Source organism: Phyllobacterium zundukense (assembly GCF_002764115.1).
Lineage (GTDB): Bacteria > Pseudomonadota > Alphaproteobacteria > Rhizobiales > Rhizobiaceae > Phyllobacterium > Phyllobacterium zundukense.
In genome coordinates this window covers 170,305-225,751 of the sequence record NZ_CP017940.1, presented here as the reverse complement: position 1 = coordinate 225,751, position 55,447 = coordinate 170,305, and the positions used below count along the sequence as shown (strand labels likewise).

The following is a 55,447-nucleotide window of genomic DNA, read 5'->3' as shown; positions in this document are numbered from 1 at the left end:
TCGAACGGAAAAGCGCGACGGGCAAAGTCGTCGTCGATATAGCCGGGTAACCACCGACCATGCCGAAACTTGATGCGAGGACCGACACCCTCGCATCAGTTGAAACTCTTACTGCGGTGCAGTGCGAAGAATTGGCTCGCTTCAGCCTGCTGCGCTTAGCTGGTCGGCTGAAACTTTCCCCGACCTGTTGTCGCGCACCAGTTCAAAGTTTACTTTTTGGTTCTCGAGAAGCGTACGCAGACCAGCACGCTCTACCGCTGAAATGTGGACGAACACATCAGCGCCCCCCTCGTCCGGCTGAATAAAACCAAATCCCTTGGTTGAATTAAACCACTTTACCGTGCCAGTTGCCATGTTCTGCCTTCTTATCATCGACAATGCCCGCCCGATGCGAACACCCGGTCTTCAACCGGGGGAACAAGATCCATGGGGAAGGCGCTGAAAGTCAATCAGGGAAAGTCCTGAGATCGGTCGCATAATTCCCTCGGCAAGCGCCAATCAACGGACAACGCCGCACCCAGTCCATAGTGGAAGCGCCTTCGGAAACTGTGGTAAAATCCCCCCATGTCCTCTCAGCCCTTTCCACTCAAGCGCCTTACGCCAGATGACGTCTCGCTTCTTCGTCAGTTGAACGCCCTGTTTGGCGATGCATTTTCCGATCACGAGACGTACCGAAACCACCCGCCAAGTGACGCCTATATGAAGGATTTTCTCGGTAAGGATCACATCGTGGCCACGGTTGCGCTGGCAGGCAAAAGTGTGGTGGGTGGGCTTGTCGCCTATGAACTCGACAAGTTTGAGAAGGCGCGACGTGAGTTCTATATTTATGACCTTGCGGTTGATGAAAACTATCGCCGGCAAGGAATAGCAACGGCTCTCATCAACCACTTAAGAGAAATCGCCAAGCGCCGCGGGGCTTGGGTCATATATGTCCAGGCCGATTACGGTGACGACCCGGCGATTGCCTTGTACGAAAAGCTCGGAGTTCGCGAGGAGGTCCTTCATTTCGACATAGGGCTCGACGGGTAACTCACTAGCGATCATATCAAAGTCCCACGAACCGAATGTTTTCGCTCTGCACGAAAGGCAGCCATCACCGCAATGGCAGCGCATAAGTCTGTTTGACGATTTGGCTTGGTATGTCCGTCTTGACGTTCTGAATACCGTTGATCTTCGTAAGATGTGTCGACTGAAAGTGCCGGTAATCGTCGAGATCGGAAACGACGACGCGCAACAGGGCGTCGCTTTCGCCCAGCATAATGTAACACTCCATCACCTGCGGGAGCTTTTTCATGGCCTCCATGAAATGGTCGATGGTCTCCGCGTCCTGTGCAGTCAACCAAATGCGAGCGAACATCGAGAGCGGCAGACCGACCTTCACTGGATTGAGCACCGCCACATAGCGGTCGATGATCCCGGCTTCTTCGAGGAGCCTAACCCGCCGCAAACATGGCGATGGAGACAAGCCGACTTCCTTCGCTAACTCGACATTTTGCAGCCGGCCGTTGTGCTGCAGGGCACGTAAGATACGCTTGTCCAACTCGTCGAGCCGCATTGGCATCTCCTGCTAATAATTTTCTATTTCGCGATTTGAATACCAATTATGCGATCAAAATTGGCTACTTCGCAACCCGGTTGCGTGCGTTCAGACCTATGATGCCAATCATGGAAACCACAACTTTGCTCCTCTTCGCAGCCACTGTCCTGCCGCTCATCTGTACCCCGGGTCCAGATATGCTTTTTGTGGCCTCGCAAGCCCTGTCCGGGGGAGCGCCGGCCGGACTGCGGTCAACGGCGGGTGTCTGCATCGGCTACATGGCGCACTCGGTTTTGGTAGCCTTGGGCGTGGCCGCCATCATCGCAGCCTCGCCCGTTCTCTTCGCCGCCCTTCGCTGGCTGGGCGTCGGCTACCTGGTCTACCTGGCCTCTCAGCTGATCAAGTCTGCGATGAAGGCAGGCAAACTCACACTTGTGAGCGGGGACGACACAAATCAGCTTCAACGGGGTTTCCTGACGGCGTTCCTCAATCCCAAAGGCATGATGATCTATTTTGCCATCCTCCCGCAGTTCATGCACCACGAAGGAAACGTTGCCGTACAAGCCTCGATGCTATCCGCGATCTTCATCGGCCTGTGCGGCTTGGTCTACACAATTCTGAGTTTCGTTGTTGCGACCGTCGGCAAGCGTGGCAATTTCAACGATCGCCGCCGGAGATGGGGCGAAGGGGTCGCCGGTGCGCTCCTGATACTTGCTGCCGGGAGCCTCGCCGTAAAATAGAGTCAGACACTCAGAAGTGGACGCAGAGTCCGCTCTGCGCCAAAGCCAGTCCTTCACGACATGGAAGACAAGGTCTACTCATGTGATGTCCCAGCCTAGGCGTCCGGTTGAATATTCTGGTTCATTCTAAAGAAATTCGTTGGATCGTATTTGCGCTTGAGTTCCACCAGGCGCTGGTAGTTCGCCCCGAATGCAGCCTGGACCGCCTCTTGCTCTCCCTCCGCGAGGTAATTCAGCAGATAGCCACCGGTTGCATAGGGCTGGATCGCTTTCCACGCACCCTTCGCCCAATTGATCTGGGGATCGTCCTCGGCCGGATCGGTCCACTGCGGCATGAAGCCGATCAAATAATCCGAACTGCGCTGGGCAAACGCATTCGTGTCGCTCGCCTTTCGCCCGCCCGCACCGCCGTAATACTCAATGAGAAGTCCCGACAACGGCGATGTCATCCCTTTCGCCTGCTCCACGAGCACATCCACCACCTCGTCCGAAAGCCCCTTCACAAACGCTGATTTCCAATAATTCCGAGTCCCAGCCGGGAAGGCGGCATCGAGAATCGACTGCATGGCTGGAAAGGGCATGGCCTGCACGGCATCCATCAGTGGCTCGCCGAGCTTGCGAAGCGGCGCGATGGCTCTCTCTCCCTCTGCCAGGTCCTCACCGCTCCAGCACGGGACGACCGCCGTCGCAGGAATTCCGTCAGGCGTGCAGATGAACCCGGCATAGACGGTCAGGTCTTCGGGTGCGGTTTCCATGAACGTGCGATAGGCGCGCAGGATCTCTCCGGCTGCCGCACGCGGGTAGACGATCAGTCCGCCAAACACTGTCGAGACCGGATAGGCCTGGTAAAGGAACGAGGTAACAACCCCGAAATTGCCGCCTCCACCACGCAATGCCCAGAACAGGTCCGGATTCTCGTCCGCGCTGGCGGTCCTGGCGACGCCATCGGCCGTCACCACTTCCATCGACAAAACATTATCACAGCTTGGGCCATACTTGCGTACCAGCCACCCCACGCCACCCCCAAGCGTCAGCCCACCGACGCCCGTCTTCGAGATCACGCCAAACGGCACCGCAAGGCCATGCACATTCGTCTCGCGGTCAACATCACCCAAGGTGGCACCGCCTTGGACCCGCACGGTTTGCCGGGCGGGGTCCACATGGACGTCCCGCATCCGCGAAAGATCGATAACAAGTCCATCATCGCAGAGCGCTCGTCCGCCCACGTTGTGGCCGCCACCTCGAACCGCCACGAGGATGTCATTATCACGTGCGAATTTCACCGCGGCGACAACATCGGCTGTGTCGCGGCATTTCAGGATCGCGCCGGGATGCTTGTCGACGAGAGCATTCCAGATATGTCTGGCCTCCTCGTAATCCCGGTCACCCGGCTGGATCAGGTCGCCCTGGACCTCGTTGGCAAATGCAGTTGCCCTCTCGGTCGGCAAGGCTTTGCCGGCCCGGTTTCGCAATGAAGCATCAGTCATCGTCGTTCCCCCAGAAATTGAAGCGCGACTCGGTCAAACAGGCATTCTTGATCGCCTCAACCGGATTGACGGAGCCAGCGGCCGTCTCGATAGTGTATTCGATTTTCTCCAGGAAGTCGCCTCGCCCGCTGTCTGCCGGGGCAAGAGCCCCGCTCGGGCGGATGTCCGGGCTTTGTCAGAACTGGACGTTTGGACAAAACAAAACGCGCCCCCGTGGAGCGCGTAATTGATTATATTTTGCCTGTCGTTTTCTAGACTCTTTAAAATATCGTCCCGTTAATCACAGTGCTAAGCCTTTTATCCTAAACCAACTAACTATAGAATTTCCGGCTTAGGTCCCCCACTGTTGTCTGCTCGCTTTTCACACATGCTTGAATGCTTTTTAGTGTTGTTTTCATGCGCTAAACTCGCAACCACGTCATGAAATTATGTTACGGAGCGTTACGTCAGCGTGACTCAACCTCTGTTTTTGGTCTTTTTCCCACATATTTGCATAAATAATTAGGGTTAGGCGCAATCTGGCCAGTACAAGCAGACGAATATCCTTTGCGCTCGCGCGGGAGCCTTGAAGGTCCCTTTGCGGCTCATGGGAGCCTGGACCATTCTCGGCATCCTTGGAACTGATTGCCTATCCCTGGGCAATCAGTTGCAGCTTCAACACTTCAAAGTGGCGCCTGAACCCATTTTCGATCCTGCTTGTTCATTGATTGGATGTAACCGGGGCGATCAATAAAACGATTGACAAGCCGGAGTAAAAATCCAAGTCTATTACATTAAAAGGGGATATATTCCATAATATTGGAATTGAGGAGAGTTGCTTGGCTGATCTGCTTGTTAGCTTATATACCGACAGGCTCTCCGATCTGGAGAAACAGACCCGTCATGCAGATGTACTGATTCGGCCTGTTCTGCCCCCTGAAATGCAACTGGTCGTTGATTGGGTTCGCGATAATTTCAGCACCAACTGGGCCAGTGAAGTCTCTGTCGCCATCACTCGCCAGCCGTCCGCATGCCTTATTGCCATCGATGACGGGAACCTCGTCGGGTTCGCCTGCTACGACACCACGGCGCGCGGCTTTTTCGGGCCGACAGGCGTTCATCCGGACAGTCGCGGCAAGGGTGTAGGCATCGCACTCTTCTCCGCATCGCTGCAGGCCATGAAATCCATGGGCTATGCGTACGCGATCATTGGAGATGCCGGTCCTGTCGATTTCTACGTCAACGCCGTTGGTGCCATGACAATCCCTGCCGAGGGCAAGGGAATTTATCAAGGCATGCTGCGTGCCAAGAAAACCTGAGCCCCTGCTCCCATCGCAACACAGTTCCTATGGAGTGAATATAGTGTCCAGACAATCGCCTCTTGCCCTGTTTGTCGGCATCCCCAACCCGACACTGTCTCCGGATGAGATTGCCTTGTTTCGGGACACCAATCCCCTCGGTCTCTTCGTTGGCCGCCGCAATCTGCGCGAACCAGACCAGGCCAAAGCCTTGGTCGCAAGTTTCCGCGAGGCGGTTGGCCGCGACGATGCCCCGGTCTTTACCGATCAGGAAGGCGGCCGGGTCGAGCATCTCGATGCGGGACCATGGCCCTTGTTCCGCAGCTTCGGCGAGTTCGCAGAACTGGCGCGCCATGATCTGGCGCTCGCCAAACAGGCATTGCGCCTTTCTTCGCGCGCCATGGGAACGATGATGAGCGAACTTGGCCTCACCAGTGGATGTTCGCCGGTACTCGATCTGGTTTTCCCGACGACGAGCGCAGTCATTGGTGCGCGGTCATTCGGCGCCGACCCCGAACTCGTGGCGACGCTGGGCCGCGAAGTTGTCGAGGGGCTGCTCGAGACCGGAAACATGCCGATTATGAAACATATTCCCGGTCATGGCAGGGCAACGCTCGATTCGCACAAGGAACGCCCGGTGGTCGACGCCAGCAGGGAGACGCTGCTCGCCACGGACTTCAAGCCGTTCGTTGATCTCAAGGGCACGCCATGGGCCATGGTCGCCCATGTGGTCTATTCGGCCTACGACAAGGAACAACCCGCCTCCGTATCGCCCGTCCTGCATGACGTGATCCGCAACGATCTCGGCTATGACGGCGTCCTTATCTCCGATTGCATCTTCATGAACGCGCTTGAAGGCACGATGCCGGAACGTGTGAAGCAGGTGCTGGATGCCGGTTACGACATTGCCCTGCACAGCCACGGCGATGTTGCCGACAGCGAGGCCGCTGCAAAGGCTGCCCGTCCGTTGAGCGAAGCAGCTGCAAGGCGGATCGATGCCGCAAAGTCCCGTCTCGGATCACAAAAGGTGAACGTGGCGCAGGTCCATGCCGAAGTCGAAAACATGTTTGCCAGTGCATTTGTAAGCTAAGTCAAAAACCAACCAGGGGAATAAATATGTTCAAGAACCGTTTGCTCGCCGCCGCATCCGCATTTGTACTGCTTTCAAGCCCCGCCTTGGCGCAGACCGTACTCACCGCCAATATCGAACCCGCGACGACGTGGGTGAGAAACTTCAACCCGTTCAATCAGACATCGGCGCGCCAGAGCACGCTCGATTTCATTTATGAGCCGCTTGTCTTCTTCAATCGCTTCGACAACAACAAGCCGAATTTTCGCCTGGCGGAAAGCTTCAAGCTGGCGGACGACCTCAAGAGCATTGAATTCAAGCTGAGGCCGGACCTCAAATGGTCCGATGGCAAGCCGCTGGCAGCGGCCGATGTCAAATTCACCTACGACTATCTCAAGAAGTTCCCGGCACTCGATTTCGTCAGCATCTGGAAGTTCATTGACGGCATCGAGGCTGTCGATGCGCAGACCATACGCTTCACGCTGGTTAACCCAAGCTCCCTTGCGGCCGACCAGCTGGTCCAGGTACCGATCATTCCAGAACATGTCTGGAAGGACATTGCCGATCCCGTTACCTTTGCCAATGAGACCCCGGTCGGTAGCGGCCCGCTGACAGAAATTCCGCGTTTCACCGGCCAGACCTACGACCAATGCCGCAATCCGAATTACTGGGACGCCGCTGAACTCAAGATCGATTGCCTGCGCTTTCCACAGCTTGCCGACAACAACCAGATCCTGACCGCGACCGCCGACGGTACGCTCGACTGGGGCGTTTCATTCATTCCCGATGTCGAGAACACCTATGTCGCCAAGGACAAGGAGCATTTCCACTACTGGTACACACCAAGCAGCATGGTGGCGTTCCTGTTCAATCTGGAAACGGCCAACGAGGCCAACCGCAAGGCTTTCAACGACATCAAGTTCCGCCAGGCGGTCAGCATGTCGCTCGATCGCAAAGCCATGGTTGACGTGGCAGGCTATGGCTATCCGACGCTCAACGAGGACCCGTCCGGTCTTGGCGAACTTTACAAACCCTGGTCCGATCCTTCGGTCATCGAGGCATTTGGCAAGTTCGGCAAACATGACACCGAGGCAGCCAAGGAACTGCTCGATGAAGCGGGTTATGTCGACAAGGATGGCGACGGCTTCCGCGACAATCCGGATGGCAGCAAGATATCGTTCTCCGTCATTGTGCCCAGTGCATGGACGGACTGGATCGACACCGTGCAGATCGCCATCGAGGGCATGCAGGAGAGCGGCCTCGACGCCAAGATCGCCACACCGGAAGAAGCCGTCTGGACGGGCAACCTGATCAACGGCACGTTCGACATGGCCATCAACAGCCTCCCTGCGGCAGCGTCGCCCTATTATCCCTATCAGCGCGCATTTAATGAGACCGACAAGGGAAAGACGCGGTTCACCGCGCAACGCTGGTTCAATCCGGATCTCGCGAAACTGCTGGTTGATTTTACCCGGACAGCCGATCCCGCCGCCCGGAAAGAGGTGATGAACAAGGCTCAGCGCATCGTGGCGGAAAACCTGCCCATGTTCCCCGTCTACAACAATCCCAACTGGTATCAATACAACACCAAGCGCTTCACCGGATGGTCGACGCCCGACAACCCGTTCGTCAACCCGTCCATCACGCGCAACAATCCAGCGCGTCTGCTGCACCTCCTGGCATTGAAGCCGGCAAACTAACCGCATGGCGCTGGAGCGGTTGCGATCGCTCCTGCGCCATGATGGGAGAAGCATATGGTTTTCTTGCTCCGCCGCCTCGGATTCTACCTGGCAGCCTTTGTGGCGGCTGCCACAATCAACTTCTTTTTGCCGCGCCTGATGCCCGGTGATCCGATCCAGATCATGTTTTCCAGCACCGGCACCGAATTGTCGGCGGAGAATCTTGCGTCCTTGAAACTGACTTTTGGCTTTGTCGATGGTCCCTTGTGGCAGCAATACCTGACCTATCTGCAAAGCATCTTCACCGGCGATCTCGGCCGCTCGATCAAATATTTCCCGCTGCCCGTCACCTCGGTTCTCGGCCACGCGCTGATCTGGACGGTCGGCCTGATGGGCACGGCGACGATCATCAGCTTCACCCTCGGCACGTTCCTCGGCATTCTCGCCGCGTGGTGGCGCGGCGGGATCTTCGACGTTGTGGTTTCCGTCGGCGCCATTTTTGCAACCTCCGTCCCGGCGGTCGTCACCTCGCTCATCGTATTGTTCTTCTTCGGTTTTACGCTCGGCTGGTTTCCGACCGGCTACGCCGCCGACCCGGCGCTGGATCCATCGTTGTCGCTGACCTATATCGGCAGCCTGCTTTGCCATGGCATCCTGCCGATGCTGACGCTCTGCACCGTGCTCACGGGCGGCTTTGCGGTCACCATGCGCAACAACATGATCAACCTTCTCGGCGAGGACTATATCGTCATGGCGCGTGCCAAGGGCCTGTCCGACAGCCGCGTCATGATCTGGTACGCGGCGCGCAATGCCTTGCTGCCAACGGTCAGCAGCCTCGCCATCGCCATTGGCACCGTCCTGGGCGGCTCGCTCGTCACCGAAGTCGTCTACAACTATCCGGGCCTCGGCAACATTCTCTATCAGGCCATTCTCGCGCGCGACTATCCGGTGATCCAGGGCCAGCTCCTGATCATGACCGTCGCCATGCTTGTCGCCAATTTCATCGTCGATGTCAGCTATGTGCTGCTCGACCCGCGCCTGCGGGGGGCATGACAATGGGTGTTCTCCTCTCCGGTCTCGTCCGCAATCGCAAGGCCCTCATCGGCATGATCATCATTGCGCTCATCGTGCTGATCGCACTCGCAGCGCCGCTTCTAAGCGAATACAATCCGGCAGCCCGCGTTGGCCGGCCGCACCAGCCGCCATCGGCGGATCATTGGCTCGGGACCACCCGCATCGGCCAGGACGTCTTCTCGCGCCTCATCCATGGCGCGCGCACGTCGCTTGCCGTTGGCTTCGGAGCCGGACTGCTGATAACGGCGCTTGGCACGGCGCTTGGCATTATTGCCGGCTATCGCGGCGGCAAGACCGATGAAGTGATCAGCTTCTTCACGAACATGGTGCTGGTCGTGCCGAACCTGCCCCTGCTCCTGGTCCTCGCCGCTTTCATCGGACAGGCCAGCCCGCTGGTCATCGCCATTATCCTCGGCTTTACTTCATGGGCTTGGGGCGCGCGCGTCACCCGTGCCGAAACCCTTTCGGTCAAACACAAGGACTTCATCAAGTCCGCGGAAATGATGGGCGAGCCGCGCTGGCGCATCATGACCTTCGAAATCTTTCCCAATCTCATTTCCATCGTTGGCATCAATTTTATCGGCAGCGTGATCTTTGCCATCATTACCGAGGCAACGCTGGAATTCCTCGGCCTCGGCGATCCAAAAACCGTGTCCTGGGGCATGATGCTCTACAATGCGCAAAAGGCGTCGGCCCTGTCGGTCGGCGCATGGTGGGATATTCTCACCCCATGCTTTGCCCTCGCCCTTCTGGGTGTCGGGCTTTCGCTGCTGAATTTCGCGGTTGACGAGATTGCCAATCCGCGTCTGCGGACAGGCAATCGTCTGAGCCGCTGGACCGCATTGATCCGTTCGGGAGAAGGCCGCCTGTGACCCAGCCATTGCTTTCCATAAGAAACCTGACCATCGACTACATCGGCGAAACAACCGATTTTCGCGCGGTTGATGATGTGAGTTTCGACGTCGCGCATGGCGAGATTTTCGGTCTTGCCGGTGAATCCGGTTGCGGCAAGAGCACGATCGCCTTTGCCATCAGCCGCCTTCACAAACCGCCGGCGCTGATCCGCAGCGGCCAGATTCTGCTGGAGGGTCGCGACGTGCTGGATCTCGATCCCCGGGAGCTGCGCCACTTTCGCTGGCGCGAAGTGGCCATGGTATTCCAGAGCGCCATGAATTCGCTTAATCCGGTGCTGCGCATCGAGGCGCAGTTCTACGACGTGCTGCACACGCATCAGGGGATGAACCGCAAGCAGGCGCGGGAGCGGACAGCCGAGATGCTGCGTCTCGTCGACATCCAGCCAGACCGCATGAGGGACTATCCGCATCAGTTCTCGGGCGGCATGCGCCAGCGCATCGTGATCGCGATCTGTCTCGCGCTCAATCCGAAAATCGTCGTGATGGATGAGCCCACGACGGCGCTCGACGTCGTCGTCCAGCGCGAAATCCTCCAGCGCATCAACGAACTGCGCAAGACCTTTGGCTTTTCGGTCCTGTTCATCACGCACGACCTCGGCCTGATGGTTCAGGTTTGCGATCGCATCGGCATCATGCTGGCAGGCAAGCTCGTCGAACAGAACACCGCCCAGAAAATCTACGGCGCACCGCAACACGACTACACAAAGAAGCTGTGGGCCTCGTTCCCCTCATTGCACGGGGCCACGGTGACGGAGATCGCAGCCACATGACTGATCCGTGCAATGCCATCTTGGCGCTCGACCGCGTTTCAAAAACCTTTGGCCGTGCCCCTTTCGCGGTCAAGGCAGCGCAATCGGTGTCGTTTGCGCTGCATCCCGGCCGCACATTGGCGCTGGTCGGGGAATCGGGCAGCGGCAAGACAACCTGCGCGCGTCTCGTCATGCGGGAATATACGCCGAGCGAAGGCCGGCTGCTGTTCAAGGGCAAGCCGGTGGAAACCGGTGACGTCCGGGCGCTGGCAGCATACCGGCGCTCCGTGCAGATGATCTTCCAGGATCCATTCTCTTCGCTCAATCCTGCACACACGATCGCCTATCATCTGCGCCGCCCGTTGCAACTGCACCGGCGCGATTTGAAGGGCAGCCAGATCGACGAAGCCGTCGCGGAGCTGCTGACGAGGGTCAAGCTCGACCCGGCGATCATCGCCCCCAAGCACCCCCACGAGCTCTCCGGAGGTCAGCGCCAGCGGATCAATATTGCGCGAACGCTGGCGGTCGGTACCGAGGTTATCGTGGCCGATGAGCCAACATCCATGCTGGACGTATCGGTGCGCCTCGGCGTGCTCAACCTTCTCAACGAGATGAAGCGGGATATGAAGCTCGCCCTGCTCTACATCACCCACGACATTGCGACGGCCCGCTACGTCGCTGAAGACATCATCGTCATGTATGCCGGCCAGATTGTCGAATGGGGCAATGTCAACAAGGTGATCGACAACCCGCAGCATCCCTATACGCGCCTGCTTCTTTCAGCGGTGCCGGATCCGGAAATCCGCTTCGAGGATCCGAAAGCGCGATTGAAGAACGCCGACGTGGAAGAAGTCCGTCGTCTTTCCGCAGTTCTCCAGGAGCGCGTCGTCGCAATCGAGCCCGATCACTTTGTCCGCCAGATAGCGGCTTAGGAGCGCCGTCGCCTCAACTGCGCACGGCGATGATCCAGTCAACCGCCGCCGAAATATCATTCACTATGGCTGTGGGCGGCGGTGTGAAACGTTCCTCGTCGCCGGCGCGATACTTCCCCGTGCGCACCAGCAGGCCATGGCCAAGTCCGGCCCGCAAGGCCCCCGCGACGTCGGTTTCAGCATCGTCGCCAACCATCACGGCTTCCGTCCTCGGACAATCCATGCTGGCAAGCGCCGCCAGGAAGAATGCGGGCGACGGCTTGCCCAGCACAATCGCGCGTCTTTGGCTGGCGAACTCCAGCGCCGCGACGAACGGCCCCGCATCGAGGCTGAGTTTGCCATCGGCATCCTTGAAAGTCCGATTCGGCGCCAGCGCCAGGAATTCCGCGCCTTCGATCAGGGCGCGAAACGCGCTATTCAGCGTCCTGTAATCGAAGGCCTCGCCCGCATCGCCGACAATGACCACCGTCCCGGCGCCGCCTGAAAGGCCTTGGAACTCGGGCATGAGATCAGGGTGGATCAGAAGGTGTGGCGTTCGATTGTGCTGGCGAAGCCATTGACGTGCGGCTTGCGCCGGCGTGAACAGCTCCTCACTTCTGGCAGAAAAGCCGAGCCTGCCGAGCTGGTCGAGAATGGCCTGCTTGGCCATGCGTGTCGTATTGCTGACAAAACGGATGGGAAGACCGGCCTCGCGCAGGCGGACAACAGCATCTGCTGCGCCCGGTACAGGCGTTTCGCCATCATAGAGGACGCCGGCAAGGTCGAGCAGCACACCGCTAATCATCGAAATAGAATGCCACGGAACCGCGTCACGTCAAATCGACGGAGAGGCCCGCTGCCTTTTTGTACGGTCAGACGTATGATCCAGACCATGGTAAGGTCTTTACAGCGTGCTTTCGGATCATTTGCGGCTGCTCTGCGTTGATATGGTATCAGCCACACCAATTGGGGTAACGACCATGAACACTGCCAATCTTCAGCTCGAGGGGCTTTGCCTCGCCATTGCAGCAATCAACCGGTCACTCGTTGCGAAAGGATTGCTTACGGATGCCGAGATCGATACCGCGCTGCGCAAGGCCGAAGCCGTCGCCGTTGGCGACGAGCGGGCCGTTGAGCAGCTTTCGCCGGCCAATCGCGACGCGGTCTGCTTCCCGATCCGCCTGCTTCAGCTGGCAAACAGTTCGGGAGCCGACACGCCATGGTCGTTCTCCCATCTTGCAAAAATGGTCGGGGAAACCAAGCGGCCCTACAACGATCAACTCTAGCCGATGCCGGCTTACTCCATGCCGAGAGCATTCATGTAAAGTTCGAGGATCGCTTCCTCTTCCTTGCGCTCATTGGCGTCCTTCTTGCGCAGGCGGACGATGGTGCGGATGATCTTGGTGTCGTAACCGCGCCCCTTGGCCTCGGCCATCACTTCCTTGATGTCGTCCTGGAGCGTGGTCTTTTCTTCCTCGAGGCGTTCGATGCGTTCGATGAACTGCCGCAGTTCCGCAGCCGCTACACCCTCGACACCACCCTGCGCCGCCAAATCATCCATGCTCTTAACTCCGCTCTCTCAAAACTTGATGTGCGACTCATGTTTCGTCGCTTAGGAGGTTCCGATGCCCGACCAGCGCCTCAAGAGTCAAGACAAACAGACTCTGTAACATCAATCGTGATGGGATGAACTCAATGCTAGGGCTTGTTCACCTCGAAAGCGGCCTTCTGCGCGTCGCTCGCCTCGCGCTGATGTTTGGCCTGCCAGTCCGCATAGGGCTCGCCATAGACGATCTCGCGCGATTCTTCCTTGGAGAGTGCGATCCCGGATCCCTCGGCGGCCTCGCGATACCAGTTCGACAGGCAGTTGCGGCAGAAGCCCGCCAGGTTCATCAGGTCGATGTTCTGCACGTCGCTGCGGGTCCGCAGATGTTCCACCAGACGGCGAAACGCCGCGGCCTCGAGCGCAATGCGCTGATCCTCCGTGAGTTCATTCATCGTAAACCTCCTCGATGGGCCCGGTTCGGGAGCCGAATTGTCTGGCTTCATGCATATCGGGGTCCGCATTCATCGCTTCAAGGATCGGCGCGAGGCGATCCGCCCAATGGGCGACGCCTGTCTCCTCGGCAATCAGGTCCTGCCGTACCTCGATCAGCGCATGGGCAAGACCAGGGACGATGCAATGCTGGAACATGGTGTCGTTGCGCAAGGCGCCGTCATAGGGCTCGTTGTCCCCGACAATCAGCTGCGGGTCGGCTCGCAGGCCTTCGAGCAGCGGCACAACCGCGCGCGGATCCTTGTCCCATAGAATACCCGCATGCCAGGGGCGCGGCGTGGTCTTCCAGAAGGCGGTGAAGGAATGGATCGAGATGATCAGCGGCGCCTTGCCGCTTGCCTCGCTCACCGCATCGATCGTTTGCGCAACCGCCCGGTGATAGGGCCGGTAGAATTCATCGAGGCGCTTCTCGCGCTCCTCGATGGGCATCGGATTGTTGCCCGGAATGATCGCCCCGTCGGAAAGCCGCATGATCAGCGTCGGGTCGTCCTCGCCGCGGTTGGGATCGATCAGCAGTCGCGAGAACCCGCCAAGGACGGCCGGAACATCCAACATAGCCGCGAGCCTCCGCGTCAATTGTTCAACGCCGATATCGTAAGCGATATGCCGTTCGAACTGCGAAGGAGGCAGCCCGAGCGAGCCGTATTCCTGCGGCAGATCGCGGCTGGCATGGTCGGCGAGCAACACGAGGCCCCGCGCCTGATCGCCATCGACAAGATGAAAGGGAGAAAACGGCATTCGATGAGTCTCGGCGGCTTTTTGGGACTGCCTTTGTCAATCACGGCCTGGCCGGCAATGCAACCATTCTTCTTCGCTGCAGGTGGTGTTCAATTCACGCGCCGTGACCGACGGGATTCTGCAGCGTTGCGGAAATCGACAGGCACCTGGATCTGACCAGGAGTTTGTGGCAGCGCAGACAATCCAGCTCTTCGGGAATTTGACCCTCAAAGTTGAATATTCCGAGATGGAGTTTCACGGCATGCATGGAACTGCAGTGACTGCATTCAATCAATTGGTTTCTGATCCAGGGCGCCATGATGGGAAGACCGTTGCGAACAATGGAAGTTTTGCAGCAGGCGAGTGAATGCCGGGCGCACCACCGCCAATCTGTGCATTTGTCTTTCTCGTGTCAGAACCGCACGGTCAGATCCGCCTTGACCGCATTATCGCTGGCGGATTTGGAGAACTGGCCGCTATAGGAAATTCCGAGCGTCGTGTTCCTGCCGATACCAAGATCAAGCCCTGCCTCGACGAAACCCGTATCCTGCGCAACCGGTAGACCCTCGACACTGAAGGCCTGATCGCCCGCGAACGCAAGGCGCTGCTGCGGCGTTACATCGCCGTAAGCATGGCGCCAGCCGAGCGTGCCGCGCGCGGTTACGTTGACACTTTCGCTCAAGGCGAAATCGCGGGAGACCCTGAGGCCCAGCGTCGTGGTTGTCAGATCCGTCGTACTGGCTTCGCCAGAAAGGTTGCTGATATCGCCGGTTTCCTCGAAGGCATCCGTCTTCAGATGCACATGGCTGACCCCGGCAAAGGGTTCGAGTTCGGCATAAGCAGTTTTGATCTCATAGCCGATCTCACCGAAGACCTGCACGGTTTTGGCGTCATAGGAAGCTTCATGCTCATTGGCCAGGCCGCCGAAAATCGCGATGCGTTTTGTCTCGATCTCGTGATGGCCGAGATTGGCGCCGAAGCGTAACCCGAGGCTATCCCAGGTCGTGCCGCCGTAGAGCCCGATCTGATAGCTGTCCACCAAAGCCCTGCCATTGCCGTTGAGCGAAGAGCTGCCATATCCCGCCAGCAGCCCGAAGCGCCACGTCTCGGCCACCACGCCATCGAGCCCGGTGACGAAGCCGCCGGTGCTGCGGCTGTAGCGGCTCGCATTGCCATCGCTTATCCCACGAGCAAAGGCACCATAGGCCTCGCCCCAAAGGGCAGTGGCGGCGGGCGCCGGGACAGAACCCGTGCTGCCCCCGGCGAGATCGAAAGTGCCGAACGACTCGCTGCCCTTCGCCTTTACCGGCGCTCCGTAAGCCAATGGCGCGATAACCGGCTGGGCTTTCGCCGCTACGCCGTCGAAGGCAGCGCGAATGCGGTCCGTCGCAGCGGTGCTGATAAAATGGCTGTCTTCGATCAGAACCCCATCCAGAGTGGCATGAACCTCGCCGGTCAGATTGTCATAGGGCAAGACCTGCCCCACCTGCGAGAACAGCACCGTATTCAAAAGCGGATCGCCAATATCCATCTGTTTGATCGCATCGCCGGCGTTCTTCTGGTTCTTCGTTTTCGCATCGACCAGAACGAGGGTCCTGACGCGCTCCCGCAAGGCTTCCAGCTTCAGCCGTTCCGCCTCGGTACGCGCGAGCCCGGCCCTTTCAGCATCCTCGACCACGGATTCAAGCTCAGGCTCGAAAACAAACTCGTCAACCACGGCGCCGACAGGGGCCCCAATCTCGGGATCGACAACGAGAACCGGATCGGGCGTCAGCATGAAGCCGAGGGTCACCTTGTTCTTGTGGGAATAGTCGAGCACCGCACTGATATAATTATACTGCGGCCGCACCGTTTCGAAGGTTCCTTCGATCCCCTTGCCAGCCAACAAAATATCATAGGAGCGTGTGAATAATCCCACGACCTGATCCTTCGTAAAGAAGGCTGTCTCGCCCTCGATACGCGCCTGCACCGCACCGCCGAGCAGAGCCACCTTGCCCGTTACGTCGAGCTGGTCGGCTGCGCCCGCGTCCGCCGCAATCTCTACATCGAAGATCGAGCCCTTTTCGAAGGTCGCATCGCCCGTCACTGTCAGCTTGCCGACGGAATTGCCGGGCGAGACCCTGCCGCCAGTATTGGCCACAAGCGAACCCACAGAACCGATGCCGCCGAGAATGCCGCTGTCGTTGATGATAGCTTTCGACGTGATCGACCCGTCCACAGCCAGCAAGCCGCCATTGATGATCGTATCGCCGGTATAGGTGTTCTGGCCCGTCAGCCGCAACGTGCCAAGCCCGGATTTGGTCAGGCCGGCATCGTAGGTCTTGGATGCGCGTTAATACGCGTTTGCGTGATTTCATTTTCCATCGTGTCTGCAACAACGCGATCGGACAATATAGCGTCGATGATAACATTGTTTGCACCCTCTGCTGAGGCTCTGAAACTGGTATAGTCGGCCAGCGCCGTTTTGGAAGACGACCATTTCGTGTATTTGGCAGTAAAGCCTTTCCAGATTCCGGTGGCGATTGGATCGGCCTTGAGAACTTCTTGAGCTGAAATCAATTGCCCAAGAGCAGAAATGGAGGTGCCGGGGGGAGTCAATTTGAGTACTGCTTTGATAAGGTCCTCAGCAGCAACCAGTCTGCTGCCGCCGAAATCTTTCACCAGATTGATTTTGGTTTGTGCTTCCGTCACACCGCTCTGCCAGCCACGCTCCTCCTTCTTCTTGTCCCAATCAGAGATTTCCTTCGAATCCTCTTGCCGGCGCTGGGACAGCACATCCTGTGAAATAGCGTTGCTCCAGGTGTCGCTCAATCCGGCAGGCAGATTGGCCTCGAAGCGCCCGAGAAACTGGGCGGGACCGGACATGCTTTTCTTCAGGTCGATCAAGCCCCAGCCGGTCTTTGCATCAACCCCGGGATCGCCTATATCCTTGGCCGTTGTCAGCAAGATATCGCGCACCGCTGTCGCTTGCAGATAGGGGTAACGGCTGAGAAGAACACCCATGGAAGCAGCGGTAACGGCAGATGCCCCCGAAGTCCCGGTATAAATATCATATTCATCTGCTTCCGTTGTGGGTGCATAGATATTGGAATAGCCCGCAATACAAAAAAAACGCGCGGGCCCGCAGGGGTTTGACTTTGTCTCATCCTCCACAACCGCAATCCATGATTTTTCTAGTTCCGGGCGGAAAACTGGCAAGGCAGCGGCGATCCACGGTGTATCAGGGTTATAATTGCCGGCGGCAACGACATGAACCACTCCGGCCTTCGCCGCATCTTCCATCGCGGTCAGCAGTGTTCCACCCTTGCCGCCCGCATATTGTCGCATGAGATCGACAAACCATCCTTGTGTATCTGCGTTGCGCGGCTTTGGCAGCAGTTGCATTTCGAGCAAAATCACCTGTGCACCCGCCTTGACAAGCTCCTGCATGGATTGGCGAAAAAGCTCGGGGTCCTTTTCCTTGGCCTCAATGACATTATTATCGAGGCTGCCCTGTTCGTCCTTGTAAATCAGTTCGCCGGACTGAGCGACATAAATGGTACTGTCAAAAGCGATACCGTGGGAACCGGTGCCATTGCGCCGCGCCAGGATCGTGCCTGCCGTAAACTGCGGGTGCCTGTCCATCAATGGAACGAGATCCGTAGGGCCATACCAGAGGCCGTCGACCGAGAAGGAATCGCCCGCCTTGGCAAAGGGCTTTCCCCCCGCATTATGCAATGTGATCTCGAACTTGCCTTCGCTGTGAATGTTCTCGATCTTCTGTCTGGTAAATTCGTCATGCCCGGTCCAGAGCCCGCCATCCATGACGCCGATCCTGGCGCCTTGGCCTCTTGCGCCGAAAGCATAGGCATATTGGGCAAGCAGTTTACTCAAGACACCGGTATCCGTGAATTCCGTCGTTACCCAGCTTGCCGCCGCCTTTTCCAGATCATCGGTCATTTGCATTGGGCCGCCCGGTACGAGAGGGGCCATGAAATATCTGCCATCCGCCGATGCGCCTGTTGCGGTTGCAGCAAGCAGCAGGGCGGTAAGCGCTGTGCTGTTCAGACGTTTGCGAAAGGGTGCAAGCGTGCGCGCGGAAATAGCCGCAGCTGTGGCGTCAAAAGACATAATGAAAATTCCCCAATATTCATTCTTGTAAAAAACAACAGTCTAAAAGCTATGCGAATAATGGGCACAGTTGATTTGCAACCGGCGCTTGCGTCAAGCGACTAAATTTGAGGCGACACCCTTGTTTGCATTGTTTTTCAGCAGATGTTGCAAGTATGCTACAATAGTGAGGAATACTTCTTCTGCGTGTATACTGTATATGCTGCAATCGGAAGGCGCATGTTTGCATACGCCCGGTTGGCGGAGAACGCCATTCCCTGAAGCTCTTTCAAAATGAATCGGCATTGTTTTTTCGTGTTTCGCGGCAGCTCCTGACCGCAACCATCATTCTTTTGTCGCACTCATGCCAGAACTTCGCATTCAAACGATTAGCGCGTTGACAATGCATGTGAAACTGCCGAAAAGAAGGTCAAAGATGGACGGAGGCAATATTGATTAGCGCGCTTCAATGCACCCCCCTCTGCCCTGCCGGGCATCTCCCCCACAAGGGGGGAGATCAGCTTGCAATAATGTATCGGCCAATTTTCTACGGTGAAAAATGAGCGGAACGATCGATGCCAATTCGATCTCCCCCCTTGTGGGGGAGATGGGCGGCAGCCCAGAGGGGGGTGCACCCCTTTCCTCGCAACCTGTCAAAGCAAAGTGGCATAGCTTTCTCGCGGCTTTTTTATTCATATTTGCAGCGGGCAGTTTCATAGCCCCCGAAAAGGCCCATGCGGATTTTCGCGTGTGCAACACCACGCAAAATCTCGTCGGCGTGGCGCTCGGCTACCGGGCGAAGACCGGCTGGATCACCGAAGGCTGGTGGCACGTCAATCCCTCGTCCTGCACGACGCTTGTCGTCGGGCCGCTGACCTCGCGCTATTACTATCTCTATGCGGAAGACGCGCAAAGCGGCGGGCGCTGGGATGGCAAAGTGAACATGTGTGTCGCCGAAAACCAGTTCAAGATTACCGGCATCAACGACTGTTTCGCCCGCGGATTTCAGCGTTCAGGCTTTCAGGAGTATGATACCGGCGAACAGACAAGCTGGATGGTCCAGCTTACGGAAGAAAATCCTCCCTCATCTCCAATTGTAACGGATACCCCTCCTCAATGAGACGCCGCCGTAAGGTCAAAATCCTAGCCACCCTGGGTCCCGCTTCCTCCGACGAAGCCATGATCCGCAAGCTGTTCGAAGCCGGTGCGGACGTGTTCCGCATCAATATGAGCCATGCCAGCCACGACCTGATGCGCGAACTCGTGCGCCGCCTGCGCAATGTCGAGAAGGAAGTGGGCCGCCCCATCGGCATTCTCGCCGATCTGCAGGGACCCAAGCTGCGCGTTGGTAAGTTCAAGGACGGCAAGGCCGATCTCGTTGCCGGCCAGACCTTTACCCTCGATGACAACGATACGCCGGGCGACAACACCCGCGTGTTCCTGCCGCATCCGGAAATTCTCGAAGCCGTTGAGCCTGGCCATCGCTTGCTGATCGATGATGGCAAGCTGGCGCTGGTCGCCGAAGCCTCCGATGGCAAGCATATCCGCTGCCGTGTCGTTTCCGGCACCAAGATTTCCGACAAGAAGGGCGTCAGCCTGCCCGATACGACGCTCGGCGTCGGCGCCCTGACCGAAAAGGACCGGCGCGACCTCGATGCGGTCCTGCAGGAAGAAATCGACTGGGTAGCCCTGTCCTTCATCCAGCGGCCGGAGGATCTTGCCGAAGTACGCAAGATCTCGCGCGGTCGCGTTGCCCTCCTGTCGAAGATCGAAAAGCCGCAGGCCGTCACCCGCCTCGACGAGATCATCGAACTCTCCGACGCCCTGATGGTTGCCCGCGGCGATCTCGGTGTCGAAATGCCGCTTGAATCGGTTCCGGGCATCCAGAAGCAGATCATCCGCGCCTGCCGCCGGGCTGGCAAGCCGGTCGTCGTCGCCACACAGATGCTGGAGTCGATGATCACCGCCGCTGTCCCGACACGTGCCGAGGTTTCGGACGTTGCCACCGCCGTGTTCGAAGGTGCCGACGCCGTCATGCTCTCGGCCGAATCCGCCGCCGGCGATTATCCTGTCGAAGCGGTGTCGACCATGGCCCGTATCGCCGAGGAGGTCGAGCGCGACCCGAACTATCCCGGCATCATCCATGCCCAGCGCCCCGAGCCCAACGCGACCGGCGCCGATGCGATCTCGCTCGCGGCCCGCCAGATCGCCGAAACGCTCAACCTCTCGGCGATCGTTACCTATACCGCCTCAGGTACAACCGGCCTGCGCGCAGCACGCGAACGGCCGCTCTTGCCGATCATCGCGCTGTCGCCGGTCGTCGAAACCGCGCGCAAGCTTTCGCTCGTCTGGGGGTTGCACTGCGTTGTGACGGAAGACGCCACCGACCTCGATGACATGGTCGACCGTGCCTGCCACATCGCCTATCAGGAAGAGTTCGGCAATCCTGGTGACCGCATCATCATCTCGGCCGGCGTGCCGCTGCGTACACCCGGCTCGACCAACATGCTGCGCATTGCCTATATCGGCTCCGACGGGCTGACCGGTATCTAGGATATTTTGAAGAGGGTCATTCGGTTCCGGTACAAGAATCGAACGGAATGACCCGATTTTCACGAAAACAGCCGATTCTCACACGAAAAATCGCGATTCTGGCACGGGTTTATCTATCTGTACGGGAGAAATGGTTGTAGTGAGGCGAATTACGTTCTTTGGCCGGTTAGTTCATCGGCCAGTTCGCCCGCTTGGGTCTGTGCTTCGCGCATCATCGGATAGACCGCCAGAACCCGTTCGAAAGCCTGCAGGGCGGCCTCCTTGCGTCCCGTATCCTTCAGGATCGCCGCCATCCCGGCCATCGCACCGAAGTGCCTCGGCTCCAGCGCCAATGTCTTCTGGATGTCGGCCATGGACCGCCCGTAATCATTCATCATGAAGTGCACGGTCGCCCGTCTGTTCCAGCCTTCGGCATAGTCCGGCTTCATCAGGACGACCTGGTCGAGGAAATCCAGCGCAACGGAAAACTTCTTTTCTTCCATGGCCTTACCGGCCCAGCCCATCATCAGGTCGACGGTAGCGCTGCCGGAATTCTGCCACTGGATCTGGATGAGCGAGGCGAGGCGCGCCGCCTTGACGTCATTGCTTTCGCGCTTGAGGGAAGCAAACAGTTCGTCGAGCCGTGCCGCGCGTTTCTCAGCCAATGTCTGGTTTGGCAAGGCGGCTTGCTGCTGCACGGGCGCCTGTTCCTGCGCCATGGCCAGCGCTGGTGAAATCGCCAGTAAAGTTCCGATTGAACAAACAAAAACGCTCCGCATGATACGGATGGTAGTCCGTATCAGCGAAACGTCAAATGCAAATAACCGTGAGACGGTAAAGATCAGCCCTGGCGTGCTTTGAAGCGCGGAGCGGTCTTGTTGATGATGTACATACGGCCCTTGCGACGGACCAGCTGATTGTCACGATGACGGCCCTTGAGAGCCTTGAGGGAATTCTTGATCTTCATTTCAGCACCGGTATCTTTACGCCCGAAACCGGGCACCAATAAAAAGCGCGCCTTTAAAGCGCGCCGGAAACACGTTGCGGGGAAATAGCCAAGGATTGCCCTGATTGTCAACACCCGGCTCATGATTCCTGGCGTGATTCAGACGGGAATCACGCATTTATTTGTATTTACAGTCTTTTCGTGATGCGCGTGACATGCCCCATCTTGCGGCCAGGGCGGGCTTCAGCCTTGCCGTAGAGGTGCACGACAGCGCCGGCTTCCTGCAGGAGTGCCGGTACTTTGTCGATATCGTCGCCGATCAGATTTTCCATGACACAATCGGAATGACGCCTTGGATCGCCGAGCGGAAGGCCGGTGATCGCCCTGATATGCTGCTCGAATTGTGATACGGCGCAGGCGGCCTCGGTCCAGTGTCCGGAATTGTGCACACGCGGCGCAAATTCGTTGGCAAGCAATGTACCATTGGCGAGAACGAAGAATTCCATGCCGACCACGCCGACATATTTCAGCCCTTCGAGCAGCTTGCGCGCCGAATCGGCCGCCAGACCCGCAATGGTCGAGGAGACCGAAACAGGCACGGTTGACGTCGCGAGAATGCCGTCCTTATGCACGTTCTCGGCAATATCGTAGATCTTGATGTTCCCTGCCGCATCGCGTGCCGCGATCACTGAAATCTCGCGTGTGAAATCAACCAGTGCTTCAAGGATGGAGGGAACGCTGCCAATCGCGGCAAAGCCGGATTTTGCTTTCTCGCGCTTTGCGCCGGTGAACTTGATCTGGCCCTTGCCATCATAACCGAAGCGGCGCGTCTTCAGGATGCCCTTGCCGTCAAAGGCAAGCAGCGCTGCCTCGAGATCTCCTTCATTCTCAACAATGCGCCATTGCGCGGTCTGGATGCCGGCATTGTTGAGAAAGCGTTTCTCGGCGACGCGATCCTGCGAGACTTTCAAGGCCTCGGGCGGGGGGAAGACCGCCTTGCTTTCATTGAGCAATTCCGCCGAATCCACCGGAACGTTCTCGAATTCGTAGGTGATGACGTCGCTGAGTTCGGCGAGTTGTTCGAGCGCGTTCGGATCATCATAGGCGGCCACAATATGCTCGTTCGCAACCTGAGCCGCAGGACAATCGCCCTGCGGTTCGAGAATGACGGTCCTGTAACCTAGCCGCGCCGCCGCCATGGCAAGCATCCGCCCAAGCTGACCACCGCCGATAATACCAATTGTCGATCCTGGAGAAATCATGCCTATGCCTCGTCAGAAGGTCTCATCGCGACCTTGTCGCTTTGCGCCTGCCGGAAATCGTCGAGCCGCTTCGCCAGGGCATCGTCATGGAGGGCGAGAACCGCCGCCGCCAGCAACGCGGCGTTGACCGCGCCTGCCCGGCCGATCGCCAGAGTGCCGACAGGGATACCGGCGGGCATTTGCACGATGGAAAGAAGAGAATCCTGCCCGGAAAGCGCTTTTGATTCGACCGGCACGCCGAACACGGGCAGAGGTGTCATCGATGCCGCCATGCCCGGCAGGTGCGCGGCGCCGCCCGCGCCGGCGATGATGACCTTGAACCCGGCTTTGCGTGCACCCTTAGCAAAGTCCACGAGCCTGTCAGGCGTCCTGTGCGCGGAAACGATGCGATCATCGTGGGAAATGCCGAGCGTATCCAGCGTTTCGGCGGCGTGGCGCATGGTCGCCCAATCAGACTGGCTTCCCATGATGATTGCGACGTCAGCGCGTTTGTCTGCCATTGAGCATCCTCTGAACAACCGAGACGGTGGGATTAAAGGAAAAGCGGAAGCGCCGCAAGTTGACTTGCGGAGCCTTGTGAACCCTTGGGATATCAGGCGATTATGTCGGGCGTAATCTTGTCTTCGAGCTCGATCAGCTTGTCTTTGATGATCAGCTTCTTCTTCTTCATTCGCTGAATACGAAGCTGGTCACAGCCAACCTGGATCATTGCTTGTATTGCAGCATCGAAATCCAGATGCTCTTGTTTCAATCTTGCGACTGCCAATCGAATGTCAGCCTGATCCTGGTCGGACATGCAGTGATTCCCGGTATTTTGCTGTAGAAGAATCCGTCACTGGTATGGGGCAGCACAGCCCCTTGCCAGCACGTCGCCATATCATATTTTAAGAAACAAGAAAATCCTACGAAACAAATTCGACAATTGCTAAAAGTGGTGGCAGAGTGTCACGGCTCTGTCATAAACTTGCCACTTGGCAAGCAGAGCATGCCTGTTGCGCCCGTGTGTCCGACTGGACGCACAAAGGACGCAGCAGCACTTTGAGTGTGCGCATAAGGGTTTCCAAAAATCGTCTGGTTTTTGGCTTTATGTGCGGTAGGGAAACCAACCAAGGGAGAAGCCGGATGGCCATTGAGTCTCATCTTGAAACGCTTGAACGTAAGCATGGAGCGCTCGAAAAGGAAATTTCCGACGCGCTGTTAAGTCCCGCCTCCGACGACCTGAAGATCAGCGATATGAAACGTCGCAAGCTTATGCTCAAGGAGCAAATTGAAAAACTGAAGTCAGTCGTCACTCATCATTAAACCGGCTATAAGGAAGATACCGCGAAATTCCACTCGATAGCTTCAAACAGCATCGTGCTGGCAGTTACAAAAAGCCCGGCCCTCGCATAGACGCAGGGTCGGGTTTTTGTTTCAGCGCTTAAAGATCGTTCGAGAAGCCAAGCTGATGGGCGTCTCAAAAGGCGTTACTCGCTCCAGAACTGATCGAGCCACAGATTCAGGTGAAAAAACCCGCTGTCATCTACCGCATAGATGCGGCGCGTGCCTTCCGACTTGACCTTCACCAGTCGCGCGTCAAGAAGGGCCTTGAGATGCTGGGATACGGCAGGGCGCGAAATCGGCAATCCGAGTGCCAGTTCGTTCACGGTTTTTGGTCCGCGTCTAAGCTCCTCGAGGAGATAGCGGCGGTTCGGATCAGAAATTGCTGCGAAGGCATCCGTTTCGACCATACGGGATAGTCATTTTAAACCACCAGGAATGTCAACGAATTTCGTATCGGAGGCGAATCGAACAACGACGGGGTGATCGGATCACTCGGGCAGCGTCTCGGCGCGCGGATCAAGCCTGACACCTTCGGGGGTAACGCGTTCCGCGCCAACCGTCTGAAAATTATCCCTCAGCTCGATGGGTACCGGCGCACGCATGCGAGAGCGGATGATTGCGTGGGTCATGATCAAGGCGTGCGCCAGGGCAGTTATCGCAAACAACCCTTCGGGCGAGATGCTCTCCATCGCCCAGGCACCGAGAACCGGGCCGATCATCGTGCCGAAGCCGTAGAGGAGCAAAAGCCCGCTTGTGACTTTGACGAAATTTTCCGAGTCCGAGAAATCATTCGCATGAGCAACAGCGACGGGATAGAGGGTGTAGGCAAGGCCACCATAGATCGCGGTCATCGCCAGAATGACGTATGCATGTCGCGGCGCAACCAGAAAGATCAGCAGACCTATTACCGCCGCAGCGCCGCCGACCATGGCGAGCACATATCGCCGGTCGGTACGGTCCGACATACGGCCTACCGGAATCTGCATCAGGGCCCCGCCCATGACCGACGCACTCATCATCAACGCGATTTCCGTGGTCGATATGCCGGTCGCCGCGCCATAGACCGCGCCAAGCGTGCCGAACGCACCATTGGCAACACCAATCAGGATGCAGCCGAGAAAAGCGACCGGCGAATTGCGATAGAGCGCCCTGAGGTCAAGCTGCACTTCGGTCAGCGGTTTCGGACTGCTTGCCGTCGAAATTGCCGTCGGGATCAGCGCCAGGCAGAAAAGAATGCCGGACATCATGAAGAAGGTTCCCGTGTGCACATCGCCGAAGCCGATCATCATCTGCCCGACGGTGATCGAGCCGAAATTCACCACCATATAGAGCCCGAAAATCTGTCCGCGATTGGCATTTGTTGCCCGCTCGTTGAGCCAGCTTTCGATCACCATGTAAGACCCGGCCATGGCGAAGCCCGTCAGCGCACGCAACACGATCCACGCTGTGGGCTCGACCAGGATACCGGTCATCAGCGCAACAATCGCAGCGATTGAGGCGAAAGCGCTGAATGCGCGCACGTGGCCGACACGGCGGACGAGCCGCGGCGCAAGCAGGCAGGAGGTGATGAAGCCACCGGCCCATGCCGTACCGAGAAGACCAAGTGAAGTTGTAGAGAACCCTTCCGCCCCGCCGCGCAGCGGCAGAAGCAGACCGTGCAAACCCGATGCCATAACGAGGAAGGACGTGCCGCACAGAAGCGCGAAGACCTGTATGAACGAACGGAACACGGCAATACCTTCAAGCGAGTCGGAAGCGAACCGGCTCAGGATGATGCCGGCGGTGAGTTTCGTTTCGTCCAGCAATACGGAAACTTGATGGCATCCGTATAATTCTTGGCAGCGCTGCCTTTCAGCGGAAAAGCGCCTCGGCTGCGACCTTGCTATCACCCTTGCGCGACCGTTCTTCTTCCAACCGCGTGATTTCCGAACGCAGCAGCGCAATCCGTTCGTCAAGCTCCGCTACGGATAGCAGTGAAAGGTCTTGACCAATGTCGTGAATAATCTTGCGCCTGGGTTCCTCATCGAAAAGTGACATTATTTCCTCCACTTGTCGCTCTAATATAGCAGAATACAGTCCAACTGCTTGGAATTGCAAATCATTCTGGCGAATCAATTTAGGGGAAGATTTCCATGGCCGAGAAAATTCCGACAACGATGACGGCGATCGAGATCACACAACCGGGCGGTCCGATGGTCCTCAAGCCGGGGGAAAGAGTCGTTCCTGAGCCAAAGCCGGGGGAACTTCTGATCCAGGTGCGCTCCGCCGGCGTCAATCGGCCGGATGTTCTCCAGCGGCAGGGTCATTATCCGCCGCCCGCAGGCGCTTCCGATATTCCGGGGCTGGAAATCGCTGGCGACGTTGTAGCTGTTGGTCAGGGCGTGACGCGATTTCGCAACGGCGAACGTGTAACTGCTTTGGTTGCCGGCGGCGGCTACGCGCAATACTGCACGGTCGATGAAACCAACGCCCTGCCGATTCCGGCGGGCTATGGTTACATCGAAGCGGCAGCGATCCCTGAAACCTATTTCACCGTCTGGCACAATGTGTTTGAGCGTGGCGCCTTGCAGAATGGCGAGACCTTTCTTGTCCATGGCGGCTCATCCGGTATCGGCACGACGGCAATCCAGCTCGCCGATGCTTTCGGCGCCTATGTCATCACAACCGCGGGTTCGACTGAGAAATGTGAGGCCTGCCTCAAACTTGGCGCAGACCGGACCGTCAATTACCGCAACGAGGACTTCGTCGAAGCGGTGAAGGACGCGACGAGCGGTAAGGGTGTGAACCTGATTCTTGACATGGTCGGCGGCGACTATATCGAGCGCAACTACGAAGCCGCAGCGATCGATGGCCGTATCGTTCAGATCGCCTTCCTGAACGGCGCAAGGGCGACCACCGATATTTCAAAACTGATGGTCAAGCGCCTGACCCATACGGGATCAACGCTGCGCAATCGTCCAGTTGAATTCAAGGCAGGCATTGCGCGAGAACTCGAGCTCAAGGTCTGGCCGCTGCTGGTAGAGCGTCGCGTTGCCCCGGTCATCGATATGGTCTACCCGTTGCATGAAGCCTGGCGAGCGCACGAACGCATGGAAGACGGCCAGAATATCGGCAAGATCGTGCTCGATGTGAGCTAGAAGGCCGCGCCCATGAACGCGGCCTTCGCTTTTAACGCTATCGGTATCAGTTGGTGGCTTGAACCTTGCCGATTTTGAGGAACAGGGTTTCGCCCGAGGAATCGTCGACACCATCATTGTCCGTCACAGCATAGCCATTGCCATCCACATCGACGGTAAAGCCTTCAAGTTTCTCGGGAACATAACCATTGGCCGACTTGAGATCACCAATGAAATCGTGCGCGAGCGTCTTCTGGACGACAGGAAGCTTTTCGCCGATCTTGGCAGGCTTCAACCCATCGAGCGCTACCCGATAGAGCCGCTTGTTGGCGGCCTTTTCGCCGATCTGATTGTCGCGTTCGATGATGTAGAGCTGGCCGTCATGCGCGGTGATTTCCGACAGGCCGACCCAGCCATTCTCGGTCTTGTCGAGCGGGTAGGATACAGCGCCCCATGCCTTGTCCTTGATATTGTAGCTCAGGAGTTTGACGAAGCCCTTCTCGTCATCCTTCCACTCGCGCTGGATTGCCATCCACAGGGTCGCATCGTCGCCTTCACCAACCCGGGTAATGCCTTCGAGGCCGTAACGGATCTGGCTTGGCAGCAATTCGTCGGGAAGAGCAATTTCCTTTTTGATTTCACCCTTCTCGTTCACATTGAGGATCGCATGCGGCACGAGCTTGGCCTGATCACCCTCGTTGGCAAGCCAGAAACCGCCCTGTCCGTCCGTTGTAATACCTTCAAGATCGAGCTTTTGAGCTGGCTGGCCGCCACGCTTGACCACCAGCGCATCGCTGATTTTCGCCGGTGTCTGCTTGGCATCGATTGTGTAGATCGTCGGAGCCGAGAAATAGATCGAATCTGAAACCGCATAAAGCTTGCCGGCTTCCTTCAGATCTCCGACCAGACCCGAGAGAGCACCCCAGCCAAGTGGCGTCCCATCGTCCTTCGCACTCGAAACGATCTGCGGATAGTTGGGCTTCTGGTCCTTCAGTTCATAGATCATGACGTGCGAGCGGACGCCACCATCCTTGATGAGATCGACCTCATTGGCTGTCACCAGAAGGTTGCGAGTAGGAATGGCAAGGACACCTTCCGGGGCGATACCTGAGGGCAGCAGTTGAACGAATTCCGGCTCTGCGCCCGTATCCTTGTAGACTCCGACAAGGGAGGCACGCTAACTGGCAACGAAAAGATAGTTGGTATCGCCAAACTTGCCGGCCTCGGCGCCTTCCAGCTCAACGCCTTTCTTGTTGCGCTTGTCCGGGTAATGTCCGGCTTCGGCCATCTTGTATTCAAGCGACGGGCCGGATTCATAGAGAACCTTGCCATCCTTGGAGAAGATGGTGAAGCTGCGCGAACCACCCTTGTAGTCGCCTTCATTGGCGACAACAAAGCGATCGTTGTCGAGCCACTTGATGGTGTCCGGCTCGCGCAGAACGCTTTTCAGGCTGCCGTCGAACTTGAGAGCGCCATCATTCTTCACGTCAATCTTGTCGAGGTCGACCATGCCAGCGGAAAAATGCGTTACAATCTTGCCGCTTCCCGCATCGATAATAGCGATGTGGTTGTTTTCCTGGAGCGTGACAGCGATCTGATTGTTCTTGTTGATCGAGACGAATTCCGGCTCGGCATCCTCAGGGGCAATTTCGGAAAGGCCAGTCAGTGTAATCGTCTTCATGCTTGCGCATTCCGGCACACCATCCTTCAACGAAAAGATCTTGAGGTTCCCCGAGGGGAGCTGCGGTATCTCACCGTCATTCACCTCTTCATCCCGTTCATTCTCGATCGCGATGGCAGCGAAGGTCTTGTCGGGAGAAATGGCAACTGAATCCGGCTGACCGCCGAGATCACAGGTCGCGTCGATCTTACGCGAGGCAAGATCAATAACATCCAGCCGGCCTGATGGATTGGCTTTGTCCTTCGAGGTGTTGACCGCGGCCAATACCTTGCTGCCTACCGCTGCTACAGACGTCGGCTCGCCCTCGACCTTGATCAATCCGCCTGGCTGCGGCTTGGCGGCGTCGCTGATATCGACGAAGCCGATCGCGCCATAGGGACTGTCGGAATAAATCAGCGTCTTGCCGTCTTCAGAAGCGGTTATGATTTCCGCTGATGTCGGCTTAGACTTGTCCGCATCTTTCGGTAGATTGTCTGCAACCGGGAAACTTGCGATGCGGTTGAAGACTGGTTCAGCTGCGGCGGGCAAGGCAACGGATGCTAGCAGGGCGGTCCAGAGACCAAGGTAGAGGGATTTGCGCGACATTCTTTAAACCTCCGATTGTTATCCGGAGATCGTTCGCGCACCCGCATTGCAGTGCAATGACAGTTTCGTGACAGTTCCATGAAACGGTCGGTCGCCTGGAATCCCATATGCCAAAAGCGATTCTTGCTCATCCATTAAAATGACGCTATATAACGCCTCGAATTCCCGGAAATTGTGGTTGAACCCACGTCCCGCGCCCCCGGAGCGGACGAACGAGAGGACTATATCTATGGCCACCCAGCTTCTAATGCCAAAGGCAACGGCCGTCTGGCTTGTCGACAACACCGCCTTGTCTTTTGACCAGATCGCTGCCTTTTGCAAGCTGCATCCGCTCGAAGTAAAGGCGATCGCCGATGGTGAATCGGCCCAGGGCATCAAGGGCCTCGACCCTTTGATCACGGGCCAGCTGTCGCGTGAGGAGATCGCCAAGGGCGAAGCCGATATCAATCACAAGTTGAAGATTTCCGACCCGAAGGTTCGCGTTCCGGAAGCCAAGCGCAAGGGTCCGCGCTACACGCCATTGTCCAAGCGTCAGGATCGCCCGAATGCAATCCTGTGGCTGGTGCGCAACCATCCAGAACTGAAGGATGCGCAGATTTCGCGCCTGATCGGCACGACGAAGTCCACGATCGAACAGATCCGCAACCGCACTCACTGGAATTCCAACAATCTGCAGCCGATGGACCCGGTCACCCTCGGCCTTTGCTCGCAGATCGACCTCGATATCGAAGTCGAACGTTCTTCCCGCGGCCGGCCGGTTCAGCCGGGCGAAGGCGGCGATACATTGCTTCCAGCCTCCGCCACGGAAAACCTCGAAATTCAGCCAACGGTTCGCGACGAGGACCAGGAACTCGACGCGGACAAGGTTTTCGCCAAGCTGTCGTCCCTGAAGGGCCGTCACGAGGAAGAAGACGAAGAATAGACTTCATCCAGGAACTAGAGCAAAAAGCCCGGCATCGCCGGGCTTTTTTCATGATGCTCTCGCCTTGGTATCCGGCGTCTCGCTGAGTTCTACCCGGCGATAGAAATCCGCCAGTGTCTTGCCGCGTTCCTGTCGGAAAATCCGGTCGGCCTTTTCTACCTTGGCAATCCGGTCGATGCGGAAGGTACGAAAATCATTGCGTAATTCGCACCAGCTGATCAGCGTCCATACCTTGCCCCAGAACCAGAGGCCAAGCGGGCGGATGTCGCGCACACTGTCCTTGCCGTCCAGGTCCGTATAGGTAATCGACAGGACGCGGCACTGTTCGGCGGCGTTTTCCGCCAGGTCGATCAACGACCGGTCATTGTCGCTGATATTGTAGCTGGTCGAATGGATATGCGTATTTGTAATGCGCGGGCGGTCTTCCTTCGGCAGGACAGCACCGATCTTGATGATCGCCTCCTCGGCGGCACGCGCCATGGATGCGCCACCCCATGCGGTGATCAGCCGGGCACCCGCCACCAGTGCCACAACCTCGTCGCGCGTGAACATCAATGGCGGCAGATCGAAGCCCTCGCGCAGGATGTAGCCGACACCGGCTTCGCCATCGATGGGCACGCCGGTGGACTGCAGGTCGGCAATGTCACGATAGATCGTGCGTTCGGAAACCTCGAGCCTGTCGGCAAGCTGGCGCGCGGTAACGAGGCGCCCGCCACGCAGCTTCTGCACAATCTGGAAAAGACGATCTGCTCTACGCATGGCTAATCCTTCAAGCCTTCCTTCAGGCGCTGCTCTGTCACGAAGGCCGTGCCAAAGGACAATCTGGAAATTGTCGGCGTATTTGCATTCAGCACACGCCAGAAAGGGGTGATGCCGTCTGCGTCACCTGTTTGCTGATATGTCTCGTAGGCCGCTTCGGCGACGGTCCGCAGATGAAAGCCGGTCGTAATCGGGCACATCACTTCGGCGCCATACTGCTTGGCCATCGTCTGCCGCAGGAGTTTGACGTCCATATGCGTGCCCTTGGGAAGAGTTCGTATGAATTCGTCGACCTGACGGGCCGTTGGCACCAGCATGATCTCGCCAGCTTTCATGCCCGCAATGTTGATGGGCGCTGGCTTCACCTCATGCGGTCCGCCGGAATTCAACTTCTCCGTCCAGGTCTTCATGTCACGCGCCCTCGTTTGCCGCCTCGATCACGCGGCCTGATATTCCCGCCCGACGAACTCCCGCATCTCGGCAACCTGTCCGGCTTTTTCAGGGAACAGCGCCTCCAGGAAATTCGTTGTGAACGTGCCGGGAGCAGACCCTGGGGCGCTGATGATATGCGCATCCCGCACTGCATACGGCACATCCTGATAGAGCGATGAGCCAGCATAATCACCGAGATTCGACTCGATCCAGCCAGCACCATTGCTCGTATGTTTGCGGCCCTCGAAAATGCCGGCGCGAGCCAGCGCCAGCGTCCCGCCACAGATACCGCCCACAATGCCGCCACGTACCAAAGTGGCATTCAGGAGCGGGGCGATGTCAGGAGCATCCTCATCCGGCCAGGTATCCGAGCCGATGACAGCGATTGCGTCCAGATCACTGTTTTCCGCCACCCCGATGCCGCGATCCGGTACAAGTCTCAAGCCGCCGATGGAGCGGACCGGGCCCGTCACTGGTGACAGCGCAACAGCACGTGCAGCGAACCAGTCAGTGGCGGCGCCCGAAAGCAATCCAAACTCCCAATCGGCGAACTTGTCGATGAATACGAACCCGATCGTCTTTTTTTGCTCCACGTCAATCACTCCCATTTGTGTTCAATTCTTCAGTATTGTACCCTGAAAGAGCCTGAAATGCCTGTCTTTTTGGCTTGACGGGGCTTTGGCCAGCCCAGCTGCCACGGGGCGAGATCGGCGCTGGCACTCTCGGTGCCAGCCTCCATCCCTTTCATTGAGCCTCGACGCGCAAGCCGTTCGGCATAGGCATCGGGCCAGCCGATATCCTTCAACACATGCTCGGGAAGTGAGTTGAGGTGCCGCTCCGTACGCAGTTCTTCGCGATACGCTGCGAAGTCCGTGAGCAGGCGCCTTACCGTATTAATAATGTTAAAATCAACGTAAGTCATAACCCTGTCTCCTTGTGACTACGGAGACACTATCGCACACCCCTCCTGACAACCTTCTGTCAGGAGGATGTCAAGAAGTGCGCTTTATTTGCAAAGGCCCATCAATCGTCTTTGACGCCAATACCCCGCGCATTGAGCACGGCGGTAATCTCGTCGAGAATCGCCGGATCATCGATGGTTGCCGGCATATTCCAAGGCTCCCGGTCGGCAATTTTCTGCATCGTACCGCGCAGGATCTTGCCAGAGCGGGTTTTCGGCAGGCGCTTGGCAGTCAACGCCAACTTGAATGCGGCCACCGGACCGATCTTCTCGCGAATCAGGACAACGCAATCCTGCTCGATCTCGCTCTCTGCCCGCGTCACGCCGGATTTGAGCACGATGAAGCCGCAAGGCACCTGGCCTTTCAGGTGATCGGCAATGCCGATAACGGCGCATTCCGCTACGTCAGGATGACTCGACAGCACTTCCTCCATCGCTCCCGTGGAGAGGCGGTGTCCGGCGACATTGATGATGTCGTCGGTGCGGCTCATGATGTAGACATAGCCATCTTCATCGATGATCCCCGCGTCGGCGGTCTTGTAGTAACCCGGAAACTCGGTGATGTAGGCGTCGCGGAAGCGCTGGTCGGCGTTCCATAAGGTTGGCAGGCACGCGGGCGGCAATGGCAGCTTGACGACGATATTGCCGAGCTCACCGCGCTTGACCGGGTGACCGGCGTCATCGAGCACCTGCACGTCATAGCCCGGCATCGGTACCGTCGGAGAACCGTACTTGACCGGCAGCATGCCCAGACCTGCAGGATTGGCCGCCATGGGCCAGCCGCTCTCCGTCTGCCACCAATGATCGATGACCGGTACGCCAAGCTTTTCCTCGGCCCATCTGATCGTGTCCGTATCGGCGCGTTCGCCCGCGAGGAACAGATATTTCAGTGAGGACAGATCATACTTGCCGATGAATTCTCCTTTTGGATCTTCCTTCTTGATGGCCCGGAACGCTGTCGGCGCGGTGAAAAGTACCTTGACCTTGTGCTCAGCGATAACCCGCCAGAAGGTGCCCGCATCGGGCGTTCCCACCGGCTTTCCCTCGTAGAGGATGCTTGTCGCGCCGATAAACAGCGGCGCATAGGTGATGTAGGAATGGCCGACGGCCCAGCCGATGTCTGAGGCCGCCCAGAACACATCGCCCGGCTTTGTGTCGTATACCGCGCCCATCGACCAAGCGAGCGCAACCAGATGCCCGCCATTGTCGCGCACGACGCCCTTGGGCTGGCCAGTCGTGCCGGAGGTGTAGAGGATATAGAGCGGATCGGTTGCTTTCAGCGCAACACATGGGACCCTGCGTCCTGCCGCAGCGGCAACCGCCTGCGCATAGTCGACATCGCGCCCCTCGACGAGATCGTGCGGCTGTTGCGGGCGAACCAGAACAAGGCAGGTCTTCACCTTGTGCGCAGCCTGGTCGATGGCCTTGTCGAGCATCGGCTTGTAAGCGACCACGCGACCCGGTTCGAGACCGCAGGAGGTCGCAATGATCATCACCGGTTTGGCATCGTCGATGCGTGTCGCCAGCTCGTGCGCGGCGAAACCGCCAAAGACCACGGAATGGACCGCACCGATGCGCGCGCAGGCAAGCATCGCGACGACGGCTTCCGGTACCATTGCCATGTAGATGATGACACGGTCGCCCTTCTTCACGCCCTTGTCGGCCAGGACGGCAGCCAGCGTGTTGATGTCACCGAGAAGTTCCGCATAGGTGATCTTGCGCTGCGTACCGGTTACTGCGCTGTCGTGAATGAGAGCGACCTGATCGGCCCGCCCGTTCTCCACATGCCGGTCGACGGCATTGTAGCAGGTGTTGCACTCGGCGCCCGCATACCAGCGCCCATAAGGTCCCTCATCGGCATCGAAGATCTTGTCCCATGGCTTGATCCAGTCGATCGCCACGGCGGCATGCGCCCAGAACGCCTGCGGGTCCGATTGCCAGTCCTGATAGACCTCTTTGTATCGTGATGTCATGAATTTCCTCCCGGATGCGAGCATCCTCAATACCGGCTGGAGAGTCAAAGGCGGAATTGACAATTACCGGCGCTTGACACACTGCTCCACCATTCCGTCATCTCCGGCAGGTAAATCCTCCATGAGCAAAATTCTGCCGTTCGTCTTCATCGTGATAATGGCCCTGCATGTTATCAAGCCGCTGGGTTGGCCCGGACTGAAGAAGCGCAAGGATTTCTGGAAGATTGCCGTTGCGGCTGTACTGGCCATCCTGATCGTCGGCGCCTCGAGGCATGCAGGATATTAGAACCGTTTGCGTTCTAGATCTTTGTCTCGGCTTCGTCAGCATGTGGCAGATTGAGAACATAGGGCACAAGATGCTTCGCCCAGGCGTCATAGCCGAGCGCCGAATCATGGAAGCCGTCGCTGGAGAAGCCTTCGGGCCCTTCCACAGCAAGGCGCGGGGCGGGTGTCGCCATGCGCTCACGGCAAAGGCGCTCACCCAGCTTGTTGATGGCATCCGCCCGGCCCTCGAGAATGCGGCCGAGCAGGCCTGGCATGGCGGGCACATCGCGAAAATCGATAACCTTCGACCAGACGATATGCGCTTCCGGCCATCTTGCCTTCAACGCATAGAGCAGGCCGCCGAATTCTTTCTTGAAACGCGGAAGCGAGTGAAAATTCTTGGTGTCGTTGGTGCCGGTCGTCAGCACAATATGGGTCCACAAGCCACGTTCGAGATTGGGCACGACGTGATCCCGCAATTGCCCGGACGTCGCCGAATTGAAGCCTGCGGCCCGCCAGATGATCTTGCGGCCGGTACGCCCCTGCAAATGCACCGCCAGCCTTACGCACAGGCCCTGCCAGGCATCCGTGACGCCGACGCCAGCAGAGGACGAATCGCCAAGCACAAGCAGTCTGATTGCCGGATCCTTGCCGGCGATTTCACCGACAGGCAGACCAGCTGGGGGCAGCATCCGCTCCGTTTTCAGGCGCACACTGATGCCTTGCCAGGCGTAGATGGGATAAAGCAGCCAGCTGACGAGTGGATGGAAGGGTGATGGCATACCCGGCACATATCTCCATAAAAAAACCCGGACTGATTCCAGCCCGGGTCTTATGAGATACGCTTTTGGATAAAAAACGCTTAAGCCGCCTTTTCCAGGTCTTTTTTCCAGCCGCCGGTTGCAGCGAGACTGTTCATCTTGGCGCGATGCGTAAAGGCCCGCTGGCCCGCGGCAAAGTTCTCCGGCTTGCCGTTCCAGGCACTCAGAGCAGCGGCCTGCAGCGCCCGGCCATAGGAGAAGGTGAGTTTCCACGGCGTTGTGTAATTGGCATTCATCGCCGACAAATGCGCCGTTGCTTCCTCATCGCTCTGGCCGCCGGACAGGAAGGCGATACCCGGAACTGCCGCCGGCACCGTCGATTTCAACAGGCGAACGGTCTGTTCCGCCACCTGCTCGACTGAAGCCTTGCGGGCGTTCTTGCCATCGATAACCATGTTCGGCTTGAGGATCATGCCTTCCAAGACAACGCGGGCGTCATAGAGTTCATCGAAGACTGTCTTCAGGACCCATTCGGTAACTTCGTAGCAGCGCTCGATCGAGTGGGTGGCCGGCTTGCCGTCCATCAGCACTTCCGGCTCGACGATAGGAACGATCCCGGCTTCCTGGCAAAGAGCCGCATAGCGGGCCAAAGCCTGGGCGTTCTGCTTCACCGCACCCCAAGTCGGTACACCATCGGCGATGCCGATCACACCCCGCCATTTGGCGAAACGGGCACCAAGTTTGTAATATTCCTGGAGCCGCTCACGCAGACCATCCAGGCCTTCCGTAATGGTCTCGCCCGGGAAACCGGCAAGCGGCTTGGCACCGGCATCGACCTTGATGCCCGGAATGCAGCCCGCCGCTTTCATGATCTGGACAAAAGGCGTGCCGTCCTTGGCGCTCTGGCGAATGGTCTCGTCGTAAAGGATGACGCCTGAAATGTTGTTCTTCATCGCCTCGTCGGAACGGAACAGCATCTCGCGATAGTCTCGCCGGCTATCGGCGGTCGATTCCAGTCCGATCGTGTCGAACCGCTTCTTGATCGTTGCGGTACTCTCATCCGCAGCAAGCAGGCCCTTGCCATTGGCAACCATTGCAATCGCGATGTCTTCGAGGCGTTCGCTCATAGATTACTTCACTCCGTTTCCCATACACCGGGCCATACCAGAAGCCCATGACAAACGAAATGGTCATCCAAACTATTGAAACGATTGAAATTTTTTCAACCGATTTAACACGATAACATTTTCTGTCTCTTCGTTAATCGTAGCGCTGAAATCCGCTGCAGATCAAGAAATCGCTGCAACCACTGGTTTGGGCAGTTCTATTGACAATATATCTTGATGGGAGGAAAAGGCATGTGCCCTTTTCTGGCCAGACACGTTAGTTTCTATTTTTACTCGCTAAGCATTTACAAATTTTCCGGCGCATCAGCGCCACCCATTTCAACTGAACCACATTTCATAAATTACTTTGGAAACATCATGGATAAGCTCGCGATTGTCGCGGCGATCGAAGGCGCCCCTTCTCAAACACCCGACCCGCAACCGGCAGATAGCGGACTGATCGCACTGGCGACCATAGCGGGCTACTACCGCATCGCGGCACGCCCGGACAGCCTTGCTCGCGAATTTGCCCTGAAGGGTGTAGCGCGGACCGGGGATATCCAGAGGGCAGCCAAATCGATTGGTCTGAAATCACGGCTGGTCGACGTGAAGGACGAGCGACGGCTCCCAACATTGCCGACACCAGCCTTAGCCTGCCTGACGGACGGCACATTTGCCCTTCTGGCCGGTATTGTGGAGGAAGGCAAATTCAGGCTGGTTAATCCGGTCGATTTTAGATCGAGACTCGTCACGCCGTCCGAACTGCTGGAGTTCACCGGCGGCGCCTTTATCCTGATCCAGAGGCGTTTCGCCGGCGCTGGCGCCTCGCGGGAGAGCTTTGGCTTCCGCTGGTTCCTGCCATCGATCTGGCGTTATCGCAAGGCATTCGGCCATGTGCTGCTTGCATCGTTGTTCGTGCAGCTGTTTGCGCTGGTCACCCCCCTGTTCTTTCAGGTCGTAGTGGACAAGGTTTTGGCGCATCGCAGCTACTCGACCTTGATCGTGCTTGTCATCGGTCTTGCGGCGATCGGCCTTTTCGATGTGTTCCTGCAATATCTGCGAACCTATGCGCTGTCGCACACCACTAACCGTATAGATGTGGAACTCGGGCGCCGGCTGTTCCGCCACCTGCTCAATCTGCCGCTCAGTTATTTTGAAACGCGCGCCGCCGGCCAGACCGTGGCACGCATGCGCGAACTCGAGACCATCCGCAATTTTCTGACCGGGCAAGGGCTGTTTTCCGGTCTTGATTTCCTTTTCACCATCGTCTTCATCTTCGTCCTGTTTTGTTACTCGACAAAACTCGCCTGGATCGTCGTGGCTTCCATTCCCTTCTATCTTGCCATCGGCTTTTTCATCCGCCCCTTTTTGAAAGAGCGGATCGACGAAAAGTTCGATCGTGGCGCATTCTCCCAGCAATTGCTGGTGGAGACCGTCGTTGGCGTGCAGACGCTGAAAGCCTCCGCCGTGGAACCCGTTGTCGCCGCCGAATGGGAAGAGCGCCTCGCCGCCTATGTCCGCGCTTCGTTTGCAGCGACGATGCTTGCTGCCAAGGGGCAGAATTTCATTCAATATATCAGCAAGATCACCAGCGCCGCACTTCTGCTGTTTGGCGCCCAGGCCGTCATCAATGGCGAATTGACCGTCGGTGCCCTGGTCGCATTCAATATGATCGCCGGCCAGGTGTCGCAGCCCATCCTGCGCCTGTCGCAGCTCTGGCAGGATTTTCAGCAGGTCCAGGTATCGATCGCCAGGCTCGCCGATATTCTCAACGCTCCCCAGGAGCCGAGGCCGGCCATCGCGATGTCTCTACCTCCCCCCAAGGGTGCCATTCAGTTCAAGCAGGTCACGTTCCGCTATTCACCGCACGGCCAGGATGTTCTCAGGGATATTCGTTTTTCCGTCAAACCCGGCGAAGTCATCGGCATCGTCGGCCCCTCCGGTTCGGGCAAATCCACACTGACCAAACTCGTCCAGCGCTTTTACAGTCCCAATGATGGCCAGGTATTTATCGACGGGCAGGATATCGCCCAGATCGATCCGGCCTGGCTGCGGTCCTCGATCGGCGTCGTCCTCCAGGAAAACATGCTGTTCAACCGCACGATCCACGACAATATTGTGCTGGCAGCTCCGGGAATGTCGCGCGAAGGCGCGATGGTCATGGCGCGCCTTTCAGGCGCCGATGAATTTATCGCCAACTGCCGCGCGGTTACGATACGCTGATCGAGGAGCGCGGCGCCAATCTTTCCGGCGGCCAGCGCCAGCGTCTGGCGATTGCGCGGGCGCTCGCGACCAATCCACCGATCCTCATTCTGGATGAAGCGACCAGTGCGCTCGATTATGAGAGCGAGCGGATCATCCTTGCCAGTATGCGCGAGATCGTGCGGGGGCGGACCGTTATCATCATCGCCCACCGCCTTGCGACCGTGCGTCACTGCAACCGCATCATCGGCATGAAGGACGGGAGGATCGTCGAGGAGGGAACGCACGAGACGTTGCTCGAACGTGAGGGCGGCCTCTACGCCCATCTGTGGAAACTTCAGTCGGGTTCGCAACAATGAACGTTCAAAATACCCCACCGAAATCACCGGGAGCCAAGGCAGAGCCCTCTAAGCGCCCGCGGGCCGACAATGAGTTCCTGCCCGCCGCGCTCGAAATTCTCGAAACACCTGCTTCGCCGATAAGGACTGCCTTCATCTGGTTTATCTGCATTCTGGCGACGGGCACGCTGGTCTGGACCTGGCTCGGCACTTTCGACATCGTCTCCACGGCGCAGGGCAAGATCCAGCCTGTCGGCCGCGTCAAGGTGGTCCAGTCTCTCGGGATGGGAAAGACCAGGTCCGTTCCGGTCCATAATGGCATGGCGGTCAAGGCCGGTGACATTCTCGTCGAGCTCGATGACACTGAAATTCGCGCGGAGGAGAATGGTTATATTGCCGGCCTGCAGGCGTACCGCGCCGAAATCGTGCGCCGCAACGCCATACTTTCGACGGTCGCCGACTGGCAAAAGCAGAAGATCTGGAGCGCCGAGGGCCAGGTCACCAATCAAAGCCCGGTCTTCCCCGATGATATCCCCGGGGCCATTCGCCAGCGCGAGAAACTGGTTTACAAGGCGGATATTTCGCAACTGCGATCTTCACTCGGCAATCTTGATGCGCAACGCAAACAGCGCCAGAGCGAGATCGACGGACTCATTGAAACCATCGCTGCCCAGCAGATTTTAGTCTCAACGCTTACCGAACGCGTTTCCATGCGCTCGGAGCTGATCGCTTCGGAAGCCGGATCACGGGCGCAGGTCATCGACGCCATGGAGTCGCAGCAGTCGGCTGCCGCCACGCTGGCGACACAGACCGGCCAACTCACCCAGGCCCACGCTGCCTTTGATGTCACAACAAGCGAGGCGGCAAAGCTGGTGGATAATTTCCTCGCCGATAATGTCGAGAAATTGTCGGAAGCAGCGCGCCGGGTCGACGATCTCGAACAACAGGTGATCAAGGCGGGAAAGCGTCGCAGTTCCATGACGATCATCAGTCCAACTGACGGCATTGTCCAGGCGTCGGCCATCACCACGATCGGCCAGGTGGTCTCTCCGGGCACGGAGCTGATGCGTATCGTTCCGGCCAACGGGACGCTCGAAGTCGAAGCCTACCTCCCCAACCGCGATATCGGCTTTGTCGCCGCCAGGCAAAGGGCGGTGATCAAGGTCGAAGCCTTTCCATTCACCCGCTTCGGTGTCGTCGAAGGCGAGGTCACCCGCGTTGCCACCGATGCCATCCCCGAACCCGACGCGCAGCAGCTGGAAGCGGCAGCTGCGAAGGAACTGCAAAGCATTATCCCCACTGGCAACGTGCAGCGCGTGCAGCGCGTGCAGAATCTGGTCTTCCCGGTGACGATTTCCCCCGACAAGAGCTCCATCAATGTCGACGGCAAGGCCATGCCGCTCTCACCTGGAATGGCGGTGACCATCGAGGTGAAAACTGGCAAACGCCGCATTCTTGAATATCTGTTTTCGCCGCTGGCAGAGATTTCGTCAGAAGCCATGAAGGAACGGTGAAAGACCTTGATCCACCGCGGGCGGATCAAAAGCCTGCCTCTTATCGTTTCAGGACATCGACACCCGGCAATGGCTTGCCTTCCATCCATTCCAGAAAAGCCCCGCCTGCGGTCGACACGTAGCTGAAATCGTCGGCCACGCCGGCATGATTGAGCGCCGCAACCGTGTCGCCGCCGCCCGCAACCGAGACGAGATGCCCGGCCTTGGTCCGTGCCGCTACATGGCGCGCGGCAGCAACAGTCGCCTGATCGAAAGGGTGCAGTTCGAAGGCGCCAAGCGGCCCGTTCCAGACCAGCGTCGATGCATCGTCGATCGCGCCCTTGATCCGTTCGATCGATTGCGGACCCACATCGAGGATCATTCCGTCGTCCGGTATGGCATCGAGACCATAGGCACGATGCGGCGCATTGGCCTCGAAATGCCAGGCAACGATCGCATCGACGGGCAGGATGATGGTGCAATTGGCAGCGTTGGCCTTGGCCATGATTTCGCGGGCAGTCGCGGCGAGGTCATGTTCGCACAGCGATTTGCCGACCTTGACGCCCTGGGCAGCAAGGAACGTATTGGCCATGCCACCGCCGATCACCAGCGCATCGACCTTTTGAACCAGATTGCCGAGAAGATCTAGCTTGGAAGAAACCTTTGCGCCACCAACAATAGCAACGACAGGGCGCTCCGGATTGCCAAGGCCCTTTTCCAAAGCCAGCAATTCAGCCTGCATGGTGCGGCCGGCATGGGCTGGCAGCACGCGAGCCAGTCCCTCGGTCGAGGCGTGGGCGCGATGGGCAGCGGAGAACGCGTCATTGACATACATGTCACCGTTGGCCGCCAAGGCCGCCACATAGACCGGATCGTTCTTCTCTTCGCCCTTGTAGAAGCGGGTGTTTTCCAAAAGGAGGATGTCGCCGTTGTTCAGCTTCGCAACCGCCGCCGCCGCCTTCTCGCCAATGCTGTCTTCGGCAAAATGCACATTCCGGTTGATCACCTTTGAGACCGCATGGGCAATAGGCTTCAAGGAAAACTCCGCCGTAGGTCCATCCTTGGGACGGCCGAAATGCGCCAGCAGGATCACCTTCGCACCTTTGTCGGACAATTCAAGGATGGTTGGCGCCACTCGTTCGATGCGGGTTGCGTCGGTCACCACGCCATCGGCAACGGGAACATTCAGGTCAACGCGTACCAGAACGCGTTTTCCCGCAACATCGACATCATCGAGCGTCTTGAAAGCTGGCATCGTCATCACCCTCATTTGAAATGGTACACATCGGCCAGCAAGCCAGATGGTCCGGATATTCTATCACAAACAAAAATGGCGGGTGTTGTCGACCCGCCATCGAAATTGGATCGCCGCGAGACCTTATGAGGAATTCAGTCTGATGAGTCAGCTGGTGTGGTTTTCGAGAACCGGAGCGCGGTGGACTTTTGGGTCCATGAGCACCGGAAGCGCAGAAAATCGCATCAGATGGCCATCAGGCTGGATTTATCGAAGGTCTCAGATCACCTTGCCGAAGGCAACAGCAGTGTCGCCCATGCGGTTCGAGAAGCCCCATTCATTGTCATACCAGGACAGAACGCGCACGAACGTGCCCTCCATGACCTTGGTCTGGCTGATGTGAAAGATTGAAGAATGCGGATCGTGGTTGAAGTCGATCGAAACATTCGGTTCGTCCGTGTAGCCGAGAATGCCTTTCAGCTTGCCATTGGCCGCTGATTTGATGGCATCGTTGATCTCGGCAACCGTTGTCGACCTCTTGGCAATGAACTTGAAATCCACAACCGATACATTCGGGGTCGGGACACGGATCGAGGTCCCGTCCAGCTTACCGTTCAGGTCCGGCAGAACAAGGCCGACAGCCTTGGCGGCACCCGTAGAGGTCGGGATCATCGACAGCGCCGCAGCGCGGCCGCGATAGAGATCCTTGTGCATCGTATCCAGCGTCGGCTGATCACCGGTATAGCTATGGATCGTGGTCATGAAACCGTGATCGATGCCAACGGCTTCATGCAGCACATAGGCAACCGGTGCAAGGCAGTTGGTCGTGCAGGAAGCATTGGAAATGACCATATGCTCCTTGGTCAACTTGTGATCATTGACGCCGAAAACGACCGTGAGATCAGCACCTTCGGCGGGCGCCGAAACGATAACGCGCTTCGCCCCAGCTTCAAGATGGGCCGCAGCCTTGTCGCGGGCCGTGAAAATACCGGTGCATTCCAGCGCGATATCAACGTTCAGTTCCTTCCACGGCAATTCCACCGGGTTGCGAACCGCAGTGACCTTGATCGGGCCACGGCCAACATCGATCGTATCACCGGAAACGGTCACGGTTCCCGGGAAACGGCCGTGAACGCTGTCGTAACGCATCAGATGAGCGTTCGTCTCGACCGGACCGAGATCATTGATCGCAACGACTTCGATGTCGGTGCGGCCGGATTCCACGATGGCGCGAAGGACATTACGGCCGATGCGGCCAAATCCGTTGATTGCGACGCGAACTGTCATTTTTATCTTCTCCTTGGGTATTTCCGAGCCCTTGCCTGGATTGTGCGGGAAATCCGTAGATTATTTCAACTTGCTTTCTGCCGCTGCGACAATTGCGTCCGCGGTGATCCCGAAATGCTTGTACAGCGCTTCGATCGGGCCACTGGCCCCGAAGCCGGTCATGCCGACGAAGATGCCATCGAGACCGATAAAGCGGTCCCAGCCGAGGCGAATGGCAGCTTCGACTGCTACCTTCACCGGCGCATCGCCGATCAGGGTGCGCTTGTATTCATCGCTTTGCTGCTCAAAGAGTTCGAAGCAGGGAACCGAAACCACACGGGCCGGATGACCGTTCTGCTCCAGCTGCGTACGCGCATTGAGTGCGATCTCGACTTCAGAACCGGTTGCAAAGATCGTGACTTCCGCCTTGCCGTTTGCCGGTGCAAGCTCATAGGCACCATAGGCGCATTTGTTCTCGTCGACATGTTCGGTGCGAACGGTCGGCAGGTTCTGGCGGGTCAGGGCAATCGTCGAGGGTGTCTTGCGTGACTTGAGCGCCAGTTCCCAGCATTCCGCCGTTTCAACAACGTCGGCTGGACGGAACACATAATTGTTCGGAATGGCGCGCAAGGCCGCCAGATGCTCGACCGGCTGGTGCGTCGGACCATCTTCGCCAAGGCCGATCGAGTCGTGCGTCATGACATAGATCACACGAATGCCCATCAGGCTGGAAAGACGCATCGCACCGCGGGCGTAGTCGGAGAACGTCAGGAAGGTACCCGAATAGGGAATGAGACCACCGTGCAGCGCCATACCATTCATCGCAGCCGCCATGCCATGCTCGCGAATGCCGTAATGCACGTAACGCTGACCGTAATCCTCTGGAGTGATATTCTGGGTCTGACTGGTCTTCGTATTGTTGGAACCCGTCAGGTCTGCTGAACCGCCGATGGTTTCGGCCAGAATGCCATTGATGACTTCGAGCGCCATCTCGGAAGCCTTGCGGGTCGCTACCTTCGGCTTTTCTTCGGACAGCTTCTTCTTGTAGGCGGTGATTGCCGCTTCGAAATTGCCGGGCAGATCACCGCGAATGCGGCGTTCAAATTCCGAACGGGTGTTTGAATCCCTGGCTTCGAGACGCTGCTGCCATGCCGTGTGGTCCTTGGCGGAACGCTGACCCGCGGCGCGCCAGTCCCCCAGAATGTCAGCGGGAACCACGAAGGGTTCCGAGGTCCAGCCAAGTGCTTTGCGCGCACCGGCCAGCTCTTCGGCGCCGAGGGGTGAGCCGTGAACCTTGTTGGTACCGGCCTTGGTCGGAGCGCCGAAACCGATCGTCGTCTTGCAGGCAATCAGCGTCGGCTTGTCGGACTTTTGCGCCTTCTCGATTGCGGCGGCAATGGCATCCTGATCATGGCCGTCGACTTGGAGGGAATTCCAGCCGGAAGCCTCGACGCGTGCACACTGATCCGTATTGTCGGCTAATGAAACCGGACCATCGATGGAGATGTTGTTGTGGTCCCAGAAAACAATGAGCTTATTCAGTTTGAGATGACCGGCGAGAGCGATCGCCTCCTGGCTGATGCCTTCCATCAGGCAGCCGTCGCCGACGATGACATAGGTATGGTGATCGACCAGATCATCGCCGAAATGCGCGTTCATGATACGCTCCGACAGGGCCATGCCCACGGCGTTGGCAAGACCCTGGCCGAGCGGGCCGGTCGTCGTTTCGATGCCGGACGCGTGACCATATTCGGGATGCCCCGCCGTCCGCGAGCCGAGCTGACGGAAATTCTTGATCTCGTCGATGGTCATGTCTTCGTAGCCGGTAAGATACAGCAGCGAATAGAGCAGCATCGAGCCATGGCCGGCCGAGAGCACGAAACGGTCGCGGTCCGCCCAGTGCGGCGACTTGGGATCAAATTTGAGGAAGCGGGTGTAAAGGACGGTCGCAATGTCAGCTGCGCCCATGGGCAGGCCCGGATGGCCCGAATTGGCCTTCTCCACTGCATCTGCCGACAAAAAGCGGATTGCATTGGCCATTTGGTTGGATTTTTCAGAATTGGTCATGTTTACCGTCTTTCGAGGAGCAAAGGAGATGCCGTTTCTGGAAGCCGGTCAGACCAAATCCAAAAGGCACGCGACACATAGCAGGTGTCATCAGGGAGTCAATAAAACCCGGATGAACACGCGGTAATATCGGTCAATTCGGCTCCGTAGAAAAGCGAGGTCAATCGTCGCAAAGGATTATTATCAGTGCATGAATGAACGATGACAACGCGGATTGATTGACGCGGCGTTGATGTAACCTCTAGACTCTTGAACATAAGCTGTTCTTCTTTTTGCGATTCGCGTAAAAGAGTAACACATGGGGAAACGTTGAAAATGGCATCGGAAGCCACCCTCAAACAGGTTCTTGAAAGATTGGGGAAAGCCCTGACCCTCCTTGAGGATGCGGTTGAAATGCGCCTGGAACATGAGGGCGATTTTGCCGAAGCCGAAGAAGAGGTCCAGCGCATGAACATGGACCGGCGCAAGCTGGCCCAGGAGCTCGATGCGTCGGAAGGACGGGCCGAGCGTCTCGAAGCGGCGAACAAGGAGGTCTCCCGCCGTCTTGTGGCCGCGATGGAATCCATCCGGACTGTACTTGATCGATAGAGCTGGGAAGAGACGAGCATGGCCACTGTAACCGTTACGATTGATGGCAAAGCCTACAGAATGGCTTGCGATGAGGGCCAGGAACAGCATCTGACTGGCCTCGCCGAGCGCTTCGACCGCTATGTCACCCATCTCAAATCATCATTTGGCGAGATCGGCGATCTGCGCCTGACCGTCATGGCCGGCATCATGGTGATGGACGAGCTCAACGAACTGCAAATGCGTGTCAAGGGACTTGAAAACGAGGCCGAAGCGCTGCGCAAGAGCCGTGACGAAGCCTTGTTAAAGGCCGACAAGAACGATGCAGCGATCACCGGCGTTCTGTCAGAGGTGACGTCCCGTATTGAGACGCTTGCAACCAAGCTCGCGCCGAAGGCGAATTAGCCCTCGATCTCCTCGCGCAGCATTTCGAGCTCCAGCCATTCGTGCTCAATTGTTTCAAGATTGTGCCGCTTCTTGCCGATTTCTTCGACGGTCTTGTTGAAGAGGGCCGGGTTTTTACTGAACAGGTCGGGATCCGCCAGCTTCTTCTCAAGCGCCGCAACTTCGGCGTGCAATGCCTCCATCTTTCCCGGCAGCGTTTCAAGCGCGAATTTCTGCTTGTAGGAGAGCTTGCGTTTCTCCTCGCGCTGCACCTGCACCTTCTCCGGCTGCGTACCTGCGACAGCCTGCGGCTTGGCGCTCTTCAGATCCTTGCGCGTTGCGAGCGCTTCCTTGCGCTGCGCCAGCATGTCCGTATAGCCACCCGCATATTCCAGCCAGCGGCCATCGCCTTCGGGCGCAATGACCGAGGTCACCGTCCTGTCGAGGAAATCGCGGTCGTGGCTGACGAGAAGCACGGTGCCGGCAAAACCCGCCACCAGCTCCTGCAGCAAATCGAGCGTCTCCATGTCGAGATCGTTGGTCGGCTCGTCGAGGACCAGCAGATTGGCCGGGCGGGCGAGAACCCGCGCCAGCATCAGGCGCGCTCTCTCACCACCGGAGAGTTCGCGGATGGGCGTGCGCAATTGCTCGGGCTGGAACAGGAAGTCCTTCATATAGGAAGCGACATGGCGCTGTTCGCCATTGACGATGACATTCTCGCCGCGCCCGTCGGTCAGATAGTCCGAAAGCGTCTGTTCGAGATTGAGACTGTCGCGCCTCTGGTCGAGGATGGCGATCTCGAGGTTGGTGCCGAGCTTGACGAAGCCGCTGTCCGGGGCAAGCACCCCGGTCAGCATCGACAAAAGCGTTGTCTTTCCCGCACCATTCGGACCGACGAAGCCGACGCAGTTTCCACGCTGGATCCGCGTGGAGAAGTCGTTGACAAGCACATTGCTGCCATAGGCCTTGACTAGATGTTCCGCTTCGATGACGAGCTTACCGGATTCCTTTGCATCGCTCGCCTTCAACACTGCCTTGCCCTGAGCCCCGCGATGATTGCGGAACTCACTGCGCATGGATTGAAGCTCGCCGAGCCGGCGCATGTTGCGCTTGCGCCGGGCTGTCACGCCATAGCGCAACCAATGCTCTTCGCGCACGATCTGGCGCCCGAGCTTGTGCAGGTCGCGCTCTTCCTCTTCGAGGACCTTGTCGCGCCATTCCTCGAAGGCGCCGAAACCCTGGTCCAGGCGCTTCGTGACGCCGCGATCGAGCCAGATCGTCGAGCGGCTGACATTCTCCAGAAACCGCCTGTCGTGCGAGATCACCACCATGGCGGAGCGGATCTGCCGCAATTCATCTTCCAGCCATTCGATCGTCGTCAGGTCGAGATGGTTTGTCGGCTCGTCGAGCAACAGAATGTCCGGCTGCGGTGCCAGGACTTTGGCCAATGCCGCACGCCGCGTTTCGCCGCCGGAAAGATTGTCGGGCTTTTCGTCGCCGGTCAGGCCGAGATGCTCGAGCAGATAACTGACGCGGTACAGATCGTCGGCAGGCCCGAGACCCGCTTCGACGTAATCCCGGACGTTGGCAAAACCTTCCATGTCGGGCGCCTGTGCCAGATAGCGTACCGTTACACCCGGATGCTTGAACACTTCGCCATCGGTTGGCGTAATGAAGCCGGCGGCAATTTTCAACAGCGTCGATTTACCCGATCCATTGCGCCCGACAAGCGCGATGCGATCGCCTTCACCGACGGAGATGGCCGCATCGCTTAAAAGCGGTGTGCCGCCAAATGTCAGTGCGATCCGGTCAAGGCGAAGAAGAGGTGGAGCCATGGAAATTTTCAGTTCTGGGAATTGGAGCAACGATCGGAAACCGGTCACGGCGCCCGAACGTGGCCTTGTCGGCGAGAATGCCGCCGCTGTCAAATGAAACAGGCCGGAAATTCCGGCCTGTTTGAATTAACTCAGCAAAGCTGCGGTTAGTAACCGCCGCCGCCGCTGCTATAGCCGCCACCGCCGCTGTAACCGCCGCCATCATAGGCCCCGCCGCCATTGCCTTCGCATGGGGCCGTATAAATCGAACCATCCCGGCGCTGGTAACGGCACAGATTCTGTTCCTGTCCGCGCGGCGTCGTCACTGTTCCGACAGCCGCACCAAGCAGCGCACCACCGGCAGCACCGACAATCGTGCTCTTCGTATCACGCCCGAGAGCCTGGCCGGCCAGCGCACCGACACCGCCACCAATCAAGGCGCCCGTCCCGGCACGTTGATTCTGTTCACTTGTCGCACAACCGGCAACAGACACTGCCAGCAGGGCAGAAACCGCTATGGCGGTCAGACGAAATTTCATAATCAATCCTCTCACTTCACAATATTGAGGGCACGACCCTGCTTCGCTAATGCGGCAGAAGAAAGATTGCACAGCCCTGTGCCACCTCCAAAATAAAACAGGCCGGAGATGCCCGGCCTGTTTTATTCGGAACGTCAGCTGATCATTAGCGGCAAGGAGCCCGATAACGTTCGCCATAGCGATTTTGATAAGTGCAATAGCCGCTGGATCGAGGATTGGTTGCGGCCCCAACGACAGCACCCGAAGCACCACCGATCGCAGCACCGGCGAGAGCGCCGCGGCCACTACCTGTGATTGCACCACCGGCCAATGCACCCAATGCGGCACCACCAACGCCGTAACCTGCTATACGCTGGTCACTTGTTGTACAACCGGCCACGGAAAGTGCCAAAAGCCCTGCAACTGCGATCGTAGACAAACTTTTCAACATGGAAGACCTCTCCCGTTTAAAAACCAAACTCACCAGCTTGCGTCCCCAATGCTGTGCCGCAACAATTACACTTTCCGCTTTGTTTTACAAGCGTTAGGCAACTTGCGGGGCAGCAATCAGGATTGCTTTACCCGAATGGAGCGATACGTGGAGATTTCCACACACAGCATTCGATACTGTAAGGGATGAACCAAAAAAAAGTTCCATATTTTCCAAAGGCCAGCGCGCGCCCTCGATAAAAAGCCCCTGCAATGGCGTAAATGCAACAATGCTGAAGGGGGTTCCGTCGGCAAAATCGAAGTCATGGGAACCTGCAACCAGCGGGTGCGCCTCCTCGCTGCCACTGGAGAGAACGAGCTTTCGTCCTTCGGCCGCATAACGGGTCGCCATCGTCAAATGCAGGAGTGTGTGATCGGTGCGCGGACCGCCGAACGCACCGCAGAGGATGACTTCGGTGGCACCGAGCCGCCAGGCTTCATTCAGTGCCAGCTCACCATCGGTCATGTCCTTGGCTGCGGGGAAAACCGAACGGGGCACATCAGCGTACTGGGCATCGAGCTCAGGAGATGTCGAGTCAAAATCGCCAAGCCAGAGCTCCGGTGTGAGACCCAGCGCTTCGGCATGCGCAATACCCCCGTCTGCCGCCAGAACCCGGGCCCCGGCTACGAGCTGCCGGAGACGGTCGGTAACATGGACGATTCCGCCGAGAAGAATAACGAATTTGCTCATGAATCGCCCATAGCATGGGTAAGGTCAGCCGCATAGCTTTGATGGAGCGGGACCGAAACTATCCCGACGTGATCCTTGGAAAATTCAAGAGAGGGATCGTTTCGCGATGATCTTGCCGTGATCGAAAAGCGCCTCCCTCTCCGTCATCCTCGGGCTTGACCCGAGGACCCACGGTTGAGAAGGACTGAGATATCACGGCACGCAACGCATTCCAGCAAAGTGAAATTCCCAATGGCCGTTTGCGTTGACGGTTTCGTTCCCTGGATCGCGTCGGGATGGTGGATAAATTCTCGCCCCTTTGCCATGGGTCCTCGGGTCAAGCCCGAGGATGACGGAGAGGGAGGCACCTGCATTGTTGGAGAAGAAAGGTGCCGGTCGAACCTTGCACGATCCCACCGCTTTCAAATATTCCCGCCAACTTATCCAACACCCTCCAACCTCAGCTATTCTAACTCGGTCCTTTCCACGGGGAACTGCTTCCGGAGCCGTTCGAAGCGGGGAGAGGATCGGCGCCTCCGATGGCGGGTAACGGATGACCCGCTGTCCGGGGAAGTTGCGTCCAAGGGTTCCCCTGCCGGTACTAGGACCGGTGCGTGCTGGACGAGCACTGTGAGGGGCGGTGGGTCAGGTAAGGGCTACGAGCCCGGCCGCTGCCGTCGCGACGCGGAACGGATGCGATAGAAAAACGCCGGACGGGCGGTCTTCGGATCGCATATCACTACCAAAAGACGCGCTTCGACGACCGCCCGTCTTTCCCACCAACTCAATGGCCAGACGCAAAGGCGGGCGTGGCAAAGGAGGCGTATATCGTTAGACAGCAAGGTAACCCTGCTTGCGCCGCTGCAGCTTTATCTTTAATGTTTGCAACGCTCTAACGGGGTGCCTGTCCAACTGAGACAGGCTGAGAGGCTTTGGGAGAAATCCTGCCAACCCGCGGAACCTGATCCGGTTTGTACCGGCGGAGGGATTAGACGCGGCAGGAAAAGCCGGCGCATCAATCCTTTTGAATTGTAACCATAGGAGACGCCGATGCGGCCGTTCAATACACTTGTGAAATCAGCAATTCTGGTTGGCGCGCTGGCGCTCGGCCTGACAGCCCCGGCAAAGGCCGACGGCAAGCTAACCGTCTATACCTATGAAAGTTTCACCGCAGAGTGGGGTCCAGGTCCGAAAGTCAAGGACGCTTTCGAGAAGCAGTGCAGCTGCACCGTCGAGTTCGTGGCAGTCACCGATGGCGTTGCGCTGCTTAACCGGCTGAAACTTGAGGGGGCGTCGACAAAGGCCGATATCGTTCTCGGCCTCGACACGAACCTGACCTATGAGGCCAGCCAAACCGGTCTCTTTGCACCGCATGGCATCGACACCAGTGCGATCGCCATTCCTGGAGGTTACAAGGACGATACATTCGTTCCCTATGACTATGGTTATTTCGCCGTCATCTATGACACCGAAAAACTGAAAAATCCGCCCACGAGTCTGAAAGAACTGGTCGAAGGCGATCCGAAACAGAAGATCGTCATCGAAGACCCGCGCACCTCGACACCCGGTCTCGGCCTGCTGCTCTGGGTGAAATCGGTCTATGGCGACAAGGCTGGCGAAGCCTGGGGCAAGCTGAAGGACCGCGTGTTGACGGTAACGCCCGGCTGGTCGGAAGCCTATGGCCTGTTCACCAAGGGTGAAGCGCCATTTGTTCTCTCCTACACCACTTCGCCCGCCTATCATCTGATTGCGGAGAAGACTGAACGCTACAAGGCTGCCGCATTTAAAGAGGGTCATTATCTGCAGGTGGAAGTAGCCGCGCAAACAGTGAACGGCGCAAAAAATCCGCTGTCGGCGCAGTTCCTGGCGTTCATCACCAGCACCGCATTCCAGGATGCGATCCCGGAAAACAACTGGATGTTCCCGGCCGCCAAGACAAGCGCGCCGCTCAATCCGGCTTTTGAAACGCTGGTAAAACCGGAAAAGACATTAATCTTTTCGCCGGAGGAAGTCTCAAGGAACCGCAAGGCCTGGATCGATGAATGGCTGTCTGCCATGAGCCTGTAACGCTGTGATATCCGCCCGCTCACCGAAACCCCTGGCGGGGGCCCTCGCCCTCGCATTCCTGGCCGTGCTCGCGGGCGGCGCGTTGCTCAGTCTTGCAATGGAAGCATTGCGTGGCAGCACGGAAGGTTTCGCCGCCTTCGACAGTTATTTGTGGAGGATCGCGCGCTTCACACTGCTGCAGGCGATCCTTTCCATGCTGCTCTCGGTGGCCTTTGCCATTCCGCTTGCCCGCGCGCTGCACGCGCATCCGGATTTCCCCGGACGCGCGATGATCCTGCGGCTCTTCGCTCTGCCGCTGGCCCTGCCCGCACTTGTCGCGGTCCTCGGCATCACCAGCATTTATGGTCGCAACGGTCTGCTCGCTGCAGCTTTCCGTGGCCTCGGCCTCGATGTCATTCCCAATATATATGGCCTGACCGGCATTCTCATCGCCCATGTGTTTTTCAATCTGCCGCTGGCGGCACGTCTCATCCTTTCGAGCCTTGATTCCATTCCCGAAGATTACTGGAAACTCTCGTCGCAGCTGGGTATGCGAGGTTGGGCACGGTTCCGGTTGATCGAATGGCCAGTGATCCTGCGCAACCTCTCCGGCATTTCGGGCCTGATCTTCATGCTGTGCATCACCTCCTTCACCATCGTCCTCACGCTTGGCGGCGGACCGCGTGCGACAACACTGGAGGTTGCAATCTACCAGTCGCTGCATTTCGACTTCGATATTGCCCGTGCGGTATCCCTGACCCTGGTACAATTGTGCCTGACCATCGCTGTCCTGCTCCTTCTAAGCCGGACAGGGCGGCCTGCGGAGGAAGGCTTCAGCCTGCATACGGCAACGCGCCGCTTTCACCAGCCATCGCGCCGCGCAAAGCTGGTCAATGGGGTGCTGATCGTTCTTGGACTGCTGTTTGTTGGATTGCCAATGGCTGGAACCGTTGTTTCCGGCTTGGCCGCGGATCTCTCCCGGCTTCTCAGCGAAAGCCTTGTCTGGCGGGCAATTGTGACCAGCCTCGTCCTCGGCGCGGGCGCTGCAGCGATTTCACTGGTAGTATCGCTCGCACTGGTGATGGCCCGCGAATATCTGTCCAGCAAACGTCATTATGCGCCGCCGGGACTGTTCGAGCGTTCGCTCGATCTCGGCGCAAGCCTGATCATGGTGGTGCCGCCTATCGTGATCGGCGCGGGCTGGTTCATCCTGTCGCGCCATTTCGTCGATCCGTTCAGCCTCGCCCCTATCATGGTCGTGAGCGTCAATGCGGCGATGGCGATCCCTTTTGCCTTCCGCATTCTGCGCCCTTCCTGGGATACGGCTGCAAGCCGTCACAACCGGCTCTGTACACAGCTCGGCATTACCGGATGGAACCGGTTTCGGCTCATTGACTGGCCGGGGCTCAAGCGGCCGTTGGGCGTTGCCTTTGCCTTTGCCATGGCACTGTCGCTGGGCGATCTTGGCACCATCGCTCTTTTCGGCAATGACTTTATCCAGACACTCCCGTTTCTGCTGTTGCAGCGAATGGGAAGCTATCGCACCGACGACGCGGCTGGCTTGGCTCTGATCCTCGGTTTGCTGTGCCTGGTTTTGATGATAATTGCCGACAGGGGTGCAAACACGATGGCGAAAAAAGAGGTTGGAAACGATGCCTGAGCTTTCCAACCCTCAGGCCGGCAATGGGGCCTCGATCCGGCTCGACGCTGTGAATTTCGATTTTGGCGATATGGCAATGCATTTCGATTTCACCATAGATCCATCGACGATCGCCGCAGTCATTGGCCCGAGTGGATCGGGGAAATCGACGCTGCTCAATCTCATCGCCGGGTTTGAACCCGCGAAGGCTGGCCGGATTCTGATCGGCGACGCAGATATGACTCATGTTGCGCCGGCCCAACGCCCCGTCTCCATGGTTTTCCAGGAAAACAATCTCTTCGCGCATCTCGATGTCGCCGCCAATATCGGACTTGGCCGCAGGCCTGATCTCAGACTGGGTGATGCGGACCACGCTGCCGTAGGCGAAGCGATCCGCAAGGCTGGTCTTGCCGGCAAGGAAAAGCGAAAGCCGGAAGCGCTGTCCGGCGGCGAGCGCCAGCGCGTAGCGATCGCCCGCGCCCTTGTGCGCAACCGGCCCGTGCTTTTGCTCGACGAGGCATTTGCATCGCTCGGTCCGGCCTTGCGGCACGAAATGCTTGATCTTGTCGGCGACTTGCAAAGGGAAACGGGCATGACAGTCGTCATGGTAACGCACCATCCCGAAGATGCTTTGCGTCTGCCTTCAACGCTATTTTTTCTCGAAAACGGCAAAATTGTCGCCTCAGGCCCAGCGAAAGAATTGTTGTTGGACAGAGGGCCTTCGCTGTTGCGGAAATACCTCGGTGCAAAAGACTCTGGCCTTTGACATATTTTCGACGCCTTGGCTTCATTAAGAAAAACAATCAAATTCTTGCTCAAGGCTGCTTGTCGGGCTAGCAAGAACAGAGACGTACGAGTCTGCTGGCACGCGACGACAACGAGGACATGATTCTGGGTTCGCACAATTCCCCCACAAGCAACGGATGGTTTCATCCAGCCGCACGCGCTAGGAATCTTGTCTCGGCGACACTACTGCTTGCGTTTTTGTCGGGCTGCCAGGTGCTCGACATCAGCAAGGAAGATGGGCTGGGGCCCTCGTCCAACCCGGTAACCGTCGACAATGTCACGAAGAACGACCGGTTGGCAAAACTCAGCGCGGAACAGCATCCGCGCATTCTCGCGACCTATGGCGGCGAGTACAAGGACGCCAAACTCGAACGCATGGTCGCCAAGGTCGTCGGAAATCTGACCACCGTCTCCGACAATCCGACCCATACCTATCGCATCACCATTCTGAACTCGCCTAACATCAATGCCTTTGCTCTGCCCGGCGGTTATCTCTATGTAACCCGCGGTTTGCTTGCCCTTGCCAATGACAGCGCCGAACTTGCTGCTGTCATCGCGCATGAAATGGGCCATGTGATCGCCAATCACGGCATCGAACGCCAGCAACGCGAACAGGAAGCCCAGATTGCCGGCCGTGTTGTCTCCGAAGTTCTGCAGGATGACAGTGCCGGACGTGAAGCCTTGATCCGCGGCAAGCTGCGCATGGCGCAGTTCTCACGCAATCAGGAACTGCAGGCGGATGCCATTGGCATCAAGATGATCGGCGAGGCGGGCTACGATCCGTTTGCTGCTGCGCGCTTCCTGCAATCCATGGCCTCCTATGCTGACTTCCGCAATGTCTCCGGCGCAACAGATGCCAGCCTCGACTTTCTTGCGAGCCACCCTTCGGCACCCCAGCGCATCGAACTCGCGCGCGGCCATGCCCGTCGTATCGGTGCTCCGGGTGTTGGCACGACGGATCGCGATTCCTTCCTGCAAGGCATCGATGGCATTCTCTACGGCGATACTCCCG

General features: G+C 57.9%; 55 protein-coding genes, 3 pseudogenes and 1 riboswitch (2 of these 59 running past the window's edge). Of the genes and pseudogenes, 25 read left to right on the top strand and 33 right to left on the bottom strand.

What is annotated here, in order from left to right; genetic code table 11:
* Positions 1 to 7: pseudogene (locus BLM14_RS01115) on the bottom strand (LysR substrate-binding domain-containing protein) (its annotated part extends 233 nt beyond the left edge of the window); the annotation flags it as partial.
* Positions 8 to 141: 134 nt separating this feature from the next.
* Entirely contained in the window at positions 142 to 354 is a 213-nt protein-coding gene (locus tag BLM14_RS01110) for a cold-shock protein (RefSeq protein ID WP_100000965.1), read from the bottom strand.
* A 210-nt stretch (positions 355 to 564) separates the two neighbouring features.
* Between BLM14_RS01110 and BLM14_RS01105 the strand changes: the two genes are divergently transcribed.
* A complete protein-coding gene (locus BLM14_RS01105; protein ID WP_099997714.1) occupies positions 565 to 1,029 on the top strand; it encodes an AAC(3)-I family aminoglycoside N-acetyltransferase in 465 nt (154 codons plus the stop codon).
* A 64-nt stretch (positions 1,030 to 1,093) separates the two neighbouring features.
* Here BLM14_RS01105 and BLM14_RS01100 read toward each other — a convergent pair whose 3' ends face one another.
* A complete protein-coding gene (locus tag BLM14_RS01100) occupies positions 1,094 to 1,561 on the bottom strand; it encodes an Lrp/AsnC family transcriptional regulator (RefSeq protein WP_204251976.1) in 468 nt (155 codons plus the stop codon).
* 104 nt (positions 1,562 to 1,665) lie between these two features.
* Between BLM14_RS01100 and BLM14_RS01095 the strand changes: the two genes are divergently transcribed.
* A complete protein-coding gene (locus tag BLM14_RS01095; protein WP_100000964.1) occupies positions 1,666 to 2,277 on the top strand; it encodes a LysE family translocator in 612 nt (203 codons plus the stop codon).
* A 95-nt stretch (positions 2,278 to 2,372) separates the two neighbouring features.
* On the opposite strand, the gene BLM14_RS01090 is transcribed toward BLM14_RS01095, so the two are convergent.
* The gene (locus BLM14_RS01090; RefSeq protein WP_099997712.1) at positions 2,373 to 3,764 is read right to left on the bottom strand and encodes an FAD-binding oxidoreductase; all 1,392 of its coding nucleotides are present in this window, start codon (positions 3,762 to 3,764) and stop codon (positions 2,373 to 2,375) included.
* Positions 3,765 to 4,582: 818 nt separating this feature from the next.
* On the opposite strand from BLM14_RS01090, the gene BLM14_RS01085 reads away from it, so the two are divergent.
* Genes BLM14_RS01085 through BLM14_RS01055 form a run of 7 tightly spaced genes read left to right on the top strand, consistent with a single transcriptional unit; the run spans position 4,583 to position 11,458 of the window.
* Complete coding sequence (locus BLM14_RS01085; RefSeq protein WP_099997711.1) at positions 4,583 to 5,062, top strand: GNAT family N-acetyltransferase; 480 nt, start codon at positions 4,583 to 4,585, stop codon at positions 5,060 to 5,062.
* 43 nt (positions 5,063 to 5,105) lie between these two features.
* A complete protein-coding gene (locus tag BLM14_RS01080; RefSeq protein ID WP_099997710.1) occupies positions 5,106 to 6,131 on the top strand; it encodes a glycoside hydrolase family 3 N-terminal domain-containing protein in 1,026 nt (341 codons plus the stop codon).
* Positions 6,132 to 6,157: 26 nt separating this feature from the next.
* Positions 6,158 to 7,810: an ABC transporter substrate-binding protein gene (locus BLM14_RS01075; protein ID WP_099997709.1), complete on the top strand. Its 1,653-nt coding sequence runs from the start codon at positions 6,158 to 6,160 to the stop codon at positions 7,808 to 7,810.
* A gap of 54 nt (positions 7,811 to 7,864) precedes the next feature.
* Positions 7,865 to 8,842 (top strand): ABC transporter permease, encoded by a 978-nt coding sequence (locus BLM14_RS01070; RefSeq protein ID WP_099997708.1) that lies wholly within the window; start codon positions 7,865 to 7,867, stop codon positions 8,840 to 8,842.
* Between the two features lie 2 nt (positions 8,843 to 8,844).
* Positions 8,845 to 9,735: an ABC transporter permease gene (locus tag BLM14_RS01065; protein ID WP_099997707.1), complete on the top strand. Its 891-nt coding sequence runs from the start codon at positions 8,845 to 8,847 to the stop codon at positions 9,733 to 9,735.
* Positions 9,732 to 10,547, top strand: coding sequence for an ABC transporter ATP-binding protein (locus BLM14_RS01060; RefSeq protein WP_099997706.1), 816 nt, complete (start codon positions 9,732 to 9,734; stop codon positions 10,545 to 10,547). Before BLM14_RS01065 ends, BLM14_RS01060 begins: the two co-directional genes overlap by 4 nt.
* Positions 10,544 to 11,458: an ABC transporter ATP-binding protein gene (locus BLM14_RS01055; RefSeq protein WP_099997705.1), complete on the top strand. Its 915-nt coding sequence runs from the start codon at positions 10,544 to 10,546 to the stop codon at positions 11,456 to 11,458. The genes BLM14_RS01060 and BLM14_RS01055 overlap by 4 nt, the downstream gene beginning before the upstream one ends.
* 13 nt (positions 11,459 to 11,471) lie before the next feature.
* On the opposite strand, the gene BLM14_RS01050 is transcribed toward BLM14_RS01055, so the two are convergent.
* A complete protein-coding gene (locus BLM14_RS01050; protein ID WP_099997704.1) occupies positions 11,472 to 12,242 on the bottom strand; it encodes a TIGR01458 family HAD-type hydrolase in 771 nt (256 codons plus the stop codon).
* A 175-nt stretch (positions 12,243 to 12,417) separates the two neighbouring features.
* On the opposite strand from BLM14_RS01050, the gene BLM14_RS01045 reads away from it, so the two are divergent.
* Positions 12,418 to 12,723, top strand: a complete 306-nt coding sequence (locus BLM14_RS01045; RefSeq protein WP_099997703.1) for a hypothetical protein — start codon at positions 12,418 to 12,420, stop codon at positions 12,721 to 12,723.
* Positions 12,724 to 12,734: 11 nt separating this feature from the next.
* Here the strand turns inward: BLM14_RS01045 and BLM14_RS01040 are convergent, their stop codons facing one another.
* From BLM14_RS01040 to BLM14_RS01030, 3 genes are all read right to left on the bottom strand, one after another.
* Entirely contained in the window at positions 12,735 to 12,998 is a 264-nt protein-coding gene (locus tag BLM14_RS01040; RefSeq protein ID WP_027231195.1) for a DUF2312 domain-containing protein, read from the bottom strand.
* Positions 12,999 to 13,135: 137 nt separating this feature from the next.
* Positions 13,136 to 13,435, bottom strand: a complete 300-nt coding sequence (locus BLM14_RS01035) for a DUF1244 domain-containing protein (RefSeq protein ID WP_099997702.1) — start codon at positions 13,433 to 13,435, stop codon at positions 13,136 to 13,138.
* On the bottom strand, positions 13,428 to 14,231 hold the full coding sequence (locus BLM14_RS01030; protein WP_099997701.1) for an N-formylglutamate amidohydrolase: 804 nt from the start codon (positions 14,229 to 14,231) through the stop codon (positions 13,428 to 13,430). Before BLM14_RS01030 ends, BLM14_RS01035 begins: the two co-directional genes overlap by 8 nt.
* 166 nt (positions 14,232 to 14,397) lie before the next feature.
* On the opposite strand from BLM14_RS01030, the gene BLM14_RS31395 reads away from it, so the two are divergent.
* On the top strand, positions 14,398 to 14,577 hold the full coding sequence (locus BLM14_RS31395) for a hypothetical protein (protein ID WP_099997700.1): 180 nt from the start codon (positions 14,398 to 14,400) through the stop codon (positions 14,575 to 14,577).
* A 45-nt stretch (positions 14,578 to 14,622) separates the two neighbouring features.
* On the opposite strand, the gene BLM14_RS01020 is transcribed toward BLM14_RS31395, so the two are convergent.
* Both BLM14_RS01020 and BLM14_RS01015 read right to left on the bottom strand, forming a co-directional pair.
* Positions 14,623 to 16,491 carry an autotransporter domain-containing protein gene (locus tag BLM14_RS01020; protein WP_099997699.1) on the bottom strand — a complete coding sequence of 623 codons (1,869 nt, stop codon included), beginning with the start codon at positions 16,489 to 16,491 and terminating at the stop codon, positions 14,623 to 14,625.
* Between the two features lie 20 nt (positions 16,492 to 16,511).
* Entirely contained in the window at positions 16,512 to 18,320 is a 1,809-nt protein-coding gene (locus BLM14_RS01015) for a S8 family peptidase (protein WP_099997698.1), read from the bottom strand.
* A gap of 586 nt (positions 18,321 to 18,906) precedes the next feature.
* Between BLM14_RS01015 and BLM14_RS01005 the strand changes: the two genes are divergently transcribed.
* Positions 18,907 to 19,419, top strand: a complete 513-nt coding sequence (locus BLM14_RS01005) for a DUF1036 domain-containing protein (RefSeq protein WP_418314215.1) — start codon at positions 18,907 to 18,909, stop codon at positions 19,417 to 19,419.
* Positions 19,416 to 20,852 carry a pyruvate kinase gene (pyk, locus tag BLM14_RS01000; RefSeq protein WP_099997697.1) on the top strand — a complete coding sequence of 479 codons (1,437 nt, stop codon included), beginning with the start codon at positions 19,416 to 19,418 and terminating at the stop codon, positions 20,850 to 20,852. Before BLM14_RS01005 ends, pyk begins: the two co-directional genes overlap by 4 nt.
* Before the next feature lie 149 nt (positions 20,853 to 21,001).
* Here pyk and BLM14_RS00995 read toward each other — a convergent pair whose 3' ends face one another.
* From BLM14_RS00995 to BLM14_RS00975, 5 genes are all read right to left on the bottom strand, one after another.
* Positions 21,002 to 21,610 carry a tetratricopeptide repeat protein gene (locus tag BLM14_RS00995; protein ID WP_099997696.1) on the bottom strand — a complete coding sequence of 203 codons (609 nt, stop codon included), beginning with the start codon at positions 21,608 to 21,610 and terminating at the stop codon, positions 21,002 to 21,004.
* Positions 21,611 to 21,672: 62 nt separating this feature from the next.
* Entirely contained in the window at positions 21,673 to 21,798 is a 126-nt protein-coding gene (gene ykgO, locus BLM14_RS00990; RefSeq protein ID WP_100000962.1) for a type B 50S ribosomal protein L36, read from the bottom strand.
* 167 nt (positions 21,799 to 21,965) lie between these two features.
* A complete protein-coding gene (locus tag BLM14_RS00985; protein ID WP_099997695.1) occupies positions 21,966 to 23,039 on the bottom strand; it encodes a 5-(carboxyamino)imidazole ribonucleotide synthase in 1,074 nt (357 codons plus the stop codon).
* A gap of 2 nt (positions 23,040 to 23,041) precedes the next feature.
* Positions 23,042 to 23,539 (bottom strand): 5-(carboxyamino)imidazole ribonucleotide mutase, encoded by a 498-nt coding sequence (gene purE, locus BLM14_RS00980; RefSeq protein ID WP_099997694.1) that lies wholly within the window; start codon positions 23,537 to 23,539, stop codon positions 23,042 to 23,044.
* A gap of 92 nt (positions 23,540 to 23,631) precedes the next feature.
* Positions 23,632 to 23,835 carry a YdcH family protein gene (locus tag BLM14_RS00975; protein ID WP_099997693.1) on the bottom strand — a complete coding sequence of 68 codons (204 nt, stop codon included), beginning with the start codon at positions 23,833 to 23,835 and terminating at the stop codon, positions 23,632 to 23,634.
* A 326-nt stretch (positions 23,836 to 24,161) separates the two neighbouring features.
* Here BLM14_RS00975 and BLM14_RS00970 point away from each other — a divergent pair, with 326 nt between their 5' ends.
* On the top strand, positions 24,162 to 24,341 hold the full coding sequence (locus BLM14_RS00970; RefSeq protein ID WP_099997692.1) for a YdcH family protein: 180 nt from the start codon (positions 24,162 to 24,164) through the stop codon (positions 24,339 to 24,341).
* 164 nt (positions 24,342 to 24,505) lie between these two features.
* Here BLM14_RS00970 and BLM14_RS00965 read toward each other — a convergent pair whose 3' ends face one another.
* The 3 genes from BLM14_RS00965 to BLM14_RS00955 all read right to left on the bottom strand — a co-directional run bounded on the left by BLM14_RS00965 (position 24,506) and on the right by BLM14_RS00955 (position 26,399).
* Positions 24,506 to 24,769, bottom strand: a complete 264-nt coding sequence (locus tag BLM14_RS00965; protein ID WP_099997691.1) for an ArsR/SmtB family transcription factor — start codon at positions 24,767 to 24,769, stop codon at positions 24,506 to 24,508.
* Positions 24,770 to 24,850: 81 nt separating this feature from the next.
* Positions 24,851 to 26,035, bottom strand: coding sequence for an MFS transporter (locus BLM14_RS00960; protein ID WP_100000961.1), 1,185 nt, complete (start codon positions 26,033 to 26,035; stop codon positions 24,851 to 24,853).
* Positions 26,036 to 26,213: 178 nt separating this feature from the next.
* Positions 26,214 to 26,399, bottom strand: a complete 186-nt coding sequence (locus BLM14_RS00955; protein ID WP_099997690.1) for a DUF1192 domain-containing protein — start codon at positions 26,397 to 26,399, stop codon at positions 26,214 to 26,216.
* Positions 26,400 to 26,494: 95 nt separating this feature from the next.
* Between BLM14_RS00955 and BLM14_RS00950 the strand changes: the two genes are divergently transcribed.
* Complete coding sequence (locus tag BLM14_RS00950; RefSeq protein WP_099997689.1) at positions 26,495 to 27,499, top strand: NAD(P)H-quinone oxidoreductase; 1,005 nt, start codon at positions 26,495 to 26,497, stop codon at positions 27,497 to 27,499.
* 46 nt (positions 27,500 to 27,545) lie between these two features.
* Here the strand turns inward: BLM14_RS00950 and BLM14_RS00945 are convergent.
* Positions 27,546 to 29,744 (bottom strand): annotated as a pseudogene (locus tag BLM14_RS00945) (esterase-like activity of phytase family protein).
* Between the two features lie 229 nt (positions 29,745 to 29,973).
* Here BLM14_RS00945 and BLM14_RS00940 point away from each other — a divergent pair.
* Complete coding sequence (locus BLM14_RS00940) at positions 29,974 to 30,666, top strand: DUF1013 domain-containing protein (RefSeq protein WP_099997688.1); 693 nt, start codon at positions 29,974 to 29,976, stop codon at positions 30,664 to 30,666.
* 48 nt (positions 30,667 to 30,714) lie between these two features.
* On the opposite strand, the gene BLM14_RS00935 is transcribed toward BLM14_RS00940, so the two are convergent.
* From BLM14_RS00935 to BLM14_RS00915, 5 genes are all read right to left on the bottom strand, one after another.
* On the bottom strand, positions 30,715 to 31,425 hold the full coding sequence (locus tag BLM14_RS00935) for a helix-turn-helix transcriptional regulator (RefSeq protein WP_099997687.1): 711 nt from the start codon (positions 31,423 to 31,425) through the stop codon (positions 30,715 to 30,717).
* A 2-nt stretch (positions 31,426 to 31,427) separates the two neighbouring features.
* Positions 31,428 to 31,835, bottom strand: a complete 408-nt coding sequence (locus BLM14_RS00930; protein ID WP_099997686.1) for a hypothetical protein — start codon at positions 31,833 to 31,835, stop codon at positions 31,428 to 31,430.
* A 27-nt stretch (positions 31,836 to 31,862) separates the two neighbouring features.
* On the bottom strand, positions 31,863 to 32,450 hold the full coding sequence (locus BLM14_RS00925; RefSeq protein WP_100000960.1) for a DJ-1/PfpI family protein: 588 nt from the start codon (positions 32,448 to 32,450) through the stop codon (positions 31,863 to 31,865).
* Positions 32,451 to 32,479: 29 nt separating this feature from the next.
* The gene (locus BLM14_RS31665; RefSeq protein WP_108724304.1) at positions 32,480 to 32,779 is read right to left on the bottom strand and encodes a DUF1127 domain-containing protein; all 300 of its coding nucleotides are present in this window, start codon (positions 32,777 to 32,779) and stop codon (positions 32,480 to 32,482) included.
* A 101-nt stretch (positions 32,780 to 32,880) separates the two neighbouring features.
* Complete coding sequence (locus BLM14_RS00915) at positions 32,881 to 34,791, bottom strand: propionyl-CoA synthetase (RefSeq protein WP_099997685.1); 1,911 nt, start codon at positions 34,789 to 34,791, stop codon at positions 32,881 to 32,883.
* A gap of 121 nt (positions 34,792 to 34,912) precedes the next feature.
* On the opposite strand from BLM14_RS00915, the gene BLM14_RS31495 reads away from it, so the two are divergent.
* Positions 34,913 to 35,077, top strand: coding sequence for a hypothetical protein (locus BLM14_RS31495; protein WP_165788388.1), 165 nt, complete (start codon positions 34,913 to 34,915; stop codon positions 35,075 to 35,077).
* 13 nt (positions 35,078 to 35,090) lie between these two features.
* Here BLM14_RS31495 and BLM14_RS00905 read toward each other — a convergent pair whose 3' ends face one another.
* Both BLM14_RS00905 and BLM14_RS00900 read right to left on the bottom strand, forming a co-directional pair.
* Complete coding sequence (locus BLM14_RS00905; RefSeq protein WP_099997683.1) at positions 35,091 to 35,837, bottom strand: SGNH/GDSL hydrolase family protein; 747 nt, start codon at positions 35,835 to 35,837, stop codon at positions 35,091 to 35,093.
* Between the two features lie 80 nt (positions 35,838 to 35,917).
* Positions 35,918 to 36,943: a class I fructose-bisphosphate aldolase gene (locus BLM14_RS00900; RefSeq protein WP_099997682.1), complete on the bottom strand. Its 1,026-nt coding sequence runs from the start codon at positions 36,941 to 36,943 to the stop codon at positions 35,918 to 35,920.
* A gap of 357 nt (positions 36,944 to 37,300) precedes the next feature.
* On the opposite strand from BLM14_RS00900, the pseudogene BLM14_RS00895 reads away from it, so the two are divergent.
* Both BLM14_RS00895 and BLM14_RS00890 read left to right on the top strand, forming a co-directional pair.
* Positions 37,301 to 39,483: pseudogene (locus tag BLM14_RS00895) on the top strand (type I secretion system permease/ATPase).
* On the top strand, positions 39,480 to 40,976 hold the full coding sequence (locus BLM14_RS00890; RefSeq protein WP_099997681.1) for an HlyD family type I secretion periplasmic adaptor subunit: 1,497 nt from the start codon (positions 39,480 to 39,482) through the stop codon (positions 40,974 to 40,976). Before BLM14_RS00895 ends, BLM14_RS00890 begins: the two are co-directional and overlap by 4 nt.
* A 40-nt stretch (positions 40,977 to 41,016) precedes the next feature.
* On the opposite strand, the gene BLM14_RS00885 is transcribed toward BLM14_RS00890, so the two are convergent.
* The 3 genes from BLM14_RS00885 to tkt all read right to left on the bottom strand — a co-directional run bounded on the left by BLM14_RS00885 (position 41,017) and on the right by tkt (position 45,522).
* Complete coding sequence (locus BLM14_RS00885; protein WP_100000959.1) at positions 41,017 to 42,210, bottom strand: phosphoglycerate kinase; 1,194 nt, start codon at positions 42,208 to 42,210, stop codon at positions 41,017 to 41,019.
* Between the two features lie 258 nt (positions 42,211 to 42,468).
* The gene (gap, locus tag BLM14_RS00880; RefSeq protein WP_099997680.1) at positions 42,469 to 43,476 is read right to left on the bottom strand and encodes a type I glyceraldehyde-3-phosphate dehydrogenase; all 1,008 of its coding nucleotides are present in this window, start codon (positions 43,474 to 43,476) and stop codon (positions 42,469 to 42,471) included.
* Positions 43,477 to 43,536: 60 nt separating this feature from the next.
* Positions 43,537 to 45,522 carry a transketolase gene (gene tkt, locus BLM14_RS00875; RefSeq protein WP_099997679.1) on the bottom strand — a complete coding sequence of 662 codons (1,986 nt, stop codon included), beginning with the start codon at positions 45,520 to 45,522 and terminating at the stop codon, positions 43,537 to 43,539.
* 315 nt (positions 45,523 to 45,837) lie between these two features.
* On the opposite strand from tkt, the gene BLM14_RS00870 reads away from it, so the two are divergent.
* Both BLM14_RS00870 and BLM14_RS00865 read left to right on the top strand, forming a co-directional pair.
* Positions 45,838 to 46,110, top strand: coding sequence for a DUF4164 domain-containing protein (locus BLM14_RS00870; RefSeq protein ID WP_099997678.1), 273 nt, complete (start codon positions 45,838 to 45,840; stop codon positions 46,108 to 46,110).
* An 18-nt stretch (positions 46,111 to 46,128) separates the two neighbouring features.
* Complete coding sequence (locus tag BLM14_RS00865; protein WP_099997677.1) at positions 46,129 to 46,494, top strand: cell division protein ZapA; 366 nt, start codon at positions 46,129 to 46,131, stop codon at positions 46,492 to 46,494.
* Here BLM14_RS00865 and BLM14_RS00860 read toward each other — a convergent pair.
* The 4 genes from BLM14_RS00860 to BLM14_RS00845 form a co-directional block, all read right to left on the bottom strand.
* The gene (locus BLM14_RS00860) at positions 46,491 to 48,308 is read right to left on the bottom strand and encodes an ABC-F family ATP-binding cassette domain-containing protein (RefSeq protein WP_099997676.1); all 1,818 of its coding nucleotides are present in this window, start codon (positions 48,306 to 48,308) and stop codon (positions 46,491 to 46,493) included. The genes BLM14_RS00865 and BLM14_RS00860 overlap by 4 nt on opposite strands.
* Before the next feature lie 146 nt (positions 48,309 to 48,454).
* Entirely contained in the window at positions 48,455 to 48,826 is a 372-nt protein-coding gene (locus BLM14_RS00855; RefSeq protein WP_108724303.1) for a YMGG-like glycine zipper-containing protein, read from the bottom strand.
* Between the two features lie 145 nt (positions 48,827 to 48,971).
* Positions 48,972 to 49,256: a glycine zipper domain-containing protein gene (locus BLM14_RS00850; protein WP_099997675.1), complete on the bottom strand. Its 285-nt coding sequence runs from the start codon at positions 49,254 to 49,256 to the stop codon at positions 48,972 to 48,974.
* 93 nt (positions 49,257 to 49,349) lie between these two features.
* Positions 49,350 to 49,985 carry a thiamine diphosphokinase gene (locus BLM14_RS00845; RefSeq protein ID WP_099997674.1) on the bottom strand — a complete coding sequence of 212 codons (636 nt, stop codon included), beginning with the start codon at positions 49,983 to 49,985 and terminating at the stop codon, positions 49,350 to 49,352.
* A gap of 865 nt (positions 49,986 to 50,850) precedes the next feature.
* Positions 50,851 to 50,969: riboswitch (TPP riboswitch) on the top strand.
* 45 nt (positions 50,970 to 51,014) lie between these two features.
* Between BLM14_RS00845 and thiB the strand changes: the two genes are divergently transcribed.
* The 4 genes from thiB to BLM14_RS00825 all read left to right on the top strand — a co-directional run.
* On the top strand, positions 51,015 to 52,031 hold the full coding sequence (gene thiB / locus BLM14_RS00840; protein WP_099997673.1) for a thiamine ABC transporter substrate binding subunit: 1,017 nt from the start codon (positions 51,015 to 51,017) through the stop codon (positions 52,029 to 52,031).
* Between the two features lie 4 nt (positions 52,032 to 52,035).
* Positions 52,036 to 53,670 (top strand): thiamine/thiamine pyrophosphate ABC transporter permease, encoded by a 1,635-nt coding sequence (gene thiP, locus BLM14_RS00835; protein ID WP_099997672.1) that lies wholly within the window; start codon positions 52,036 to 52,038, stop codon positions 53,668 to 53,670.
* On the top strand, positions 53,663 to 54,415 hold the full coding sequence (locus BLM14_RS00830) for a thiamine ABC transporter ATP-binding protein (RefSeq protein WP_099997671.1): 753 nt from the start codon (positions 53,663 to 53,665) through the stop codon (positions 54,413 to 54,415). Before thiP ends, BLM14_RS00830 begins: the two co-directional genes overlap by 8 nt.
* A 119-nt stretch (positions 54,416 to 54,534) precedes the next feature.
* Positions 54,535 to 55,447, top strand: the 5' portion of a protein-coding gene (locus BLM14_RS00825) for a M48 family metalloprotease (protein ID WP_237143426.1). It continues 599 nt past the right edge of the window; the window shows 913 of its 1,512 coding nt (coding positions 1–913); the start codon lies at positions 54,535 to 54,537; its stop codon lies beyond the right edge, outside the window.

Excerpts from the sequence above, each read along its gene's own strand:
- BLM14_RS01045 (WP_099997703.1), top strand. The coding sequence starts at position 12,418 with ATGAACACTGCCAATCTTCAGCTCGAGGGGCTTTGCCTCGCCATTGCA.
- BLM14_RS00900 (WP_099997682.1), bottom strand. The coding sequence starts at position 36,943 with ATGAGCGAACGCCTCGAAGACATCGCGATTGCAATGGTTGCCAATGGC.
- BLM14_RS01105 (WP_099997714.1), top strand. The coding sequence starts at position 565 with ATGTCCTCTCAGCCCTTTCCACTCAAGCGCCTTACGCCAGATGACGTC.
- pyk (WP_099997697.1), top strand. The coding sequence starts at position 19,416 with ATGAGACGCCGCCGTAAGGTCAAAATCCTAGCCACCCTGGGTCCCGCT.
- BLM14_RS00950 (WP_099997689.1), top strand. The coding sequence starts at position 26,495 with ATGGCCGAGAAAATTCCGACAACGATGACGGCGATCGAGATCACACAA.
- BLM14_RS01005 (WP_418314215.1), top strand. The coding sequence starts at position 18,907 with ATGGGCGGCAGCCCAGAGGGGGGTGCACCCCTTTCCTCGCAACCTGTC.
- BLM14_RS01040 (WP_027231195.1), bottom strand. The coding sequence starts at position 12,998 with ATGGATGATTTGGCGGCGCAGGGTGGTGTCGAGGGTGTAGCGGCTGCG.
- BLM14_RS01035 (WP_099997702.1), bottom strand. The coding sequence starts at position 13,435 with ATGAATGAACTCACGGAGGATCAGCGCATTGCGCTCGAGGCCGCGGCG.
- BLM14_RS01110 (WP_100000965.1), bottom strand. The coding sequence starts at position 354 with ATGGCAACTGGCACGGTAAAGTGGTTTAATTCAACCAAGGGATTTGGT.
- BLM14_RS00830 (WP_099997671.1), top strand. The coding sequence starts at position 53,663 with ATGCCTGAGCTTTCCAACCCTCAGGCCGGCAATGGGGCCTCGATCCGG.
- BLM14_RS01055 (WP_099997705.1), top strand. The coding sequence starts at position 10,544 with ATGACTGATCCGTGCAATGCCATCTTGGCGCTCGACCGCGTTTCAAAA.
- BLM14_RS01090 (WP_099997712.1), bottom strand. The coding sequence starts at position 3,764 with ATGACTGATGCTTCATTGCGAAACCGGGCCGGCAAAGCCTTGCCGACC.
- BLM14_RS00905 (WP_099997683.1), bottom strand. The coding sequence starts at position 35,837 with ATGCCATCACCCTTCCATCCACTCGTCAGCTGGCTGCTTTATCCCATC.
- BLM14_RS00855 (WP_108724303.1), bottom strand. The coding sequence starts at position 48,826 with ATGAAATTTCGTCTGACCGCCATAGCGGTTTCTGCCCTGCTGGCAGTG.
- BLM14_RS01070 (WP_099997708.1), top strand. The coding sequence starts at position 7,865 with ATGGTTTTCTTGCTCCGCCGCCTCGGATTCTACCTGGCAGCCTTTGTG.
- BLM14_RS01100 (WP_204251976.1), bottom strand. The coding sequence starts at position 1,561 with ATGCCAATGCGGCTCGACGAGTTGGACAAGCGTATCTTACGTGCCCTG.
- BLM14_RS00890 (WP_099997681.1), top strand. The coding sequence starts at position 39,480 with ATGAACGTTCAAAATACCCCACCGAAATCACCGGGAGCCAAGGCAGAG.
- BLM14_RS00985 (WP_099997695.1), bottom strand. The coding sequence starts at position 23,039 with ATGATTTCTCCAGGATCGACAATTGGTATTATCGGCGGTGGTCAGCTT.
- BLM14_RS01075 (WP_099997709.1), top strand. The coding sequence starts at position 6,158 with ATGTTCAAGAACCGTTTGCTCGCCGCCGCATCCGCATTTGTACTGCTT.
- BLM14_RS00885 (WP_100000959.1), bottom strand. The coding sequence starts at position 42,210 with ATGCCAGCTTTCAAGACGCTCGATGATGTCGATGTTGCGGGAAAACGC.
- BLM14_RS01050 (WP_099997704.1), bottom strand. The coding sequence starts at position 12,242 with ATGATTAGCGGTGTGCTGCTCGACCTTGCCGGCGTCCTCTATGATGGC.
- BLM14_RS00865 (WP_099997677.1), top strand. The coding sequence starts at position 46,129 with ATGGCCACTGTAACCGTTACGATTGATGGCAAAGCCTACAGAATGGCT.
- BLM14_RS31665 (WP_108724304.1), bottom strand. The coding sequence starts at position 32,779 with ATGACTTACGTTGATTTTAACATTATTAATACGGTAAGGCGCCTGCTC.
- BLM14_RS00850 (WP_099997675.1), bottom strand. The coding sequence starts at position 49,256 with ATGTTGAAAAGTTTGTCTACGATCGCAGTTGCAGGGCTTTTGGCACTT.
- BLM14_RS01065 (WP_099997707.1), top strand. The coding sequence starts at position 8,845 with ATGGGTGTTCTCCTCTCCGGTCTCGTCCGCAATCGCAAGGCCCTCATC.
- BLM14_RS00955 (WP_099997690.1), bottom strand. The coding sequence starts at position 26,399 with ATGTCACTTTTCGATGAGGAACCCAGGCGCAAGATTATTCACGACATT.
- gap (WP_099997680.1), bottom strand. The coding sequence starts at position 43,476 with ATGACAGTTCGCGTCGCAATCAACGGATTTGGCCGCATCGGCCGTAAT.
- ykgO (WP_100000962.1), bottom strand. The coding sequence starts at position 21,798 with ATGAAGATCAAGAATTCCCTCAAGGCTCTCAAGGGCCGTCATCGTGAC.
- BLM14_RS00975 (WP_099997693.1), bottom strand. The coding sequence starts at position 23,835 with ATGTCCGACCAGGATCAGGCTGACATTCGATTGGCAGTCGCAAGATTG.
- thiB (WP_099997673.1), top strand. The coding sequence starts at position 51,015 with ATGCGGCCGTTCAATACACTTGTGAAATCAGCAATTCTGGTTGGCGCG.
- BLM14_RS31495 (WP_165788388.1), top strand. The coding sequence starts at position 34,913 with ATGAGCAAAATTCTGCCGTTCGTCTTCATCGTGATAATGGCCCTGCAT.
- BLM14_RS00935 (WP_099997687.1), bottom strand. The coding sequence starts at position 31,425 with ATGCGTAGAGCAGATCGTCTTTTCCAGATTGTGCAGAAGCTGCGTGGC.
- BLM14_RS00870 (WP_099997678.1), top strand. The coding sequence starts at position 45,838 with ATGGCATCGGAAGCCACCCTCAAACAGGTTCTTGAAAGATTGGGGAAA.
- BLM14_RS01030 (WP_099997701.1), bottom strand. The coding sequence starts at position 14,231 with ATGCCGTTTTCTCCCTTTCATCTTGTCGATGGCGATCAGGCGCGGGGC.
- BLM14_RS00960 (WP_100000961.1), bottom strand. The coding sequence starts at position 26,035 with ATGGCATCGGGTTTGCACGGTCTGCTTCTGCCGCTGCGCGGCGGGGCG.
- BLM14_RS00965 (WP_099997691.1), bottom strand. The coding sequence starts at position 24,769 with ATGGTCGAAACGGATGCCTTCGCAGCAATTTCTGATCCGAACCGCCGC.
- BLM14_RS00995 (WP_099997696.1), bottom strand. The coding sequence starts at position 21,610 with ATGCGGAGCGTTTTTGTTTGTTCAATCGGAACTTTACTGGCGATTTCA.
- BLM14_RS00860 (WP_099997676.1), bottom strand. The coding sequence starts at position 48,308 with ATGGCTCCACCTCTTCTTCGCCTTGACCGGATCGCACTGACATTTGGC.
- BLM14_RS00845 (WP_099997674.1), bottom strand. The coding sequence starts at position 49,985 with ATGAGCAAATTCGTTATTCTTCTCGGCGGAATCGTCCATGTTACCGAC.
- BLM14_RS00930 (WP_099997686.1), bottom strand. The coding sequence starts at position 31,835 with ATGAAGACCTGGACGGAGAAGTTGAATTCCGGCGGACCGCATGAGGTG.
- tkt (WP_099997679.1), bottom strand. The coding sequence starts at position 45,522 with ATGACCAATTCTGAAAAATCCAACCAAATGGCCAATGCAATCCGCTTT.
- BLM14_RS00940 (WP_099997688.1), top strand. The coding sequence starts at position 29,974 with ATGGCCACCCAGCTTCTAATGCCAAAGGCAACGGCCGTCTGGCTTGTC.
- BLM14_RS00915 (WP_099997685.1), bottom strand. The coding sequence starts at position 34,791 with ATGACATCACGATACAAAGAGGTCTATCAGGACTGGCAATCGGACCCG.
- BLM14_RS01095 (WP_100000964.1), top strand. The coding sequence starts at position 1,666 with ATGGAAACCACAACTTTGCTCCTCTTCGCAGCCACTGTCCTGCCGCTC.
- BLM14_RS01015 (WP_099997698.1), bottom strand. The coding sequence starts at position 18,320 with ATGTCTTTTGACGCCACAGCTGCGGCTATTTCCGCGCGCACGCTTGCA.
- purE (WP_099997694.1), bottom strand. The coding sequence starts at position 23,539 with ATGGCAGACAAACGCGCTGACGTCGCAATCATCATGGGAAGCCAGTCT.
- BLM14_RS00970 (WP_099997692.1), top strand. The coding sequence starts at position 24,162 with ATGGCCATTGAGTCTCATCTTGAAACGCTTGAACGTAAGCATGGAGCG.